At 60.8% G+C, this 56,649-nt stretch carries 55 protein-coding genes, 3 pseudogenes and 1 riboswitch (1 of these 59 only partly in view); of the genes and pseudogenes, 28 read left to right on the top strand and 30 right to left on the bottom strand.

The genetic code is table 11. The features are described 5' to 3' along the window. A protein-coding gene (locus CLV89_RS18250) for a LysR substrate-binding domain-containing protein (protein ID WP_106165098.1) crosses the window boundary here: on the bottom strand, window positions 1-41 show its start. Its footprint begins 871 nt before the window's first position; the window shows 41 of its 912 coding nt (coding positions 1-41); it begins with the start codon at window positions 39-41; the stop codon falls past the left edge of the window. Between the two features lie 146 nt (window positions 42-187). Between CLV89_RS18250 and CLV89_RS18245 the strand changes: the two genes are divergently transcribed. Then, window positions 188-1,726: a trimethylamine methyltransferase family protein gene (locus CLV89_RS18245; RefSeq protein WP_106165097.1), complete on the top strand. Its 1,539-nt coding sequence runs from the start codon at window positions 188-190 to the stop codon at window positions 1,724-1,726. 62 nt (window positions 1,727-1,788) lie between these two features. Next, on the top strand, window positions 1,789-2,820 hold the full coding sequence (locus CLV89_RS18240; RefSeq protein WP_106165096.1) for a GlxA family transcriptional regulator: 1,032 nt from the start codon (window positions 1,789-1,791) through the stop codon (window positions 2,818-2,820). Window positions 2,821-2,827: 7 nt separating this feature from the next. On the opposite strand, the gene CLV89_RS18235 is transcribed toward CLV89_RS18240, so the two are convergent. The 13 genes from CLV89_RS18235 to CLV89_RS18175 form a co-directional block, all read right to left on the bottom strand. After that, on the bottom strand, window positions 2,828-3,223 hold the full coding sequence (locus tag CLV89_RS18235) for a VOC family protein (protein ID WP_106165095.1): 396 nt from the start codon (window positions 3,221-3,223) through the stop codon (window positions 2,828-2,830). 120 nt (window positions 3,224-3,343) lie between these two features. After that, complete coding sequence (locus CLV89_RS18230; RefSeq protein ID WP_106165094.1) at window positions 3,344-4,078, bottom strand: ABC transporter permease; 735 nt, start codon at window positions 4,076-4,078, stop codon at window positions 3,344-3,346. Beyond that, entirely contained in the window at window positions 4,075-4,803 is a 729-nt protein-coding gene (locus CLV89_RS18225) for an ABC transporter ATP-binding protein (RefSeq protein WP_106165093.1), read from the bottom strand. The genes CLV89_RS18230 and CLV89_RS18225 overlap by 4 nt, the downstream gene beginning before the upstream one ends. Beyond that, on the bottom strand, window positions 4,800-5,477 hold the full coding sequence (gene tenA, locus CLV89_RS18220) for a thiaminase II (RefSeq protein ID WP_106165092.1): 678 nt from the start codon (window positions 5,475-5,477) through the stop codon (window positions 4,800-4,802). Before tenA ends, CLV89_RS18225 begins: the two co-directional genes overlap by 4 nt. Then, complete coding sequence (locus CLV89_RS18215; protein WP_106165091.1) at window positions 5,474-6,409, bottom strand: ABC transporter substrate-binding protein; 936 nt, start codon at window positions 6,407-6,409, stop codon at window positions 5,474-5,476. Before CLV89_RS18215 ends, tenA begins: the two co-directional genes overlap by 4 nt. 36 nt (window positions 6,410-6,445) lie before the next feature. After that, window positions 6,446-7,405, bottom strand: a complete 960-nt coding sequence (locus tag CLV89_RS18210) for a HesA/MoeB/ThiF family protein (protein WP_106165090.1) — start codon at window positions 7,403-7,405, stop codon at window positions 6,446-6,448. Next, complete coding sequence (locus tag CLV89_RS18205; RefSeq protein WP_106165089.1) at window positions 7,402-7,998, bottom strand: thiamine phosphate synthase; 597 nt, start codon at window positions 7,996-7,998, stop codon at window positions 7,402-7,404. The genes CLV89_RS18210 and CLV89_RS18205 overlap by 4 nt, the downstream gene beginning before the upstream one ends. Beyond that, window positions 7,995-8,765, bottom strand: coding sequence for a thiazole synthase (locus CLV89_RS18200; protein WP_106165088.1), 771 nt, complete (start codon window positions 8,763-8,765; stop codon window positions 7,995-7,997). The genes CLV89_RS18205 and CLV89_RS18200 overlap by 4 nt, the downstream gene beginning before the upstream one ends. A gap of 2 nt (window positions 8,766-8,767) precedes the next feature. Beyond that, window positions 8,768-8,962: a sulfur carrier protein ThiS gene (thiS, locus tag CLV89_RS18195; RefSeq protein WP_106165087.1), complete on the bottom strand. Its 195-nt coding sequence runs from the start codon at window positions 8,960-8,962 to the stop codon at window positions 8,768-8,770. Next, a complete protein-coding gene (locus CLV89_RS18190; RefSeq protein WP_106165086.1) occupies window positions 8,946-9,920 on the bottom strand; it encodes an FAD-dependent oxidoreductase in 975 nt (324 codons plus the stop codon). The genes thiS and CLV89_RS18190 overlap by 17 nt, the downstream gene beginning before the upstream one ends. After that, on the bottom strand, window positions 9,917-10,720 hold the full coding sequence (gene thiD / locus CLV89_RS18185; protein WP_106165085.1) for a bifunctional hydroxymethylpyrimidine kinase/phosphomethylpyrimidine kinase: 804 nt from the start codon (window positions 10,718-10,720) through the stop codon (window positions 9,917-9,919). Before thiD ends, CLV89_RS18190 begins: the two co-directional genes overlap by 4 nt. A 46-nt stretch (window positions 10,721-10,766) precedes the next feature. Further along, window positions 10,767-10,870, bottom strand: a riboswitch (TPP riboswitch). Window positions 10,871-11,176: 306 nt separating this feature from the next. Next, window positions 11,177-12,097, bottom strand: coding sequence for an MYG1 family protein (locus CLV89_RS18180; protein ID WP_106165084.1), 921 nt, complete (start codon window positions 12,095-12,097; stop codon window positions 11,177-11,179). A gap of 354 nt (window positions 12,098-12,451) precedes the next feature. After that, window positions 12,452-13,333, bottom strand: coding sequence for a LysR family transcriptional regulator (locus CLV89_RS18175; protein WP_106165083.1), 882 nt, complete (start codon window positions 13,331-13,333; stop codon window positions 12,452-12,454). A 105-nt stretch (window positions 13,334-13,438) separates the two neighbouring features. Between CLV89_RS18175 and CLV89_RS18170 the strand changes: the two genes are divergently transcribed. The 4 genes from CLV89_RS18170 to CLV89_RS18155 are packed head-to-tail and all read left to right on the top strand — an operon-like array spanning window position 13,439 to window position 16,745. After that, entirely contained in the window at window positions 13,439-13,837 is a 399-nt protein-coding gene (locus tag CLV89_RS18170) for a VOC family protein (RefSeq protein ID WP_106165082.1), read from the top strand. Further along, window positions 13,834-14,505 (top strand): SDR family oxidoreductase, encoded by a 672-nt coding sequence (locus CLV89_RS18165; protein ID WP_106165081.1) that lies wholly within the window; start codon window positions 13,834-13,836, stop codon window positions 14,503-14,505. The genes CLV89_RS18170 and CLV89_RS18165 overlap by 4 nt, the downstream gene beginning before the upstream one ends. A 29-nt stretch (window positions 14,506-14,534) precedes the next feature. Continuing rightward, window positions 14,535-15,710 carry an MFS transporter gene (locus CLV89_RS18160; protein WP_106165080.1) on the top strand — a complete coding sequence of 392 codons (1,176 nt, stop codon included), beginning with the start codon at window positions 14,535-14,537 and terminating at the stop codon, window positions 15,708-15,710. Between the two features lie 24 nt (window positions 15,711-15,734). Further along, window positions 15,735-16,745 carry a zinc-binding alcohol dehydrogenase family protein gene (locus CLV89_RS18155; RefSeq protein ID WP_106165079.1) on the top strand — a complete coding sequence of 337 codons (1,011 nt, stop codon included), beginning with the start codon at window positions 15,735-15,737 and terminating at the stop codon, window positions 16,743-16,745. Between the two features lie 324 nt (window positions 16,746-17,069). On the opposite strand, the gene CLV89_RS18150 is transcribed toward CLV89_RS18155, so the two are convergent. Continuing rightward, a complete protein-coding gene (locus CLV89_RS18150; protein ID WP_106165078.1) occupies window positions 17,070-18,302 on the bottom strand; it encodes a sensor histidine kinase in 1,233 nt (410 codons plus the stop codon). A gap of 108 nt (window positions 18,303-18,410) precedes the next feature. Beyond that, window positions 18,411-18,536, bottom strand: a pseudogene (locus CLV89_RS23245) (DUF6552 family protein); the annotation flags it as partial. Window positions 18,537-18,756: 220 nt separating this feature from the next. On the opposite strand from CLV89_RS23245, the gene CLV89_RS18145 reads away from it, so the two are divergent. Continuing rightward, a complete protein-coding gene (locus tag CLV89_RS18145; RefSeq protein ID WP_243395066.1) occupies window positions 18,757-19,158 on the top strand; it encodes a DUF892 family protein in 402 nt (133 codons plus the stop codon). On the opposite strand, the gene CLV89_RS18140 is transcribed toward CLV89_RS18145, so the two are convergent. After that, on the bottom strand, window positions 19,144-19,947 hold the full coding sequence (locus CLV89_RS18140; RefSeq protein WP_243395065.1) for a Crp/Fnr family transcriptional regulator: 804 nt from the start codon (window positions 19,945-19,947) through the stop codon (window positions 19,144-19,146). The two genes, CLV89_RS18145 and CLV89_RS18140, sit on opposite strands and share 15 nt — an antisense overlap. Window positions 19,948-20,173: 226 nt before the next feature. Further along, a pseudogene (locus CLV89_RS18135) lies at window positions 20,174-20,304 on the bottom strand (IS3 family transposase); the annotation flags it as partial. A gap of 163 nt (window positions 20,305-20,467) precedes the next feature. On the opposite strand from CLV89_RS18135, the gene CLV89_RS18130 reads away from it, so the two are divergent. The 7 genes from CLV89_RS18130 (at window position 20,468) to CLV89_RS18100 (ending at window position 29,158) form a co-directional block, all read left to right on the top strand. Then, window positions 20,468-21,946: an FAD/NAD(P)-binding protein gene (locus CLV89_RS18130; RefSeq protein WP_106165075.1), complete on the top strand. Its 1,479-nt coding sequence runs from the start codon at window positions 20,468-20,470 to the stop codon at window positions 21,944-21,946. 160 nt (window positions 21,947-22,106) lie between these two features. Continuing rightward, a complete protein-coding gene (locus CLV89_RS18125; protein WP_106165112.1) occupies window positions 22,107-23,426 on the top strand; it encodes a mechanosensitive ion channel family protein in 1,320 nt (439 codons plus the stop codon). A gap of 48 nt (window positions 23,427-23,474) precedes the next feature. Further along, window positions 23,475-24,707 (top strand): putative DNA modification/repair radical SAM protein, encoded by a 1,233-nt coding sequence (locus CLV89_RS18120; RefSeq protein ID WP_106165074.1) that lies wholly within the window; start codon window positions 23,475-23,477, stop codon window positions 24,705-24,707. Beyond that, the gene (locus tag CLV89_RS18115) at window positions 24,704-26,107 is read left to right on the top strand and encodes a UdgX family uracil-DNA binding protein (protein WP_106165073.1); all 1,404 of its coding nucleotides are present in this window, start codon (window positions 24,704-24,706) and stop codon (window positions 26,105-26,107) included. Before CLV89_RS18120 ends, CLV89_RS18115 begins: the two co-directional genes overlap by 4 nt. Before the next feature lie 25 nt (window positions 26,108-26,132). Further along, a complete protein-coding gene (locus tag CLV89_RS18110; RefSeq protein WP_106165072.1) occupies window positions 26,133-26,597 on the top strand; it encodes a pyridoxamine 5'-phosphate oxidase family protein in 465 nt (154 codons plus the stop codon). Continuing rightward, complete coding sequence (locus CLV89_RS18105; RefSeq protein WP_106165071.1) at window positions 26,594-27,598, top strand: ligase-associated DNA damage response exonuclease; 1,005 nt, start codon at window positions 26,594-26,596, stop codon at window positions 27,596-27,598. Before CLV89_RS18110 ends, CLV89_RS18105 begins: the two co-directional genes overlap by 4 nt. After that, window positions 27,599-29,158 carry a cisplatin damage response ATP-dependent DNA ligase gene (locus CLV89_RS18100; protein ID WP_106165070.1) on the top strand — a complete coding sequence of 520 codons (1,560 nt, stop codon included), beginning with the start codon at window positions 27,599-27,601 and terminating at the stop codon, window positions 29,156-29,158. Between the two features lie 289 nt (window positions 29,159-29,447). Here CLV89_RS18100 and CLV89_RS18095 read toward each other — a convergent pair whose 3' ends face one another. Beyond that, window positions 29,448-30,041 carry a flavodoxin family protein gene (locus tag CLV89_RS18095; protein WP_106165069.1) on the bottom strand — a complete coding sequence of 198 codons (594 nt, stop codon included), beginning with the start codon at window positions 30,039-30,041 and terminating at the stop codon, window positions 29,448-29,450. Between the two features lie 189 nt (window positions 30,042-30,230). Between CLV89_RS18095 and CLV89_RS18090 the strand changes: the two genes are divergently transcribed. From CLV89_RS18090 to CLV89_RS18080, 3 genes are all read left to right on the top strand, one after another. Continuing rightward, a complete protein-coding gene (locus CLV89_RS18090; protein ID WP_106165068.1) occupies window positions 30,231-31,121 on the top strand; it encodes a LysR family transcriptional regulator in 891 nt (296 codons plus the stop codon). 376 nt (window positions 31,122-31,497) lie between these two features. After that, entirely contained in the window at window positions 31,498-31,878 is a 381-nt protein-coding gene (locus CLV89_RS18085; RefSeq protein WP_106165067.1) for a nuclear transport factor 2 family protein, read from the top strand. 4 nt (window positions 31,879-31,882) lie between these two features. Continuing rightward, a complete protein-coding gene (locus CLV89_RS18080) occupies window positions 31,883-32,104 on the top strand; it encodes a tautomerase family protein (protein WP_106165066.1) in 222 nt (73 codons plus the stop codon). A 780-nt stretch (window positions 32,105-32,884) separates the two neighbouring features. Here the strand turns inward: CLV89_RS18080 and CLV89_RS18075 are convergent. From CLV89_RS18075 to CLV89_RS18040, 8 genes are all read right to left on the bottom strand, one after another. Then, entirely contained in the window at window positions 32,885-33,790 is a 906-nt protein-coding gene (locus tag CLV89_RS18075) for a sugar kinase (protein ID WP_106165065.1), read from the bottom strand. Beyond that, window positions 33,787-34,632, bottom strand: coding sequence for a fumarylacetoacetate hydrolase family protein (locus CLV89_RS18070; protein ID WP_106165064.1), 846 nt, complete (start codon window positions 34,630-34,632; stop codon window positions 33,787-33,789). Before CLV89_RS18070 ends, CLV89_RS18075 begins: the two co-directional genes overlap by 4 nt. A gap of 43 nt (window positions 34,633-34,675) precedes the next feature. Next, window positions 34,676-35,401: an SDR family oxidoreductase gene (locus CLV89_RS18065; RefSeq protein ID WP_106165063.1), complete on the bottom strand. Its 726-nt coding sequence runs from the start codon at window positions 35,399-35,401 to the stop codon at window positions 34,676-34,678. Between the two features lie 24 nt (window positions 35,402-35,425). Further along, window positions 35,426-36,943, bottom strand: a complete 1,518-nt coding sequence (locus CLV89_RS18060) for a UxaA family hydrolase (protein ID WP_106165062.1) — start codon at window positions 36,941-36,943, stop codon at window positions 35,426-35,428. Between the two features lie 11 nt (window positions 36,944-36,954). Continuing rightward, entirely contained in the window at window positions 36,955-37,965 is a 1,011-nt protein-coding gene (locus CLV89_RS18055; RefSeq protein ID WP_243395063.1) for a zinc-binding alcohol dehydrogenase family protein, read from the bottom strand. Continuing rightward, a complete protein-coding gene (locus tag CLV89_RS18050; RefSeq protein WP_207796967.1) occupies window positions 37,962-38,738 on the bottom strand; it encodes an ATP-binding cassette domain-containing protein in 777 nt (258 codons plus the stop codon). Before CLV89_RS18050 ends, CLV89_RS18055 begins: the two co-directional genes overlap by 4 nt. 74 nt (window positions 38,739-38,812) lie before the next feature. After that, on the bottom strand, window positions 38,813-39,751 hold the full coding sequence (locus CLV89_RS18045) for an ABC transporter substrate-binding protein (protein WP_106165061.1): 939 nt from the start codon (window positions 39,749-39,751) through the stop codon (window positions 38,813-38,815). 95 nt (window positions 39,752-39,846) lie between these two features. Next, on the bottom strand, window positions 39,847-40,881 hold the full coding sequence (locus tag CLV89_RS18040; protein WP_243395062.1) for an ABC transporter permease: 1,035 nt from the start codon (window positions 40,879-40,881) through the stop codon (window positions 39,847-39,849). Window positions 40,882-41,017: 136 nt separating this feature from the next. Here CLV89_RS18040 and CLV89_RS18035 point away from each other — a divergent pair, with 136 nt between their 5' ends. Next, window positions 41,018-41,920: a GntR family transcriptional regulator gene (locus tag CLV89_RS18035; protein ID WP_106165060.1), complete on the top strand. Its 903-nt coding sequence runs from the start codon at window positions 41,018-41,020 to the stop codon at window positions 41,918-41,920. 6 nt (window positions 41,921-41,926) lie between these two features. On the opposite strand, the gene CLV89_RS18030 is transcribed toward CLV89_RS18035, so the two are convergent. Both CLV89_RS18030 and CLV89_RS18025 read right to left on the bottom strand, forming a co-directional pair. Beyond that, window positions 41,927-42,895: an aldo/keto reductase gene (locus CLV89_RS18030; protein WP_106165059.1), complete on the bottom strand. Its 969-nt coding sequence runs from the start codon at window positions 42,893-42,895 to the stop codon at window positions 41,927-41,929. Continuing rightward, complete coding sequence (locus CLV89_RS18025; protein ID WP_106165058.1) at window positions 42,892-43,989, bottom strand: mannitol dehydrogenase family protein; 1,098 nt, start codon at window positions 43,987-43,989, stop codon at window positions 42,892-42,894. The genes CLV89_RS18030 and CLV89_RS18025 overlap by 4 nt, the downstream gene beginning before the upstream one ends. Window positions 43,990-44,035: 46 nt before the next feature. Between CLV89_RS18025 and CLV89_RS18020 the strand changes: the two genes are divergently transcribed. From CLV89_RS18020 to CLV89_RS17975, 10 genes and pseudogenes are all read left to right on the top strand, one after another. Next, window positions 44,036-44,875, top strand: a complete 840-nt coding sequence (locus tag CLV89_RS18020) for an amidohydrolase family protein (RefSeq protein ID WP_106165057.1) — start codon at window positions 44,036-44,038, stop codon at window positions 44,873-44,875. A 9-nt stretch (window positions 44,876-44,884) separates the two neighbouring features. Then, window positions 44,885-45,214, top strand: a complete 330-nt coding sequence (locus tag CLV89_RS18015) for an L-rhamnose mutarotase (RefSeq protein ID WP_106165056.1) — start codon at window positions 44,885-44,887, stop codon at window positions 45,212-45,214. 605 nt (window positions 45,215-45,819) lie between these two features. Continuing rightward, the gene (locus tag CLV89_RS18010; protein WP_106165055.1) at window positions 45,820-46,977 is read left to right on the top strand and encodes an ABC transporter substrate-binding protein; all 1,158 of its coding nucleotides are present in this window, start codon (window positions 45,820-45,822) and stop codon (window positions 46,975-46,977) included. Between the two features lie 98 nt (window positions 46,978-47,075). Further along, window positions 47,076-49,727 (top strand): methyl-accepting chemotaxis protein, encoded by a 2,652-nt coding sequence (locus tag CLV89_RS18005; protein ID WP_106165054.1) that lies wholly within the window; start codon window positions 47,076-47,078, stop codon window positions 49,725-49,727. Window positions 49,728-49,863: 136 nt separating this feature from the next. Beyond that, window positions 49,864-50,791, top strand: a pseudogene (locus tag CLV89_RS18000) (IS5 family transposase). A 238-nt stretch (window positions 50,792-51,029) separates the two neighbouring features. After that, the gene (locus CLV89_RS17995) at window positions 51,030-52,979 is read left to right on the top strand and encodes a type VI secretion system Vgr family protein (protein ID WP_243395061.1); all 1,950 of its coding nucleotides are present in this window, start codon (window positions 51,030-51,032) and stop codon (window positions 52,977-52,979) included. Between the two features lie 2 nt (window positions 52,980-52,981). Continuing rightward, window positions 52,982-54,235 carry a DUF4123 domain-containing protein gene (locus tag CLV89_RS17990; RefSeq protein WP_207796966.1) on the top strand — a complete coding sequence of 418 codons (1,254 nt, stop codon included), beginning with the start codon at window positions 52,982-52,984 and terminating at the stop codon, window positions 54,233-54,235. Beyond that, on the top strand, window positions 54,232-54,489 hold the full coding sequence (locus CLV89_RS23240) for a PAAR domain-containing protein (protein WP_106165051.1): 258 nt from the start codon (window positions 54,232-54,234) through the stop codon (window positions 54,487-54,489). The genes CLV89_RS17990 and CLV89_RS23240 overlap by 4 nt, the downstream gene beginning before the upstream one ends. Before the next feature lie 29 nt (window positions 54,490-54,518). After that, window positions 54,519-55,058: a hypothetical protein gene (locus tag CLV89_RS17980; protein ID WP_106165050.1), complete on the top strand. Its 540-nt coding sequence runs from the start codon at window positions 54,519-54,521 to the stop codon at window positions 55,056-55,058. Between the two features lie 18 nt (window positions 55,059-55,076). Continuing rightward, window positions 55,077-56,330, top strand: a complete 1,254-nt coding sequence (locus tag CLV89_RS17975) for a hypothetical protein (protein ID WP_106165049.1) — start codon at window positions 55,077-55,079, stop codon at window positions 56,328-56,330. A gap of 65 nt (window positions 56,331-56,395) precedes the next feature. Here CLV89_RS17975 and CLV89_RS17970 read toward each other — a convergent pair. Beyond that, window positions 56,396-56,649 (bottom strand): integrase core domain-containing protein (locus CLV89_RS17970; RefSeq protein WP_133166747.1); only part of this gene is annotated, 254 nt, incomplete at its 5' end.

Genomic DNA, 56,649 nt, shown 5'->3' with positions numbered 1-56,649 from the left:
TCGAAGGAGCGCAGATAATTCAGCGGCGGCAGATCCTGCATCGTCGTCCTTTCCCGCACCCAAGCCACCCCATCGACGGCCTATGACCCCGGTTTCATAAGGTCATAGGGGTCAGATTGTCCATGTGTCAAGCGCCGCGCCGCTCGTTAGGCTTGCGCAAAACAGCACATGAAGGACCTTGGACCAGATGGCCAGATCAGGACGACGAGGCGGGCGCAGCGGTATGTCTGCACGTGCGGGAAACAAGATCGAGCAGCTCCCCTGGAGCCAGACCCACCTGCCCTACGCACCGCTGAAGGTGGTCACCGAAGAGCAGCTCGAACAGATCCACCGCACCTCCATGCGGGTACTGTCGGAGGCCGGGATCCGGGTGATGAGCGAGACAGTGATGGATCTGTTTGAGCGTGCGGGCGCCATCGTGGACCGGGACGAGATGACCATCCGCATCGACGAGAGTATCGTCGACAAGGCGCTGGAAACCGTGCCACAGAGTTTTGACATGGTGGCGCGCAATCCCGAAAAGCGCATCACCATGGGCGGCAGCGCGATGAACTTCGGCCTTGTCGCCGGCCCGCCCAACACCCACGACATGATCAACGGCAGACGTCCCGGCAACCACGAGGATTACTGCAATTTCATCCGTCTGGCGCATCACTTCAACGCGGTCAACATCATCGGCAATCAGGTGGTGGCCCCGATGGAACTGCCCGCCAACACCCGCCACCTGGACACCTATCTGGCCAATCTCACCCTGTCGGATCTGACATTTCACTGCACCGCCATTGGGCGCGGACGGGCCTTGGACGGCATCAACATGATGGCGATCAGCCGCGGCATCTCGGTCGAGGAGATGCGCGCGGTGCCCGGCGTGGTCACGGTGATCTCGGTGAACTCGCCACGGCTGCTGGACGAGGCGATGACCGACGGGCTGATGGCAATGGCCGAACACGGCCAGCCGGTCAGCATCACGCCCTTCACCCTGATGGGAGCGATGACCCCGGTGACCCTGCCCGCCGCCATGGCGCAACAGAATGCCGAGGCGCTGTTTGGCGTGGTGCTGACGCAGCTGGTGAACCCGGGTACGCCGGTGCTCTATGGGGCGTTCACGTCGAACGTCGACATGCGCTCCGGCGCGCCGGCCTTTGGCACGCCTGAGAACACCAAGGCCAATATCATCGCCGGCCAGCTGGCGCGGCGCTACCGGGTGCCCTACCGGACCTCGAACGCCAATGCCTCCAATTGCGTCGACCTGCAGGCCGCCTATGAGACGATGATGTCCACTTGGGGGGCCACCATGGGCGGGGCCAATCTGATCTACCACGCGGCGGGCTGGCTCGAAGGCGGGCTGACCGCCTCGCTGGAGAAATTCATCCTCGATGTGGAGATCATCCAGAACATGAAGGAATTCATGAAGCCGATCAGCTTCAGCGAAGATGAGCTTGGGCTGGAGGCGATCAAATCGGTGCCCACCGGCGGCCATTTCTTTGGCGCGGCGCATACGATGGAGCGTTACGAGACCGCGTTCTATCGCCCGTTGCTGTCGGATTGGACCAACTACGAGAGCTGGGAGGCCGCCGGTGCCAAGGACGCGCTGACCCGCGCCACCGAGCTGTGGCAGCAGGCCCTGCGTGAATACGAGGAACCAGCGCTGGACCCGGGCGTGGCCGAGGCGCTCGACGCCTATGTGATCCGCCGCCGCGAGGAGATCGGCGCGGGGGAGCCCTGAGCCTCCCCTGGCCCCCTGAGCGCCCCCCCCGTGACCGGAGGCCACTGACCGGAGATTGACCGATGTTGCAGGACAAACCGCTGCACATGTCTGAGGAAGAGACCGCCGCCCCCGCGGCGCCTGCCCCGGCCGGCCCGGTCAGCGCGCCTGTGCAGCGCTTTGTGCTGATGCTGCTGCCCGGGCATTCGCTGCTGTCGGTCAGTGGCCTTCTGGACACGCTGGCACTGGCCAACCGGCTGTGCCGTGCGCAGCCCCTGAGCAGTCTCTGCATCACGCTGGACGGGGCGCCGGTGACTTCATCCTCAGGCCTTGCCCTACCGGTTGCGGGCAGCCTCCGGGATCTGCGGCGCGGCGATCTGCTGCTGCTCTGCGGCACGCCTGACATCCCGCGCGCCACCCTTGATGCGGTCACGCGCGGCTTGCGCAGCGCCATGCGCCACGGGGTCCGCTGCGGCGGGCTGGATCGCGGCGCGGAGGTGCTGGCGATGGCGGGGCTGTTGAACGGTAAGACCGCCACCACCCATTGGCGCCACCAGAGCAGCTTTGCCGAGCGCTATCCGCAGGTGGTGCTGGCGCGCTCCGCCTTTGTCTATGAGCACGACAGTTTTTCCTGCGCTGCGGGCACCGCCGCGATCGACCTGGCGCTGTGTTTCATCCGCAGCCTGCTGGGGAGCGAACTGGCCGATCAGGTGGCGGATGAGCTGAGTTATACCCAGCAGCACCGGCTGCAGGCGCTGACCTCCGACATCTCGCCCCATTTTGCCCATGTGACCCACCCGCGCCTGCGCCGGATCATCCGGGCGATGGATGACAATGTCGAATACCCGCTGCCGATGCAGCGTTTTTCCGAACTGGTCGGCATCTCGCAACGGCAGGTGGAACGACTGTTCCTGCGCTATGTGGGCCTGCCGCCCAAGCGGTTCTACGACGAGCTGCGTCTGGACCGGGCCCGCAACCTGCTGCTGCAGAGCGAGATGCCGATCACCGAAGTGGCCATGGCCACGGGGTTTTCCTCGCCGAGCCATTTCTCCAAGAAGTTCCGCCTGCGCTTCGGACAGTCCCCGTTCGAAATCCGCTCCGGCCGCATTGGGTAACGGAGGATTAGCGGAAGCGGCCGCCCTGCTCGATCACTTCGATCTGATAGCCATCCGGGTCGGCGACAAAGAAGAACCGCGCCACGCGTTCACCGCCGGGGCGGAAATCGACGATATCGCGCGGCGCCCCACCTGCGGCTTCGACCCGGGCGCGGGCCGCTTCCAGATCCGCAACCACCAATGCGATATGGCCATAGCCATCACCCAGATCGTAAGGCTCTGTGCGGGATTTGTTGACGGTCAGTTCCAGCTCGAAGGCACCTTCGGGGGCGGTCATGTAGATCAGCGTGAAGTCGTCAAAATCGAGCCGATCCGCGATCTCCATCGCAAAGGCGGCCTTGTAGAAGGCAACGGACGTCTCCTCGTTCAAAACGCGGATCATGCTGTGGGCAAGTTTGGTCATGGGACCCCCAATGTCTTTGATGATACTCAGGCAAGGGTGTGACCGGAGCGGCGGGGCAAAGGCAACCCTGATCGTTCATTTTGCGTCGAGACCATGGTCGATCCAGCGCGCCTGCAGCTGCTACGCGCCGTGTTGCCCAAGGTTGCGGGTCAATCGCGCCACCCCGAGATGCAGCAGCACCGAGAACACGCCAAGCGTCAGCATCGCGGCGAACATCAGATCCGTCTTGGCGCGCCCATTCGCCAGCAACATCAGATAGCCCAGCCCGCGCGAGGCCCCCACCCATTCGCCGATGACCGCGCCGATCGGGGCATAGACCGCCGCAAGGCGCACGCCCGAGGCCAGAGATGGCAAAGCGGCAGGAATGCGGATATTCCACAGAATGCGCGACGGGCTGGCCTGCATCGTGCGCGCAAGATCGAGATAGCCCTGCGGCGTGCGCATCAGGCCGTCAAAGAACGACGCGGTGATGGGAAAATAGATGATCAGCACCGCCATCGCGACCTTGGACCACAGGCCAAAGCCCAGCCATAGCGTCAGGATCGGTGCCAGCGCAAACACCGGCAAGGCCTGCGTGAACACCAGAATGGGCTGTATCAGCACCCGCGCCATGCGTGAGCTGGCCAGGTGAATGGCCGTCGCGATACCAAGCGCGGTCCCGATCGCCAGACCGATCAGAACCTCCAGCGCGGTCGTCAGGGTGTGTTCGGCAATAATGGCGCGATTTTCCCACCATGTTTCCGCCACCAGCATCGGCCCCGGCAGGATAAACTTCGGCAGGCCGGTGGCGCTGACGATGATTTGCCAGACCAGTAGCGCAAACAATGTCGCTGCAACGACCGGAGCATACTTCATGAAACGGTCGACCTCAGCAGGCGCAGCAGGGACGCCTGACATTCAAGCGTGCCCAGATCATCCACCGGGCGGGGAATGGCACCATCCGGCGGGGGATGCGAGGTCAGCCCCTCGGGCGTCATCACAAGAATGGCATGCCCCAGACGCGCGGCTTCGGCCGGGTCATGTGTCACGATCAGCACGGTTTTATGCGCCAGCACCTCGACCGCGAGATCCTGCATTGCGGCGCGTGTCTGGGCGTCCAGTGCCGAAAACGGCTCGTCCAGCAATATGACGGGCTTGTCTTCCATCAAGGTGCGGGCCAACGCCACCCGCTGACGCTGACCTCCGGACAGTTCAGCGGGTTTCTTGTCCGCATGCTCCACAAGCCCCACGCGGGCCAAGATGCGCGCCAGTCGCGCGCGGTCGGGCACCTCTGCCCGCAGGCGCGCCCCGAGCTGGATATTCTCCGACACGCTGGCCCAGGGCAGCAGCAGATCATCCTGCGCCATATAGGCCACCCGATGCGCCACCGGCGCAGTGTCCGTTGCGGTAATGTCGCCCTCAAACGCCGCCTCGGTCGCCAATCCCGAGATCAACCGCAGCACGGTGGACTTGCCAACACCAGACCCGCCAAGAAGGCAGGTCCATTGCCCGGCCGCCAAGGTCAGCGTGAGCGGCGCAAAAAGCTGCGCGCCACCAAGCCTCGCCTCCCCCGAGATCGTCACACCGGGCGCAGGCGTCATGGGGTGAGGCCCATCTGCCAGAAGCCGACTTCAAGCTCGGTTGCGGTGCGGAAGGTCTGGCACAGCCGCGCCCAGCGGGGCGATGTGGTGAACTCCACGCCCAGACGCCGTGTCAGCGCGGTGTCCATCAAGACGCCCACCGCCGCGCATGCCTCCTGATAGTCGGCGCCCGCATAGGTGTTGATCCAATCCGCATAGGTGTCGGATGTGGCCTCGCTCGCAAGGCGCGTGCCGATCTCGCCATAGCCCATGACGCAGGGCGCCAGTGCCGCAAGAAGATCCAGCAGATCGCCGCTGTAGCCTGCCTCAAGCACAAAGCGCGTATAGGCCAGGTTCTCCGCCCGCTCCGCCGTCGCAAACAGCGCGTCCTGAGAGATCCCTTCTGCCTCGCAGATCCCGATATGCAGCTGCATTTCCTCGGCCACCAGCGCATTGACCGTGCCCACGGCGGCCAGCATTTCGGCATGGGTTTCGGACTTCACCACCGCCAGCGCCCAGGCGCGGGAGAAATGGGTCAGAAACACGTAGTCCTGACGCAGATAGTGCAGGAATGCAGCGCGCGGCAGGCTGCCGTCTTTCAACCCTTCGACAAAACCGTGGCGGGTATAGTCCTGCCACGGCCCTTCAGCCTGCGCGCGCATCAGCGCAAAGGCGTGCCCGTATCCGCCGCTCATTGTGCGGTCACGTCGATGCTGATCGCATCCACCGGGTTCAGACTGTCGATCATGCCGCTGTCCTTCAGGAAGGCCTCGAACCGGGCATAGCGGCCCGCGTCAAACCCCGCCGGACGCAGGGCAAAACGTGGCAGCGTATCTGTCCAAGCGCGTGCGTTCAGCTCGTCCTGCAATTCGGTCGATGTGGCGGCGAAGATCTCCCAGCTTTTCTCCGGGTTGTTAACGATATACTGCGTTGCCTTCTCGGTCGCGGCGAGAAAACGCTCGACCTTGTCTGCGTCCATGCGGTCCGGGTTGGCGACATAGATCAGTTCATCATAGGCGGGCACGCCCTCTTCTTCGACATAGAAACAGCGCCCTTCGACACCTTCGATTTCCATCTGGTTCAGCTCGAAGTTACGGAACGCGCCGATCACCGCGTCGACCTGCCCCGACATCAGCGAGGGCGACAGAGAGAAATTCACGTTGATCATCTCGATATCATCCGGCGTCACCCCGTGCTGGCCCAGCATCGCCTGCAACACCGCCTCTTCGACACCCGCGACGGAGAAGCCGATCTTCTTGCCCTTCAGGTCCGCGAGTTCCTGAATGGGGCCGTCCTTCAGCACCAAAAGGCAGTTCAGCGGGGTCGCAACCAGCGTTCCGACACGTTTCAGCGGCAACCCTTCGTGGATCTGCAGATGCAGCTGCGGCTGATATGACACCGCCAGATCTGCCTGACCGGCAGCGACCAGACGCGGTGGCGCCGAGGGGTCAGCGGGCGCGACGACCTCGACCTCCAGACCTTCATCCGCGAAATAGCCGTTTTCCTGCGCGATGATGATCGGCCCGTGGTCAGGGTTCACAAACCAGTCCAGCAGCAACGTCATCTTGTCAGCTGCCATGGCAGGAGTCGCGGCCATGAGCGCGAGAGCAGCAATGAAATGTTTCATAAAAAAGATGTCCTTCTTTTGTCGTGGACCTGTGTCTCAGGATGCGGAGGCCGCGACGAGAACGATCTCGCCGGGCCAGATGTCTCTGATCTGTTCAGCTGCGCGCCAGGCCCGCAGCCCGGTTGCGCAACACAGCGCCAGACGGGTGTCTGAGGTTGGCGGCAGGTGCTGCGCAATGTCATCGCCGGCCAATCGCCGTGCTGCCGGATGCAATGCTGCGCCATCGGCACGCAGCTCGATGATGTGATCGTTGTCACAAAGCTCTGTCGCGGCCACAAAGGCAAAGGGTCGGTCCGGCTCTGGCGCGCCATCAAAGCGGAAGCTTGAGGCGCGAAACCCTTGCGCGTCGAATTGCACCACCTGTCCCAGGGGCGCGGGTGAAAGCGCCAGCAGCACAGTCAGCGCCATCTGCGCTTGCATGGCCCCGATCATGCCCACGACCGGGCCAAGCACGCCCGCCGTCTCGCAGCTGGCGCCGCTGTCGGGCGCGTCCGGGAACACCGCGCGCAGCGAAGGCGCACTCCCGCAGAAGCCGCCGACATAGCCGCCCAGCCCCAGCACCGATGCACTGAGGAGCGGCACCGTCGCCGCCCGGCAGATATCGCTGAGCAGGTAACTCACCGCATAGCTGTCGGCGCAATCCAGCACCAGATCCGCATTGGTCACATAGGCAGGCGCGGTCGCCGGGGTCAGGGCCTGCGTCACCGCCGCGACGGTGATTTCGCTGTTCAGCGAACGACAACGCTGCGCGGCCACCTCTGCCTTGGGCTGACCACAGTCGGCCTCGGCAAACAGGGTCTGACGGTGCAGGTTCGACAGGCTCACCCTGTCGCCATCCACCAAGGTGATATGCCCCACGCCAGCCCCTGCCAGCAAGGGCAGCACCGGCGCTGCCAGGCCACCGGCGCCGATCACCAGCACCCGCGCCTGGGCAAGACGCGCCTGCCCGGCGGTGCCGACCTCGGGGAGGATCATCTGACGCGCATAACGGTTCATCGCGTTGCCTCGATCCACTGGCGCACGCGGGACTCAGGCTCTTCATTCAGGGTGATATCCGTCACTACTGATACGATATCCGCGCCCGCCTCCAGCACGCATGCGGCACGCTCCACCGACATGCCGCCGATGCCTACCAGTGGGGTCTGTCCCACGCGCGCCTTCCATTCGGTGACCCGTGGCAAGCCCTGCTGGTGCCATTTCATTTTCTTGAGGATCGTTGGATAGACCGGACCAAGGGCGACGTAGTCAGGCTCCATCGCCAGCACGCGCTCCAGCTCGTCATCATCATGGGTCGAGACGCCCAGCTTCAGCCCGGCCTTGCGGATCGCGGAGAGGTCGGCATCGTCCAGATCCTCCTGCCCCAGATGCACCCAGTCGCAGCCCAGGTCGATGGCCGCCTGCCAGTGATCGTTGATCACCAAGACCGCGCCATGCTCCCGGCACAGATCCCGCGACAGCGCGACCTGCGTGCGCACGGCCTCTTCTGGAAGATCCTTCATGCGCAGTTGCACCAGCTTGACGCCCAGCGGCAGCATCCGGCGCAGCCAGTCGGAATGGTCGAAAATCGGGTAGAATCGATCCAGTGTCATGTGAGGAATGCCTTTCCGATCACAGGGGTAGAAGCCTCAGCCATATCGCGCGCCTCGATCGGGTCCGCGTCATGGGCCAGCTTGCCAGCCCGCACCGCCCCCATCATCGCCTGCGCCATCGCAATCGGGTCCCCCGCGCGGGCAACAGCGGTGTTCAGCAGCACCGCATCAAAGCCCAGCTCCATCGCATGCGCGGCGTGGCTCGGCAGGCCAACGCCTGCATCAACCACCAGCGGCACCTCGGGAAACTCGGCCCGCATGGCGCGCAGCGCATAGGGGTTGTTCAGCCCGCGGCCCGATCCGATCGGCGCGCCCCAGGGCATCAGCACCTCGCAGCCTGCCGCCAGCAGGCGTTCGGCGACAATCAGGTCCTCTGTGGTGTAGGGAAAGACCTCAAACCCGTCCTCGGTCAGGATTTTCGCCGCCTCGACCAATTGGAAGACATCCGGCTGCAAACTGTCGGTATGGCCAATCAGCTCCAGCTTGATCCATTTGGTGTCGAACACTTCCCGCGCCATATGGGCGGTGGTGACAGCCTCCTTCACCGTATGACAGCCCGCCGTGTTGGGCAGGATCAACACGCCAAGATCCTGTATCATCTGCCAGAAGGCCGCGCCTGCGCCCCCTGCCCCTTCGCGGCGCAGCGAGACGGTCGCCACCCCGGCACCGCTCTGGCGGAAGGCCTGTTCCAGTATGGCTGGACTGGGGTATTGCGCCGTGCCAAGCATCAGCGGATTGGGCAGTGCAGTGCCGTAAAACGTCTTCATCCTTAGCCTCCCTGCATGGGCGCGACGACCTCGACCCGGTCGCCGTCTTTCAAGTGGCAAGATCCGCGCAACGATGCGGGTACGAACTCTTCATTCACCGCCGTCGCGACGCGCCCCGACACCTCCCGCTCCTGCAACAGGTCGGCAAGCGTCAGCGCGGCGACTTCGAGGGGATCACCATTAAGTACGATCTTCATCGACCATCTCCGAATGAGTGTTGTTCAGGGCGAGATCAGCCACACCGCACGCCAGTGCCGGCGCGAGAAGATAACCGTGCCGATACAAGCCATTGGCGTAGATCCTGCCCGCCCGCCTGCGGATGCGCGGTAGGTTGTCGGCAAATGCCGGGCGCAGATCGACACCGATTTCCAGCACTTCGGCCTCGCCAAACGCCGGGTTCAGCGCATAGGCCGCGCTGAGCAATTCCAGCATGGACCGTGCCGTGATACGGCTGCTGTCCTCGCTCTCGATCATGGTGGCGCCCAGCATGTAAACGCCATCGCCGCGCGGCACGATGTAAAGTGGCATACGCGGATGCAGCAGCCGCACTGGGCGCGTCAGGCTGACATCGGGGCAGCGGATCACCAGCATCTCGCCCTTCACGCCGCGCAGGTCAGTCAGCACATCGCGTGCATGCAGACCGCGGCAGTCGATGGCATTGTCCAGCGATGCAGGCGCTACGGTTTTGTGGAAGGTCACGCCGCTGTCGATCAGGCCGTTGTAGAGGTCCATCAATGCCCTGCGCGGGTCGAGATGCGCCTCACCTTCGAAGAACAATCCCTGCCCATAGCCTGGCAAATCAGGCTCCAGCGTGGCGATCTGCGCACCGACCTCCTGAAACCCTTCGGTCCGGCGGGCAAAGCGGCGCAGATCCGGCAGATCCCGCCGCCCTGCAACAACCAAAGTGCCACGATGGGTGACCTCGGTGCGCGTCTGCCACCAGCGGATTGCGTCCTGCCCCAGTCGCAAAACCGGCTCTTCGGCGTTTTCATACTCGCACCACGGCGCGAGCATGCCACCCGCCCACCAGGAACAGCCGTGCGCACCGGGCGGACCGGACGGGTCAAACACCTGTACGGTGGCGCCACGCGCAACCAGTTCCGAGGCCACGGCCAGACCGGCCACCCCGGCCCCTATGACGGAGTAAACTGTCATGCGGGCCAGACCCTGTGGAAATGGTGAACCGGACCATGGCCGTGACCGATCTGCAGATCATCCGCCGCTGCGATAGCGCCTTGCAGATAGCCGTGCGCCTCTGACACCGCCGCGTCCAGTGGCAGCCCCTTGGCCAGCCCGGCCGCAATGGCAGACGACAGGGTGCAGCCGGTGCCATGAGTGTTCTTGGTGTGCTGCCGCGCTGCGCTGAAGCGCGCGACTTCCGCGCCAGCCTCAATCAGGATGTCCTCGCAGATTTCGCCCTCGGCATGACCGCCCTTCATCAGAACCGCCTGCGCCCCGAACGCACAGAGGGCGCGGCCCTGTTCGACCATATCCTGCGCGGATGTGGCGGTGGGCCCCTCCAGCAGGCAGGCCGCTTCAGGCAGGTTCGGGGTGATGATCCGAGCGCGCGGCAGAAGCACGCGGCACAGCGTGGACACCGCTTCTGGCGCCAAAAGCGCATCGCCGGATTTGGCAATCATCACCGGGTCAAGCACAATCGCCCCGTCAAAGTCTGCGATGGCCCGGGCGACACAGTCGATGATCTCTGGCGTTGCCAGCATCCCGATTTTGATCGCGCCCACATCCAGATCACCCAGCACCGCGTCGATCTGCGCGGTGATCATGTCCAGCGGAATACCATGCACACCCGTCACGGCCTGCGTGTTTTGCGCGGTGATGGCGGTGATCACACTGGCCCCGTAGACCCCAAGCGCAGACATGGCTTTCAGATCCGCCTGAATGCCGGCCCCGCCGCCACTGTCAGACCCGGCAATGGTCAAAGCGATATGCGCCATAGCGATGCTCCTTACGACAAAAGGGCACCGGGCATAGAAACTGTCTGCATATCAGAAGACCGTTCCCTCCGCCGGAATTGCCCGGATCAGGTTCGATGGGTTAACGCTTGCGCATCTCTCAGCCTCGACGAGGCACCCCAACGGTTCACATGTGCGGTAACAACTCCATCGCGCGAAGTCAAACCTCTCGCCCGTCGTTCAGCGTGCTCAACCTGAGCGTTCCGCCAGACCCGCACCTTTGTCGGTATGGTCCGCAGGGTATCAGCCACGCGAATTGCACGCGGACCTGCATCGCCGAAATCGACGCGATAAGCGGTTGGTCGATCTCGCTTTTTTTAGCTTCCGAGGTCTTTTTCAGGAACAGTAGATCAGGACGGCATCTGACTGCGCAGCCTCGCCAGTCGCAAAGCGCGGCACCTGATCTGCCAGTATCACAGGGGCGAAATCCGCTCGAAATCAGGAGAGTTCTGCAACCGCCAACTCTGCCATCCGCAGGATCGCATCCCGGTTTGCCGCCACCGCGACAAAGCGGGCGTTGTGGCAGAACTTTGCCCCCTCAACACCGCAGGCGTGTTCCAGAGCCGCATCTGTCAGTCCCGCCCAAGCTTCTGGCAGGTCAGCACGGCTTTCGAAGGTATCGCCACTCTTGCGGATGGTCGTCAGCGCCCAGTCTCCGTCGCGCGGGTGAATGACGAACAACAGATGATCCGCGCCCGTCTTTTCAACAGCCGACCGGAACGGCATTCCCATCGGCAGTTCCAAAATTGGCGAGTCGCCGGCCTCCTTGATCGACTGCGTCACCATCGTTTCGGCGCGGTTCTTCGAGGCCTTGCCACGGACCGAGGCCTCAACAAATGCACGCGCAACGCCCAGAGCATCTGCAAAGGCGCGATCATCTGCATCGGGGCTTCTATCGTCGAACACCGGTTTCAGCGTCTCAAGCAAAACGGGCAGCGTCATCCCCGACAGCGGTCCTGCAACTGACGGTTCCAATGCGCCATTGTCCAGGAGATCCACCGGGAGGACAAAGCTCTGATCGAAACGATGATGAATGTCGTCCACGTCACTCTCCGGCACCTCCATCGCGCGCAGATAATCACGTCCGAAATGCTTCCAGATCAAACCGAAGGAACTGTAGGGCGAGGCATTGTCCTCGCGGAGCGGGTTAGGTCGCTGGTGGTGGTCAAAAATCTGCTTGTCAGGATCATATGCGCGCCCGACATCAAAGATTATCCGGTCTTCGGTGGGCACAATCCACGTCGCATCCCGTGACCGCACCAGCTTCGCATCTGGAAACAGCCGGGTCAGAATGACCGAAGACAAGAGTTCATCCGCATGGAACCCGCCTGAGTGGGTCACAAGGTGCTTTATGGTCATCTGCTCGTCTCCGGATATGTCACACCCGTAGATCGGGGGCGGGTTTTCCCGAAGATCTCTATAAAGGCGCACATAGTCAACGGGTTATGCCGCGTCATTTTGCTTCGAATGAATGGGTCCGCAAAAAACTCGGACGAGATATCGAGAAGCATGGGATATCAATCAGGAAAAGCCTGTCCACGCGGGCGTGACCAGCAGTTCCAAGGGCTGAGAAACACCGTTGCTCATTTGCGCACCCGGAAAGAGCCAGAACGGAAAACTGCCGCCAACGCCACTATGGATCTGGCGGCGAGGCGGCGCCCCCAGACTGCACGCGCCGCGGAATGGCCTGAAGTCTGCCTCGCGTTCCAACCGTTACTGAAGCGCCTTTGACAGATAATCCATCAAGGCGCGCACCCGTCGCGGCTGTACGGCGCCAGCGGGGTAGACCATTTGCAGCGCACTCGGCTCGACTGCAAACGCTTCAAGCAACTCAACAAGCCTGCCTGCCTGCAGATCGTTTCGGACATCCCATTCTGACTTCAGGGCCACTCCGTAGCCATTGAGGCACCATGCGCGAATGAGACCACCGTCATTGGCAATACGATTGCCATAGACCCGGCAGGCGCGCTTTTCGCCATTGACCGTAAAGATCCAATCCTGATCCGTACTGGCACCGAACCTCATGATGAGGCAGTTGTGATGCGCCAGATCATCCGGATGGCGGGGCGTCCCGTTCAGCTTCAGATAATCCGGAGCCGCACAGACAAGGCGGCGGTTCACGCCGAGCTTGCGCGATTTCATGCTGCTGTCGGCAAGCTCGCCAAATCGTAAGGCCAGGTCGATGCCCTGCCCGACCAGATCGACATAGCCATCGCTGAGTGTCAGGTCGATTGTGATTTCGGGGTTCTGCTCCATGAAGCGATCAAGCAACGGTACAATCTGATTGCGGCCCAGATCGCTCGGCGCGCTCATGTGGATCCTTCCTGAAATTTTCTCGACACCCAGCTTTATCCGGGCCTCGGTCTCTTCGGCTTCCGCCAATATACGTCGCGCTCCGATCATGAGCTCTCGACCTTCATCTGTCAGGCTGATCGAGCGGGTCGTTCGCGTCAGCAAACGTGCGCCGTAATAGGTTTCAAGCGCCGCAAGCCTGTCCGTGACCGTCGCCGGGGAAAGGCCGATCTCGCGCCCGGCAGCGGCGAGCCCGCCTTTTTCAACGATCAAGAGGAAGAGCCTGAGATTTTCGATAAGCATGATCGCCCCACATTGTACGGAATTACCGAATTATAATTTTGAATATTACCCAATTATTCAGCGAATGGACAAGCTGTAGATCGTGACCAACGAAAGGAGGTCATCATGCACCTTGATCACATCACAATCCGCACCCGCGATCTGCCCGGGACCAGGTCTTTCTTCCTTGAGGTTTTTGACGAGCTTGAAGAACGCGAACGTCCACAGGCGATCCAGCGCATTCCGGGGCATTGGCTCTATGCACGCGACAAGCCCATCGTGCACCTGATTGGCGCGCGGGGCTATGGCATTGATAGCGCCGCAGAGGCTTATGACCATGTGGGGATCCACCTCGACGACTACAGCGCATTCCGTGCCAAGCTGGAAGCGCTGAGTATCCCCTACTCAAAGATGGATCTCGCCGAACGGGGCGAGCGGCGACTGTTCTTGCGAACCCCATCGGGCCCGCTGATCGAGGCCGTCTTTCATGAGCCCATTCCAGAGCCACAGGAGCAGATCCAATGACCTTTACAAACGACACCAGAACCATCGTCATCGGTGGCACCTCCGGGATCGGGAAAGCCGTCGCCAGTGCGCTTGCGCTGCGCCCGGGATCGGTCGCGACCGTAAGCCGGTCGACCGGTCTGGACGTGACGGACCAAGCCGCAGTTGCTGCCTATTTCGAAGCTCAAAGCCCGGTCGACCATGTGGTGTTTACTGCAGGATCAGCGGCGCCGGGTGGTGCGGTGACAGATGTGCCTATTGATGCCGCCAAACAGGCGTTTGACGCCAAGTTCTGGGGCGCCATCGCCACAGCCGGAGCTGCTGCCAAACACATCCGCCCCGGTGGATCGATCACGCTGACATCTGGTTTTCTTGCCCGGCGGACAGTGCCGGGAACCTACGTGAAAACAGCGATGAATGCGGGGATCGAAGCCGTCGCCAAGATTCTCGCCAAGGAACTGGCACCAATTCGCGTGAACGTGATCAGCCCCGGCCTGACCGATACCGAAGCCCATGCAGGTATGGATGCGGAGGCGCGGCAAACGATGCTCGACCGTGCGGCCAGATCACTTCCTGCAGGTAAGGCCGGTGCGCCGGAAGACCTCGCCCGAGGCTATCTCTTCGCCATCGACAACGCCTTTGTCACCGGTGCCGTCATCGACATCGACGGTGGCGCACTCATCAACTGAACAAATCCGTCCCGGATAGGACCGAAGCCATGTCACTAAAATCAAAAATGCCGCTGCAGGTCTGGGTATTGACCCTCGCAGCTTTCGCCATCGGCACCGCAGAGTTTGTGATTGCCGGTATTCTTACACAGGTTGCCGAAAGCCTGGATATTTCGGAGGGGCAAGCGGGACATTTGATCACCGCCTATGCCTTGGCCATCGTCATCGGGGGCCCCATCCTGACCCTATGGCTGGCGCGCTACCGCAAGCGGGTTGTGCTGATCGGGCTGATGGCACTGTTCGTGGTCTCCAACCTGATCACCGCATTTTCGGCTGACTACACCACCCTGATGATCAGCCGCGTCATGGCTGGCCTGACACAGGGACCATTCTACGGCATCGGAGCGGTGGTTGCGACGCGACTGGTCGCCAAGAACATGGAGGGCCAGGCGGTTGGTCAAATGTTCGCGGGCCTGACGCTGGCGAATGTGCTTGGCGTTCCCGGTGGGGCATGGATCGGCAATATTTTCGGCTGGAACGCCACCTTCATTGTTGTCGCCGCGCTAGGGGCAATCGCCACTGCCGCAATTGCTGTTGCCATCCCGCCGCAGGGTGCTGAAGAAGCCAAATCTGTCCGCTCACAGATCGGCGCGTTCCGTAATCCCCAACTGCTGGCCAGTTTGCTCATCACAACATTGGGGTGGGTCGGTTTCATGACGTTTTACGGATATATCGCCCCGATCGCCGAGCAGGTTGCAGGGTTTGAGCGATCCTCCCTGACATGGATCCTTGTTATCGTCGGCCTGGGCCTGGTTTTGGGCAACACGCTTGGCGGCAAAACCGCTGACAAGAACCTGAGCGCGTCGCTGATCGGATGGCCCCTCGCAATGAGTGCGGCCCTGATCGTCGTCGGCTTGGTGGCGTCGCAACCCTATCTGTTCGTTGCCGCCTCCTTTGTCTTTGGCGTGGTGTCCTTTGCCAACGTGCCGCCCATGCAGATGCGGGTCATGAAACACGGCGGCGATGCCCCAGAGCTGGCCGCGACGGCGAACATCTCGGCCTTCAATATCGCCAACGCCCTGGGCGGGATTATCGGCGGCGTCGTGGTCGATAGCACATGGGGACCGGGATACATTCCCTTCGCCGCCATCATCGTCCCCGCAATCGGACTGCTCTTCATCATCTGGCAGGAATGGAAATCCCCTTCCGTTTCGGTCGCAGCTTAACCCCAAACCTCAAGGAGATTTCACATGAAAGCCGTAGGTTTCACCCACTACCTGCCAGTCGAGGACGCCAACGCATTCCTTGACCTGGAGGTCGACAAACCAGAACCCAAAGGCCACGACATTCTTGTCGCCGTCAAGGCAGTAGCCGTTAACCCGGTTGATACAAAGGTGCGAGCACCAAAGGACAAGGTCGAGGATCAAGCGCGTATCATCGGGTATGACGCGTCCGGCGTGGTCGAGGCTGTCGGCTCTGAGGTGACGCTCTTCAAGCCCGGCGATGAGGTTTATTATGCGGGCGACATCACCCGCTCCGGTACCAACGCTGAATTCCATCTTGTCGATGAGCGTATCGTCGGGCGCAGGCCGGCATCCCTGTCCCACGCCGAGGCTGCGGCATTGCCGCTGACCACGATCACCGCCTATGAAGCGTTCTTTGATCGCCTCGGCATTGATCGCGACGGCGCTGATAGTGGCCAATCCATCCTGATCATCGGTGCCGGTGGTGGTGTTGGCTCCATCGGTATTCAGCTTGCCAAACAGGCTGGCCTGAAGGTCCTTGCCACAGCCTCACGCCCCGAAACCTCTGCCTGGGTGCAGGAACTTGGTGCGGATCATGTGGTAAATCACCGCGAAGATATGGTGGCGCAGATCCGTGCCCTGGGGATTCAGCATGTCGATCATATCGCAATCTTCAACGACATGCGCCATTGGGAGACGGCCGTCGAGCTGATCCGCCCGCAAGGTGGCATTGTCTCGATTGACGATACTGATCTGCCGATGCCGATGGGTGGGATGAAGATGAAGGCGGCAAGCTTCCATTGGGAGTTCATGTTCGCCAGATCGATGCACCAGACCCACGATATGGTCGAGCAGCACAAACTGCTGTCATATGTCGCCGATCAAATCGACGCGGGAAAGATCAAGACAACCGTGTCAAAACGGATGTCGCCAATCAACGCCACCAATATGCGCGAAGCACACCGGCTGGTTGAAACTGGCCAAGCCAAAGGCAAAATTGTGGTTGAGGGATTTTGAAAACGCGTGCGGAGTGCGAAAATCCACTCCGCACAACCACATGCCGTCAAAGCCGCCGCTATCGCATCTTGCAACACCTGTACACTGGGCTCCAAGCCGATTTGCGGCGGTGCGGCAGCTTGATTGTAGCGACATCGCATTTGGTGTCGGTCGCGAGTTAACTGCGGCCAGCCCAAACTCGACATTCATGCAAGGCGCAGCGAAGCATCTGGTGCAAGAGCGAACGGCCTCCCGAGAGTGGACATTCAGCTCTGCCTAACTGGCGATTTGCATGACAATAAGAGTGATCGGATCGGAGTGTCTGGCCGCAGAGCGCGTATGGAGCTACGAAACGTTGAGTTTCGGCAGCTCAAGCCGGAAACAGGTCGTGCTGCCCTCGCTCGATACGGAGAGAAGCCCGCTATGGGCCTTGGCGATCGACGATGCAATGTGCAGGCCGAGTCCGAGCCCCTCGCTTGTTTCATTCCCACGACGGAACGGCTGAAACAGGTTTTTCTGAAGCTCCGGCGGGATCGGATCTCCCTCATTCTCCACTTCTATGTAGATCTCTTTGTCGCAGCTTCTGACCGAAACCTGAACTGGTGATCCAGGGGCGCCGTGCGTGATCGCGTTCGAAATCAGGTTCGACACCGCTTGCCCGATCCGATCCGGATCGCAGCTGACCGGCTTTGACAGGTCTACGGTCAAAAGGATTTCTCGTTCTGGGGTGGTGAAACGGATTTCCTCCACCACATGCTGTAGTGCTTCCGACAACGGTGCATCTGGCACGGCCGTCACGGCAATACCGCTGCCGAGGCGGGATTTCGCATGCAGCATCATGTTGTCAATCAGCTCGTTCATACGGTGCAATGATGCACGCATCAGAACCAGAAGTTCTCGCCCCCGGCTTGTCACTGGTTCCTTGTCCAGCTGTCGGAGGCCCGCACCAAGCGCGGCAACCGGGTTTCGCAGATCGTGGCCGAGTATCGCCACGAACTCTTCCTGTATCTGGACCAGATTGCGTTCGTGCTCGATCAGTTGCTCTTGCGCTTCCAGTCTTTCCTCGGTTTCCAGACTGCTTCCGATGAGATCTGCAAACATCCGCAGCATCGCCACGGCGCGGGGGCTCTTGACGTCTTTTGGTTCCGTGTCGATCACGCAGAGGGTGCCAAAAAAGCTTCGGTCACTTCGATAGATTGGCACGGATGCAGTGCTCGTGATGCCTAGGGCCGCTGCAATGGGATGGCCTTGGTACTTTGGATCCGTAGCGACATCGTTGAAGATGACCATCTCGGATGTGTCCCGCACATTTTGGCAAAAGGTTGAATCTATTGGGATCTCATCTCCTTCGGCGAGACCGAACTCGATCTCGTCGATTGTGCGACAGGCGACCCATCTGTCGGCTGTCACACGGGCAACCCCCGCAAAGCGCATGTTCGTCGCGAGCATGACGGTCTCAAGAATCGTCGCGACGAAGTCGCTGCCTGCCAGCAATTCGATATCTGTCTGGAAATCGTGGGTTCCGGCAAGAAACGCCGAGTGATCCTGCAACTCGGAGATAGCTTCTGGTTTGGTCATTGAAATCACTTTTGCCTTCTTCTGATATATTCGTTCACGGATCACGAACGGGTTGGCATCTTGCTGCCGAGCGCGTGATCGCGTGCCATGCCTACGAGCCCCTTCACGTCATCGGCTGGCCATCCTCGTCGACATCGCGCCGAGAGCAACGAGGTGGATCAGCATGAATTCCTTGTCGCCACAGAGAAGGCCGGCAAAGAACCGACCGATGACGCCGTCGATGAACCGGTGAAGATCCCAGCGCGTCTATCCTGCGGTGAATGGATCAGAACAAAACACTGATCACAGCCAGAACGACGACGATCAGTCCGATGACGTAAAAGACGTTGTGCATTGATAGGATCCTCCATGGGGCATGTGCGGCCACCTTAGAACTACGTTACGCAATCAATGCGCTGCGTGCGGAGCGCACATACTAAACTGGTTTAGGATTTCGAGACTTAGGCACGGCGGAATGGAATGGGTGACTTTGATGAAGGCCCTGAATGCCGGAACCGAAGGCATCCAGAGAGGAATTGGGGCCATCGCGAAAATCACAAGTGAGCGCGACGAGCCCACCGAGGGGCAGCACTGCAAGGGAATGGAAGGGCTAGTCGAAGAGGCACAAGTGCATGCGATCAAAGATAGCTTCGGCAAGGAAGCAACGCGCGATGCACTGATCATCACGCAGTATCAGTGGCTGATCGACTATGCGATTACAGGGTACGGATGCCTTGCGGCTTTCGCCGAGCGCCTGGATTTGGACAGCGACATGATTGAACTGAAGGCTTGCCTCGATGCGTCCCATGATGGCGACCGCACGATGACCGCGCTCGCAACTGGTGGCATCAACCGGGAAGCTCTAGTCTGGTTCTAACTCCGGCTCGGCCAATTTTGCGGGCGCAGTCGCATCGCGCCCCACTGGGTCGGGCTGTGGAAACCAAGACGTATCCATGTCGACGAATGGATTAACGTACTCACAGTCTTTTTCCCATCTCTCGCGATCCAGCAGACGCAAGTAAGGACGCTCGATTTCGATTTCGCCGTTTTCGACAAACCTGCGCAGCAGCTTGTTTACGTAGATGGATGTCAGGCCGACGGCCTGTCCTATCTCGGCCTGGCTGAGGGGCACTTGCAAGCGGTTGCCCAAACCGACGTTCGCGATTTCAAGACGTGATCTCAGTTGCAGCAGCCAAAACTTGAGCTTTCGAGTTGCATCCATTGATGCAAGACTGCTGGCATGGTGCCGTAGCGCGATCTGATCAAGACTGCCGACCGCAGTCAGAAGCGCCCCAAGCCGCGGATGGTCCGAGAAGAGCGGCGCTAAACCGTTTCGGGGGAATGGACATATGACCCCGTCGGTCTGCATGACCACACGATGACTGGCACGTGACGATCCGATCTCAGCAAGCCCCATCACTTCGCCGGGCAAGTAAATTCTCAATATCTGGCTTCGGCCGTCGGTGCTGTCAGACCTCACGATAGCCCAGCCGGACTTGAGAATGGTCACGCCATCCGACCGGTCGCCCACACTGATGACCGTTCTACCTTTATGGCAAGGTCGTTCATCCTTCTCCATTTCAGCAATGAAGGCACGTTCACGCTCGGTCAGGTCAACGAAGCGAGACAGGCGGCTGACAAGGCAGCTTTCAATTTTTTTGGTCATTCCGGATCTTATCATAGGTTAATCCCGGCCACCTCGTTCCTTCCGCAGTGCCGAGCTACATCAAAGTATATTACCTTAGTCGAAAGAGCTCCCGCAATAGAGCTGATCATCATCCGTTCCGTCATGGTTCCATCGCTTCGGGTATTTCTGCGGGTCGGTCCTGGAACGCAATTCTGGCGCAGGACGAGATTGGACTTGTCTCGAAGTGATGCATGCGCAGGATCTATTGATTGTCTTGTGAGCAATATTGCGATCCACGATCCCTGTGGTGAATGCTGCCTAGTGGCCTGGCTGGCGCAGACCTATCGCCATTGGCAAGGCGTGTATTGCGAGGTTGCGTTTCATTCGGTCGCTGGCTGTCCATGCGACCTGCATCACGCTTGAATTCTTCCGCCCGTTTCTCTGACATCGCTTATCTCCTTGGTCGCGGTCATGCCCTCACGACCCCGGCAATTTTTCGACGCAAGTCCAGAAAACCGCGCGCTTTACTTTCCACTGTGGCTGAGCTACGCCGCCACTCGTGTCTTTGAAAAAGCTAGCAATCATCGGTCTTGGCCCCAGGGGCCTGGCCGCCGCCGAGGCGGCGCTGGAGGTTGCTCCGGAACTACGCATCTGCATCTTCGAGCCGGGCCCTTACCCGGGCGTAGGACCAAATTTTCGCCCAGACGAAGCGCCCGAGTGCCTCTTGAACCTGCCGGTTCGCGAGCTTGATCTTGGTGCGCCGCGCTTTGCCGACTGGCTGGGAGGCACGTCCGAGGCCTACCCTCCAAGGGCTGAGGTGGGCCGCTACCTGACGGAGCGCTGGCACAGACTGCAATCACAGGTCGAACATGTCCCCGCCACCGCCGTGTCGGCACACTATGATCGCGGTTGGATCGTCGATGGCCGGGGGCCGTTTGACAACCTGCTGCTGACTCAAGGCCAACCCCCGGTGACGCAAGACGCGCAGGCCGCCCGCTGGAGCGCGCATGCCGCCGCGCAGAAGCTGACCTTTATCAACGCTTACCCCACAACGTCGATCCGCTCCGTTGATTGGCGCGGGCGGGTCGTGGCGCTGCGTGGACTCGCACTCTCGGCGCTGGATGTGATCGCCCTGCTCACGCTCGGGCAAGGCGGCACCATGGATGGCGACAGCTATCACGCCTCGGGGCGGGAACCGGATCTGATCGTTCCGTTCTCGCTTGACGGGATGCCTCCGATGCCGAAGCCGGCCAATGCCGATATCGACGCGCTCTTTGATCCGCTGCCGACCGAGCGGCGCGCGGTGATCAGCGCGGTGACGCGGGCACTGACGCTTTCGCCGGATGCCGCGGTCCAGTGCCTGACCGACGCCCTTGCGCCGATCATCGCGCGCGTCACCAACACCGACCCCCAGCCGTGGCTCGCCGCGGAGCGCGACGCGCCCGGCGCGCAGGAGAACGATGACCCGGTGTCCGCGCTCGAGATCGGACTCTCGATGGCGGACGGACAGCGCGCTCCTTCGGTTGGCTATGCCGTCGGGCAGATTTGGCGAAAGCTGCAACAGGATGTGCGGGGACCGTTCGCAGCGTGTGACGGCAGTGGCGAGACCCGCTCCGCCCTGGTCGCCTTTGAAAACGGGCTCAAGCGCTATTCCTACGGCCCGCCCGTGCGCAGCGCCCGTCTGCTTCGGGCCCTGATCGACAAGGGCTTGGTCCGCCTGACCGTTGCGGAGGACCCGGCGATCTCATTGGAGCGCGGCGGGTGGCGGTTGAATGATCAGATCCTCGCCGACGCGATGATCGATTGCGTTCTTCCTGGTCCATCGCCCGACGATATCACCGATCCCTTGGTACGCGGCCTGATCCGCGCGGGACACCTAACGGTCGACTGCGGATTGAAACCGGTGACGGATGGGCTCTCCGTGCTCGGCCGCACGACCGAAGGTCAAAGGTGGGCAACGGATTCCCTCGTCGACTGTTTTGGCGATGTGACGGCTGAGTGGGCCAGAAAATCGCTCGGCGGCTCAAAAGGGGTTTGAGCCACCACAGGCACGACACAAGACGGCGCGGAGAATAAAAGCATGGCAAACCGCGCCTGATGCTGCAAAGCTTGTTCCGGGCCTATGTCGGCACCTTCGCCCCCATTTGCATCAGGCGCCGCTTGGCCCAAACTCCGCACCTATCCAGACCGAGGCCGCCATGCGCATCCTTCTGATCCTATTGCTTTTGACGGCCGCGCCCGCGCTGGCCCAGACCCCGGGTGACACGGAGGTGGAGGTGACCTCTACCGATCAGGCGGTGGATGTGGAGCCGGGACTTGCGGATGGGCGCATCGCGGAGCGGATCGCGCAAATCCTCGATGCCACAGGCTGGTATTCGGACGCATCAGTGCGTGTGAATGACAGTATCGCGTTTCTGGACGGAACCACGACGACGACGGAGCGCAAGACCTGGGCGCGCGATCTGGCTGCCAAGACCACGGGGGTTGTCGCCGTGGTCAACAGGATCGAGGTGGAACACGCAGTCGAACTGACCATCGACCCTGCCGTGCGCGAGGTGCGCGTGCTCAAAGATCAGCTGCTAGGGGCGCTGCCCTCCATCGCGCTGGCCCTGCTGATCCTGCCGCTGGCGTGGTTCGCCGCGCGTCTGGTGCGCCACATATTGAGCTGGTCGCTGCGCGGGCGCACGCGGTCGCCGTTCATCGCAGACATCCTGGCACGGCTCGGCGCGCTTCCGGTGCTGTTGCTGGGGCTCTACCTCGTGCTTCAAATCGCGGGATTGACCCAGCTGGCGCTATCGGTGGTCGGCGGCGCCGGGGTGCTGGGGATCGTCATCGGCTTTGCGTTCCGAGACATTGCCGAGAATTTCCTCGCCTCGCTGTTGCTCAGCCTGCGCCAGCCCTTTGCGCGGGGCGATATCATCAACGTGGCCGGGCAGTCCGGCGTCGTTCACAGCATGAACACGCGCAGCACGGTGCTGGTGTCAGTAGAAGGCAACCACATCCAGATCCCCAATGCGACCGTCTTCAAGTCGATCATAGAGAATATAACCGCGGTGCCCCGCCGCCGCGGAGAGCTGGATCTGGGCATCGGATATGACGCGGCGATCAGCGATGTGCAACGGATCGTGAATGCTGTGCTCAGTGCCGAACCGGGCGTGCTGAAGCACCCCGAGCCGATGGTGCTGGCCGACACGCTTGGCGCCTCGACCGTGAACGTAAAGATCTACTACTGGTTCGACGGGGCGCAGATTTCACCGCTCAAGCTGCGCAGCGCGCTGGTCCGGCAGATCAAGCAAACGCTGATGGATGCCGGCATTTCCATGCCCGATGAAGCGCGGGAGATCATCTTTCCCGAAGGCATCCCGCTGCAACAGGGCACGGGACCCGCCCCAGTGCCCGAACCCGCCCCCAAGGAGGGCCGATCGGAGATGGACGACGACCTCAGCGCCGAAGACGATCTTGAAGAGCAAATGCAGGTGCCGATCGAAGGATCAAACGATACCGATCTGCTGCGTTGACAGCGGCAAGGCTTGCACGACACCCACCTGTGTTCTATATATGTTCTCATGAAGCGCACACTCCAAGATAAGCTCGCAATCCTGTCGGATGCTGCGAAATACGATGCCTCCTGCGCGAGTTCCGGGACCACGCGACGGGATTCTCGCGCCGGCGGGATAGGCAGTGCCGGGGGCAGCGGGATCTGCCACGCCTACACGCCCGACGGACGCTGCATCAGCCTGCTGAAGATCCTGATGACCAATTTCTGCATCTATGACTGCGTCTATTGCGTCAATCGCGTCTCGAGCAGGGTGGAACGGGCGCGTTTCACCCCCGAAGAGGTCGTGACGCTGACGTTGGAGTTTTATCGGCGCAACTACATCGAGGGGCTGTTTCTGTCGTCGGGCATTATTCGCAGTCCGGATGACACGATGGCAGATATGGTCCGTATTGCGCGGATGCTGCGCGAGGATCACGGTTTTAAGGGCTACATCCACCTCAAGACGATCCCCGAGGCGTCGCCCGACCTAATCACAGCGGCCGGACGCTACGCCGATCGCCTGTCGATCAACGTGGAACTACCCAAAGACGACAGCGTCGCCAGGCTTGCGCCGCAGAAACAGCCCAAAGGCATCCGCGCCGCCATGAGCCACGTGCGCGAGACACGCGCCGCCAGCAAAGTGGCCAGCCATCGCGGCAAGCGCCCTGCGCGTTTTGCCCCTGCTGGGCAGTCGACTCAGATGATCGTCGGGGCCGATGGCACCTCTGACTGCGATATTCTGGGCACGTCCACACGGCTTTATCAGGGCTACAAGCTCAAGCGGGTCTATTATTCGGCCTTTTCTCCGATCCCCGACAGCTCCGCAATGCTGCCGCTGATCCGACCGCCGTTGATCCGGGAACACCGGCTTTATCAGGCCGATTGGCTGATGCGGTTTTACGGCTTCGACGCGGCAGAGATCACGTCCTCCACCAAAGGCGGAAACCTCGATCTGGAGATCGACCCAAAGCTCGCCTGGGCGCTGGCGCATCGCGCACAGTTTCCCGTGGATGTGGCACGCGCGCCGCGTGAGCTGTTGCTGCGCGTTCCTGGATTTGGAACACGCACCGTGCAACGCATCCTTGCTGCGCGCCGTTCCGGGCCGCTGCGCTACGCGGATCTGATCCGCATCGGCGCGCGGGTGAAACAGGCCGAGCCGTTCATCACGCTGCCCGACTGGTCGCCCGGCGCGTTGACCGACAGCGCCGGACTGCGCGCCCGCTATGCGCCACCGCCCGAACAGCTCAGCCTGTTCGCATGATCCAGGTCGACCTGCCCGTTCTGGGGCGCGCAAAGGCGTGGCGCGAGGCCGCCCGTCGTCTCGCCAGCCACGGCATTGCCCCGGAGGAGATCGACTGGCAGGGCGGCACCCTCTTTGGCGGCGACCCTATTCCCGATGCGGACGGCCCGCGCGATCTTCGCGTGCCCAAGAGCTTTGTTCAGCTGTCAGGGAGCGTCATCTGCCATACCGACCCGGAGGCGCCTGCCCTGCTGTATCAGGCGCTTTGGCGGCATCAAAAGGACCGGCGCGCGCTAGGGAACCCCGCCGACCCTCTGACCCGTCGCCTTGACCGGCTGGCAAAGGCCGTGGGGCGCGACATTCACAAGATGCACGCCTTCGTCCGGTTTCGCGAATTGTCCACGAGCGGCGCGCGCCGCCGCTTCGCCGCGTGGTTTGAGCCAGACCACCGCATTGTGGAGGCCGCCGCGCCCTTCTTCGCCCGCCGCTTCGCCGATATGGACTGGCTGATTGCGACGCCGTTCGGCACCGCGCGGTTTTCAGACGGCCAGCTTGGTTTTGACCTCCCGGGGCCACGCCCGGATCTGCCGGAGGACGCGTCAGAGGCACTCTGGACGACGTATTTCACCAATATATTCAACCCGGCGCGGGTAAAGATTGGCGCGATGAAATCCGAAATGCCGGTGAAGTACTGGAAAAACCTCCCCGAGACCCGCGCGATCCCGGCCATGCTGCAAGACGCCGAAGCGCGCGTGCAGCGGATGCGGGACGCGCTGCCGACAGAGCCGCCGAAACGCGCGGCGCGGATCGCAGCAATGCCTGCAACGCTAGATCAGGCGCGTGCGGGGGCCGAGACGTGTACACGATGCGACCTTTGCGCGCCGCGGCGGATGGTCTGGGGCGAAGGGCCCGCCGATGCACCCCTGATGATCGTCGGCGAAGCACCGGGAGATCACGAGGACCAGCAAGCGCTGCCCTTTGTCGGCCCCGCCGGTCAACTGTTGCGCGCCGCGATGACAGAGGCCGGATGCCCACCCTCTTATCTGACCAACGCCGTGAAACACTTCAAGTTTACGCAGCGGGGCAAGCAGCGACTGCACGAAAGCCCGACGCGCGGCGAGATAGACCATTGCCGCTGGTGGCTGGACCAGGAACGACGGCTGATCCGGCCCCGGCTTACCGTCGCGCTCGGCGCGAGCGCAGCATTTGCGCTGACCGGGCGTCGCGCGGCGCTGACGTCGCGACGTGGCACGCTGGAACCGGCGATCCGTGGCGGTGACGTCCTCATCACCTGGCATCCCGCAGCGATCCTGCGCGCACGATCGCGGGGCGCGGAGATGCGCGCCGAACTGGCGGCTGATCTGAGCCACGCTGCGGAACTCGCAAGGGAACGAATGGGCGCGCGGAGCGTTGAGGCGTAGCAAGCCTTAATGAAGAGGAAACCTCATGACTGACACACAAGAATTCTGGGATCGCCTCGCCAAAGTGCGTGCCGGTCTGATGGAGGTGAATGGCCGCCTTATTCCCATGTCGCCAAATTGCGCACCCGAGGATGGCTGCATCTGGTTCCTGACGGCCCGCGGCACCGACGCGGCCGAAGCCGCAAAAGCTGGCAAAGAGATCCGCTTTGCCATTTGTGATACAGATGCGGGACTGCATGGCGTTCTCAATGGCACGCTGGAGCTGTCGGAAGATCGCGAAAAACTGGCCGAGGTTTGGAATTTCGTCGCCGCGTCCTGGTTTGAAGAAGGCAAGGACGACCCCGATCTGGTGCTGACCCGGATGACACCGAAAACCTCCGAGCTGTGGCTGAGCCCGAAAAGCGGCATGGTTTTTCTATATGAAACACTGAAGGCCAACCTGACCGACACGCAACCTGACATGGGGCGCCATGTCACCGTGACGTTTTGAACCCAGCGGAGATCCTTACGAATCGACCCGAGGGGCTTTATTGCCCCTCGGGAGATTTCTATGTCGACCCGATTAAACCAGTGCCCCGCGCTCTGATCACCCATGGCCATGCGGACCATGCCCGCGCGGGACACGGCGCAGTGATGGCGACGGCGCAGACCCTTGATATCATGTCGGTCCGCTATGGAGAGAGCTTTGCCGAGGCGCGGCAGGTGGCGCAAGGCGTGACGCAAGTCGGCGACGCCTCAGTGTCCTTCCACCCTGCCGGGCATGTTCTGGGCTCGGCCCAGATCCGGATTGAGCAGCAGGGCGCGGTGGCGGTTGTCTCCGGCGACTACGCGCGCGAGGCAAACCCGTCCTGCGCATCATTTGAGCCCGTCCCCTGCGACATCTTCGTTACCGAAGCGACCTTCGGCCTGCCAGTGTTTCGCCACCCGCCTATGGCTGATGAAATCGCCCGGTTGCTGGCGTCGGTGCAGGCCTTTCCGGACCGCGCGCATCTGGTCGGTGCCTATGCCTTGGGTAAGGCGCAACGGGTCATCATGGGGCTACGACAGGCCGGGTGGGACGCGCCGATCTACATCCACGGCGCCCTCCAACAGCTGTGCGATTACCATATCGCGCAGGGCGTGCCCTTGGGCGATCTGCGCCCAGCCACCGTCGCGCGGGGCAGCAAGGCCGATTTCAAAGGCAGCATCGTGCTTGGCCCGCCCTCGGCCTTTGCCTCAACTTGGGCACAGCGCTTCCCCGATCCGGTGATCTGTTTCGCAAGTGGCTGGATGCAGGTGCGGGCACGGGCACGCCAGAGGGGCGTGGAGCTGCCGCTGATCATCTCTGACCATGTGGACTGGCCCGATCTGACCCGCACGATCACGGAGCTGAACCCAGAAGAAACCTGGGTCACTCATGGGCGCGAAGACGCTGTGATCCGCTGGTGCGAGATGACCGGCCGCACCGCCCGACCGCTGCGGCTGATCGGCTATGAAGACGAGGCCGACTAGATGCGTGACTTCGCCCACCTCCTTGAACGGCTCGCATTCACGCCGCAACGCAGCGGTAAGCTCCAGATTCTGGTGGATTACTTCGCCCGGGCGCCCGACCCGGCGCGCGGCTATGCGCTGGCGGCACTGACCGGCGACTTGGATCTGCGCAAGGTTACGCCGTCGCTGCTGCGGGCTCTGGTGGCCGAACGGGTCGACGCGGAGCTGTTTCGGCTTTCTTACGAGTTCGTCGGCGATCTGGCTGAAACCATCGCTTTAATCTGGCCCGGCCAACAGGACGGGGACCTCCCGCTGCCCGACGTGGTGGCGGAGCTGCGAGAGACCGCCAAAGCCGATCTGCCCGGGGTGATCGCCGCACGGTTGGACGCGCTCGGCCCCTCGTCGCGCTACGCCTACCTTAAGCTTGCGACAGGGGGACTGCGTGTCGGGGTTTCGGGGCGGCTGGCGCGGCTCGCGCTGGCCGAGTTCGGCGATATCGAGGTCACCGAGGTCGAAGAGATCTGGCACGGGCTGACTCCGCCCTTTGAGCCGCTGTTCGCCTGGGCGACGGGCGGCCCTAAACCCGAAAGTGCCGCGCTGGCGCCGTTCCGCCCGGTGATGCTGTCCACCGCGACTGAACTGGACGCGCTGCGCGCACTTGACCCCGATGATTTCGCCGCTGAATGGAAATGGGATGGCATCCGCGTGCAAGCTGTGAGTGATGGCGGGGTGCAGCGGCTTTATTCCCGCACTGGCGAGGATATCTCGACCGCGTTTCCCGATGTGTTGGAGGCGCTGCCCGACGCGGCGGCGCTGGACGGCGAATTGCTGATCCGGCGCGGCGACGCGGTTGCGCCCTTCGGCGATCTGCAAAAACGACTTGGGCGCAAGCAGGTTTCGGCAAAGATGCGGGCCAGCCACCCGGCGGCACTGCGGGCCTATGACCTGCTGGTGGCGGATGGCGAAGATCTGCGCGGTGCGCCCTTCACCACCCGCCGCGCGGCGCTGGAGGCCTTGGTGGCGCGACACGCTCACCCCCGCCTTGACCTGTCGCCGCTGCTGGCATTCGACAGCTGGGAGGCGCTGGCGGATCTGCGCGCTGCCCCGCCCGATCAGGTGATCGAAGGGGTCATGTTGAAACGAAAAAGCAGCCCTTATCAGGCGGGGCGGATCAAGGGGCCATGGTTCAAGTGGAAGCGTGACCCGATGTTGATCGACGCGGTATTACTCTACGCGCAGCGCGGGCACGGCAAGCGCTCGGGCTACTACTCCGACTTTACCTTCGGCGTTTGGGATGGGGAGGCGCTGGTGCCGGTCGGAAAAGCGTATTTCGGGTTCACGGATGCCGAACTCAAGGATCTGGATCGCTTCGTACGCAGCCACACCACCGACCGCTTCGGCCCGGTCCGCGCGGTGGAACCGATCAAGGTGGTCGAGGTCGCCTTCGAGGGGCTCAACCGCTCCACCCGGCACAAATCAGGGGTCGCCATGCGCTTTCCCCGCATCAGCCGCATTCGCGACGACAAACCGGCGTCGGAGGCCGACACACTGGCCAGCCTGCAGGCGCTTCTGCCGAAGTGATCACGCGCGCCTGGCCACACGGCGCTTCGTCCCAACGTGCTCTGGCACAGTGCTGGCGTCGAGTGCGATCCTGAGATCATAGCGCAGGGCCTGTCCTTCAATGGACATGCGGGTGACCAAGACGTAGCTGAGTCTGCCGCAAGACGATCTGCGTTGCTTCGAACGCGTTTGATGCGCTGCGCCAGACCAAGGATTTAGGGGGCCGAGGCCCGTAAGTCTGGGCCTCGGAAGGTGCGGTTCAACGGCTGCCTGTGTCGTCATCTAGAAATGGCGGGGGAGTGGATCTTGCTCAGCTGGCTGCTGCTTGGGACGCTCGACCAGACTGCCAGCGGTGCGCGATTTCGGCGACCCGGCGGCCAAGGTATTCTGCGGTTCTGAGATCAGAGCCTGCCGGCGCAACCTGGGCTGACACATCGGCATCCGCCTGCGACATCGCACCCAAGAACCCACCGAGACGATTGAGATCTTCGGGAGAGCCTGTGCTGGTGTTGTTTCCAGGCGGCAAGCCCAGACCAACCCAGACCATGCCATGTTGCATGGCGAAGTGGTTGATTTGTTGAAGCGTTGCGAGCTTGTCGCCGCTCATCCCCGCCGAGTTAGTGAACCCTGCAGCCAGTTTATTGACCCAGCGCCCTTCGAGCCATCGACCTGAGGTCTCATCCAGGAAAGATTTGAACTGCGCGGAGGCACTGCCGAAATATGTGGGGGAGCCAAAGACGATTGCATCGGCGTCGTCGATAACCTCCCAATTTTGCGCGCGCTCTTCGACCGGGATCAAAGTGATCTGTGCCCCGGCAACCTCACTCGCACCGCGATACACCGCTTTGGCCTGCACCGCCGTGTGGCCATAGCCGCTGTGGTAGACGATTGCGATCTTCACCATTGCTTTCTCCTTTTAAGTGGCGCCGACCGAGCTGGCCGGATTGCCCTGAATGCGACACCAAGATTTCGGAACGGAGGTGCATCCAGTTCCTGTTGGGATGTCCCGCTTGCTTATGTCGACAGAGATCAGCGATTGATAATATTGAGTTCTCATGACAATGATCGTTTTATGAGATCATAAAGGCTCGCCATGACATTGGATCAGCTCATAGCACTCGACGCGATTGTCGCCTCCGGAACATTCCGAGGAGCGGCGGATCGGATGAACAAGGCACAATCCGCGGTGAGCCATCAAATCAAGAAGCTCGAGGACGAATTGGGGTTCGACCTCTTCTCGCGGGACGCCTATCGGCCCAGATTGTCACCGGAAGGCGAGGTCTATTATCGCGAGGTGACGCGAGTCCTGGAGCAGGTTAATGGCTTGAAAACCGTGGCTGCCGGGCTGCGAAGTGAACAGGAGCCTCTGGTCTCGATCGCGATCACAGCAACGATGTCGCTTGATCCGATTCTGAATCTTCTGGGAGAAGTGGGGCGCGCCTTCCCTGCAACGCATATCAAGCTGGTGACCGAGATGATGGGCGGTCCGCTCGCGCGTCTCATGAATGGTGAGGCCCATCTTATCATCGCCGGGCTCGATGGCGTGCCAATCGATGAAGTCGAAACGCGTCCGGTTGGAACCATCACTATCCGCCCCGTCGCCAGCCCGGCATTTTCGGCGGCCGACCCGTCACGGGTCAGGTCGCGCCGTGAGATGCAGGCCTACACTCAGGTTGTTGTGTCAGGGACTGGCGGTAATGACTATGAACAGAGCCGCGACCTGCTTTTGGGTGGCCAACGTTGGACGGTCTCGGATTTTCAAGCCAAGAAGTCCATCATCAAGGCAGGTCTTGGGTGGGGCGGGATCCCGGAGCATTTAATCCTCGATGAACTCAGATCAGGAGAATTGGTTCCTCTGGTGATCGAGGGCCATCCTCCGCGCCACACGGAGATCTTTGCGATCAGACGCCGGGATCACCCGATGGGACAGGTCATGTCGCGGATTTGGAACGCTCTGGGACGCGAGGCGATCCAAGACTGCTGACCACCTAAAGCACGGGCGCTCTTTGTTGAGGCTGGCCTATTCTTGCTTTCTAGGCGCAGTCAGATTGCAACGGCAATAACAGTGAAGGAGGCTCTGTAAGCCCGGCCTTCCCGAACCCCGTTCGCGTATCGGTCGGGTTGCACCCCCCTCGGCTCGCAACTTGTTCAATTGATCTACTTTGCAGATCAAATACATGAAAACTCGATGTTATCTTTCGGTGACTCTCATTGCTAGATCAATGGAGACGCCAATATGGAACATCGTATGACACTCTATTCCCAATTCCCGGATCGCGGTCGCACCAGCGCATGCACAGAAGCCGGTCGCAAAATTACCCTCATTGCAACGCCCCTTCGGATCAGCGGGGTATTGCAGGATGAGCGGATCCTATGACGCCGAGGTCCAAGACCTCATGACGCGTTATTTTGAGGGGCTTTATCACTCAAACAGCGACATTTTGCGGACCGTCTTCCACCCTGACCTCGCCTACGTAAACGGAACAGAGGGCACCTATGAGCACATGGGGCTCGACGCCTATATGACACGGATCGATGCCCGCACGCCGCCCGCCTCCCGTGGCGACGCCCGGGATGAGGTCATCGAACGGATCACCTTCAAAGGCACACGCATCGGCATGGTAGAGGCCCGCATGACGATGATGGGTCGTAATTACCAAGACCTATTGACGATCATCCACACAGATCAAGGCTGGCGCGTTCTCACCAAAGTGTTCTCGTTTGTTGAAAGAAAGGACTGACACAATGCCCTATGTGAACATCAAGGTAACCCAAGAGGGCGGCCCGAATGGTACCGGCCCCTCGACCGAAGAAAAGAAACAACTGGTAGAGGGGGTGACGGATCTTCTTGCCACTGTTCTTGGCAAGAGTCCGGCCACCACATGTGTCGTCATCGACGAAGTCCCGCTTGAAAACTGGGGATTGGAGGGGCGGCAGGTCAGCACTATTCGCGCTGAACAGGCCTGACCCTTCTTGCCAAACATATCTCCCAATGTGCCGGTGTGCGTCTTGCGCACCGGCAAGAACGACAGGCTGGTTTCCAGAGCTTCGTCGGATCATTTCAAGGTCGCAACCCAAGGTATGCGGGGCTCAACAAATGGCACCAATGCGCGGGCACTATCTCGTCGATCCTGTTGCCTGGCCTCGATCACACTATTCAGGTATCTGACCTGGCAGTACTCGATATCCTTTAGACACTTGCCCCTTTTTCTTTAATTCGCGTACCGCCTGGGTATGGCACCCGGACTTGTCGGTGTTGGTTCTGGATGCTTTCCCCCAAGCTTCACAAGCGCGGTGGCATTGCCGAGGAAGCATTTCGCGGCCTTCGCAGTGCTGGTCCGTGACAGATAATGATCCATCGCACGCCCCAGCTTCTCTGCAGCCCGGTACAGATACGCCTACTTGCCTCGCAGCTTAAATAGGTTTTGTCAACGCGCCAGAGATCCGGCATCGGCGGCCGCCACTGCCAGCGCATCCGCCGCTCCATTTCGGGGGCCTAGCGTTGCACCCGGAGGTAAATGGTCGGATGATCGACACGCACACCGCGCTCCGCCGTCATGGCTTCAGATCGCGGTAGCTGCGACCGTACCTGCAATACCAGCGAACGGCACACAGCGTGACCTCGCCAGAGAAATGCGGCCCTTAGAAGTCAATCATAGCTTGATCCCCGCACTCAAAATCGACCTGAGCGTGGCAACCTGCATGTGAGTTGACAACAGAGCCAGCGACGGCGCCCCGTAGCGCAACTCAGACTGGCAGGATCGCGCCGCGATACCCGATCACCTGACCGGCCAACCGGTGCCCGGCCAGAGCCGCTTCGGTGGCGGGCTGCCCTTGCTGAAGTCCAGCCAGAAACGCCGCATTGAAGCTGTCTCCGGCAGCAGTTGTGTCCACGACCGACACCTGCGCGGGCACCGGCACCGTGATGAGCTGATCTTGCGCCCAGATCAGGCATCCGTTTGCCCCATCCTTCACGACGATGGTCTTGGGCCCCATTTCAGACAGGCGTGCGCAACAATTTGCTGCCGATTGATCCCCCCAGAGCAGGGCCTCATCCTCATATGTGGGCAGGTAGATGTCACTCAGAGCTATCGCAGTGCGGAAAATCTCCTGTGTCCGCGCCTTGTCCCCCGGCCAGAGCCGAGGTCGGAAATTGCCATCAAACGCGATCTTCAGCCCGGCGGCGCGCAGAGCGGACAGGCTGGCAAAAAGCCTGTCCAGATCCGCTTGAAATGCAAAAAGGCTGATCCCGGAGAAATAGAGCAGCGATGTTTCGCCCAGCCCTTCCATCCACATCTGTGAAGGTGCGGCAAAGCACTGCCGCGCTGCCGATGTCTCGCGCCAATAAGAGAAACTGCGCTCGCCGCTGGCATCGTTGGAGATCGCATAAAGCCCCGTCACCGCCCCCGAGACGCGCCGCAACAACCTGTCGGATACGTCATTTTCGCGCAGGCTGCGCTGGATCAGATCGCCAAACGGATCTTCTCCCACCGCACTGGCAAAGCCCACCCGCAGCCCCGCCCGCGCCAGATAGATGGCAGTGTTGAAGGTATCACCACCCACTGCGACTTGCGGCACTCCGGCGGGAGAAAAGGCGATCTCCCCCATCGCCTCACCGAGGCACAGAACATCGAGGCGCTCCGCTTGCGTCATTGGTCGGCAATCACGTCCTGGCGTTGCCGTCCAAGACCTGCAATGCCCAGCTCTACCACGTCACCTGCCTTCAGGTAGCGCGGCGGCGTCATGCCAAGGCCGACGCCCGGGGGCGTGCCAGTCGAGATCACGTCTCCTGGATGAAGCGTCATGAACTGGCTGAGGTAATGCACTAGATGCGCCACGCCGTAGACCATGGTGCTGGAGGAGCCGTCCTGCATCGTCTCGCCATTCACCTTGAGCCACATGGCAAGAGATTGCGGATCGGGCACTTCATCCTGTGTCACCAGCCAAGGGCCGATCTGGCCGAAATTGTCGCAGCTCTTGCCCTTAGTCCATTGCCCAGCCCGCTCGGTCTGGAAAGCGCGTTCGGAGACGTCGTTGGTGATCGCATACCCCGCCACGTAGTCCATCGCCTCGGCTTCGCTGACATATTTTGCGGGCTTGCCGATGATCACCGCAAGTTCCACTTCCCAATCCGTCTTGGTGGAACCGCGCGGGATGACGATGGGGTCATTCGGCCCGCAAATGGCGGAACTCGCCTTCATGAAGATCACCGGCTCCGGCGGCACGTCCAACCCACTTTCGGCGGCGTGATCGGCGTAGTTGAGACCGATGCAGATGAATTTTCCCGTACCCGCGATCGGCGGGCCAAGACGCGGGTTGCCTTCGACCACCGGCAGCGAGTCCGCATCCACTTCGGCCAATCCGGCGAGGCTCTCGGGCGAGAGCGCCGCCCCAGCGAGATCGTCGATCAGATCTGAGAGATCGCGAAGGGTTCCGTCCCGGTGCAACAATCCCGGTTTCTCGGCACCGGGGGCACCATAGCGCAGCAATTTCATGTCGTGTCAGTCCTCAGGCTTTTGATGTCATCAGGGTGTTTGGTCAAAGGGTCCAGCCGCCATCGACGCAGCAAGCCTGCCCAGTGGTATAGGTCGCACCGGCCAGATAGACGGCGAGGTCGGCGACCTCTTCAGCTTCGGCGATGCGGCCCATCGGCTGGCGTGCGACAAAAGCCGCCCGGGCCGCGTCATAATCGCCCGTCGCCGCCAGCCGCTCGTCGAGCGAGGGCGATTGCACCGTGCCCGGGCAGATCGCATTGCAGCGAATGCCGTCAGCCACGTAGTCGGCGGCAATCGCCTTAGTCAGGCCCAGTACCGCCGCCTTGGTGGTGGAATAGACAAAGCGGTTCGGCACCCCTTTCACCGAAGACGCCACCGAGGACATGTTGAGGATCGCACCCGATTTGCGTTCCAGCATGCCTGGCAGCACTGCCCGCACCATCCGCACCATCGCCTTGACGTTCAGGTCATAGGCGAAGTCCAGTTCCTCCTCGCGGCACTCCAGCACGGTCCCCCCGTGTACGATACCCGCACAATTGAACAAGATATCTACCGGTCCTGCCGCCGCGCAAACCTCGGCAACCGATGCTGTATCCAGCACATCCAGCCGCGCCGTGTCGCAGTCCATAAGCCCCTGAAGCCCCGCTGCATTTATATCGGTCGCAAGCACGCTGGCCCCCGCCCGCACAAAGGCTTCGGCACTGGCGCGTCCGATGCCTTGCGCCGCCGCGGTGATCAGCACCCGCTTTCCGGTCAGATCAATGGTCATGGTTCTTCCTCCTTCGCGCCCTACTCACATCACCGCGCCGATTTGCCAGGGCACGAATTCCACCGCACCAAACCCCTGCGCTTCGCTCTTGGTTTCTTCCCCCGAGGCAACCCGCAGCATCAGATCAAAGATCTCCTGCCCCTTATCCTGCAGGCTGACCCCATCGAGGATATCGCCGCAGTTCACATCCATATCCATCTGCATACGCCGCCAGAGGTCGGGGTTTGAGGCAATCTTGATCGCAGGCACCGGCTGATAGCCAGACACGCTGCCACGACCGGTGGTAAAGGCGATCAGATTAGCTCCAGATGCGGTCTGCCCCGTCACGGAACAGGGGTCGTAGCCGGGGCTATCCATGAAAACAAAGCCCGCCTGATCAATGGGTTCAGCGAATTTATAGACCCCAGAGAGTGGCGCGCTGCCGCCCTTGGCCACGGCACCGAGCGATTTTTCCAGGATCGTGGTCAGCCCGCCGCGTTTGTTGCCCGGCGATGGATTGTTGTCCATCTCGCCAAAGTTGCGGGCGGTGTAGTCCTCCCACCAATTGATGAGGTCAATCAGTTTGCGGCCCGTCCCCTCGTCCACGGCACGGCGGGTCAGCAGATGCTCGGCACCATAGATCTCGGAGGTTTCCGACAGGATCGAGGTGCCGCCATGGCGCACCAGTAGGTCGGAAGCCACCCCAAGCGCAGGGTTCGCGGTGATCCCCGAGTAGCCATCCGAACCACCACATTGCATCCCCAGAACCAGGTGGCGCGCGGACGCAGGCGTGCGTGTCGCCTTGTTCGCCTCTGCTGCAAGTTCGCGCAGCAGCCCAAGACCCTTGTCCACAGTGGCCCGCGTGCCGCCCTCGTGCTGGATCGTCATATAGCGGAACCGGGCGCTGTCCTTCAGCGCCTTGCGGTCGATGAGGTCTGGGATCTGCATTACCTCGCAACCAAGGCCGACCATGAGGATCGCCCCGAAATTGGCGCTGTGGCCATAACCGGCGAGGGTGCGGAACAGGGTGTCGTAGCCCTCACCCTTGCCCGACATGCCGCAGCCCGACCCATGCACGATCGGCACGATGCCATCGACATTGGGAAACGCCGCCAGCAGGTCTGAGCGCTCTGCCGCATCCGCGATGAACCGCGCCACCGAGCCTGCGCAATTGACCGAGGTCAGTATGCCGAGATAGTTCCGTGTCCCGACCCGTCCCGAAGGGCGATGATAGCCTTGGAACACGGCCTCTTGCTTCAGAACAGGCAAGGGGTGCGCCGCTTGCCCAAAGCCATAGTCCTGCTTGTGATCCCCCATGCCGAGGTTTTGCACATGCACATGAGCCCCTGCGGGGATCGCAGCAGTGGTTGTGCCGATAATCTGGCCATACTTCAGGATCATCTCCCCTGCCGCCACGTCGCGCAGGGCGATTTTGTGGCCCGCCGGGATCGGCTCTTGCGCGGTGAGGTCGCCGGGCAGCGTGGCCCCTGCCGGCACCGCTCGCAGGGCAACAAGCACATTGTCGGCCTCATGCAGACAAAGCGCAAAGGGTTGGTTGGTCATATCACTGACTTTCACGGCGTCACCAACACCTTGATCACGTGGTCGCGATCCCCAGCAAGGTTGGCAAATTGCGACGGAAGCTCCGACAGCGGCAACACGGCGGAAGCGATCTCTTGGGTTGGGACTGCGCCGCTGCGGATTGCCTCGATCACCCGGTCGAAATCGCCGCGCAGCGCATTGCGACTGCCGATGATCTGGCTCTCGCGTTTGTGGAACTCGGAATCGGCAAAGGTGATGTTCTCCTTCACCACGCTGACCAGAACCGTGACGCCACCATGGGCCACCAGGGCAAAGCCCGCCTCAATCGCGCCCGCATTGCCGGTCGCGTCAAAAACCACGTCAAAGCCTTCGGCCAGATCCCCGCACAGGATCTCGTCGCCGGGCTGATGGACAGCGGTGAAATCGAACAGCTCCGCTGCCGCCGTCAGGCGCTTGGCGCTGAGGTCCATCAGATGCACTTCGGCTCCGGCAATACGCGCAAAAATTGCAGTGCCCAGCCCGATCGGCCCGGCGCCTGTGACCATCACCCGATCCCCTGCCCCGCAGCCCGAGCGCGCCACCGCATGTGCCCCGATGGCGAGGAACTCCACCATTGCCGCCTCGACCGGCGTCAGCCCCGCGGCGGGGTAGAGATTGCCCTCCGGCACCGCAATCCGGGCACACATGCCGCCGTCGGTATGGACCCCCAGAACCGCGATATCGCTGCAGCAGTTCGGTTTACCACGTCGGCAGGCCCGGCATTTCCCGCAGGAAAGATAGGGGTTCACCACCACCAATTGGCCCGCATCCGGCCCGTCCACCAAATGCCCCGAGAGCTCATGGCCGATCACGCGCGGGTAGTTCAGAAAAGGGTGCTTGCCCTCGAATATATGATAGTCGGTGCCGCAAATGCCGATCGCGGCGACATCAACCAGCCGATGGCCCTCGGGGGCGACTTCGGGACGTGGGCGTGTCTCTAGCTCAAAGGTGCCGGGCTTCACGCAAACGCCGCAGGCCATCCCGTTTTGAACCTGATCCTTCATTGCACCGCCTCCAGATTGCGGGCGGACCAGTCAGCGGGCAATTCGCCCTTCACGATCAGACTTAGCACATCGTCTTTACTCACCTCGTCGATGCCATGGGCCCCCACCAGGCGGCCTTTGTTCATCACCACCACGCGGTTACAGAGGTCAAAGACATCATGCATGTCGTGGCTGACCAAAAGGATGCCGATGCCCTCCGCCTGCAATTGCCGGATGAGATCCGCAACCATCGCGGTCTCCGACGGCCCCAGTGCCGCCGTGGGTTCGTCCATGATAAGAACCTTGGTGTCGAAATAGATCGCCCGCGCGATCGCGATCACCTGCCGTTGACCACCCGACAGCGAGGAAACCGGATCGGTGAGGTTCTTGAAGTTCGGATTGAGCCGCGCCAGGACCTTGCGGCTTTCCTCCAGCATTCGCGCATCGTCTAGATTGCCAAACCGCGTCTTCAGCTCACGGCCCAGAAACAGGTTCGCGGGCGCATCCAGATGATCGGCCAGCGCCAACGTCTGGTAAATCGTCTCGATCCCCGCCGCACGGGCATCGTTGGGGTCGTCAAAGGTGACTGCCGTGCCGTTGATCCGGATCTCACCCGCACTGGGGATCATCGCACCCGCCAGAATACGCATCAAACAGGATTTGCCGGCACCATTGTGGCCCAACACGCCGACAACCTCGCCGGGCTGGAGATCAAGCGAGACATGATCCACTGCCCGCACCCCGCCAAAGTGCTTTTCGATACCGATCATCTCTACCAAGGGGGTTTGCGACATGTTCTGCCTTTCTGCCGGAGTAGTCTGGAGGTCTTGAACCGAGGGGCACGCCAGTGCCCCCCGGAAAAACGCGCTCAGTAAAGGACGTTTTTGGCCTTGTCGGAGTCGATGTTCTCCTGATCGACGAGCACCACGCCGGTGTTGATGAAGGGCTCGACCGTTGCACCAGAGAGGATGTCCATCACAGCCGTCACGCCCATGTCACCCATGGCGAAAGAGCCCTGCACCGCGGTTGCCTCCATCAGCCCCTCACGCACGAACTGCTGCAAATCCTCGTTGCCATCAAAGCCGAGTGCGACCAGCTGACCGGCCTTGCCCGCCTGTTGGATGGCCCGCCCCATACCCACGGCAGTGGGTTCATTTGCGCCAAAGATACCGACCAGATCCGGGTTTGAGGCCAGAATGTCGGTGGTCTGGTTCAGCGCCAGAGCCATCTGGCTCTGCGAGTAATAGGGGCCGACAATCTCCAAGCTGGAATTGGCATTGAGGTAATCGGAGAAACAGCCGACCCGGCCGATTTCCGACCCAACCCCGGCGACATAGGACATCACCGCCACTTTGCCCTCGGTGCCCGCCTCGGCGATCATGCGCTTGGCCACTTCTTCACCTGCGGCGCAATTGTCGGTGGACAGAAACGACTGGTAGGTGCCCTTGGCGCCCTCCGTCAGGGCGCTGTCGATGATGACCACCGGAATGGCGCTCTCAAAGGCGCGTTTCACCGCCGGGGCCAGGGCTTCCGGGTCCGAGGGTGCCAGCACAATACCCGCGACCCCGCGATTGATGGCGTTCTCCACCAGGTTCACCTGATCGGCGACAGCACTTTCGGTCGCCGGACCGTCAAAGCTGAACGTGTGCTCGGACTGGCCCGCAATCGCCGCCTCCGCGCCCTTGTTCACGTTCTGCCAGAAGTTGGAGCTGGTGGTCTTCACGATCACCGCGATTTCACCGGCCTGTGCAAGACCCGCGGACAGGGCCATCGCTGACGCCAGCATTCCAAGTTTAAAGGACCGCATCTCATTCCTCCTCTATTGAGATATTGGTTGTCTTTTCTTCTTCTTGTTCTGTCAGACCCCTCCTCCCGGTTGGGGTCGAACCTCGGTGTTGACCCTCAGCGCCGGTTGCGCATCTGGTCGATCCAGACCGCGCCGATCACCACGGCACCAATCACGATTTGCTGGATAAACGCGGAGACCCCCGCCATATTGAGCCCGTTGCGCAGGATGCCGATGATGAAGGCTCCGATCATCGTGCCCGATACGGTGCCCACGCCGCCCGAAAGCGAAGCGCCGCCGATGACAGCCGCCGCGATGGCGTCAAGTTCATACATCACACCCTCGCTCGGCTGCGCGGTCACGAGCCGCGACATCAGCACATTGCCCGCCAGACCGGCCAGAGCACCGGACATCACATAGGCATAAAGCTTGGTCTGATTGACCCGCACCCCCGAGAGCCGCGCCGCTTCCTCGTTGGAGCCGGTCGCATAGATATGACGACCGATACTGCGGCGACGCAGCAGGTAGGTTGCCCCCACCGCCACAACCAGCAGCAGGATCGCGGGATAAGGAATGCCGGGAAAAATGACCTTGGGGAAACCGTTGGGCTGCATCTCCACCATGCGAAACAGCGCTCCGTTGCCAAGTCGGCCAAAGGCTTCGCCCAGCTGCGAGATCGGAGCGGCTCCGGTCAGTTGGAGTGCCAGCCCGCGCGCCATCAGCATCATCCCAAGGGTCGCCACGAAGGGTGGAATTTTAGCCCGCGTCACGACGAGACCGTTCACCGCACCACAGGCGGCACCGATCGCCACGCCCAAGCCCATGGCCAGCCCCACCGGCACCCCGGCCTTCACCGCCATGGCAGTGCCGACCCCAGAAAGTGCCAGCACCGACCCCACCGACAGATCGATGCCCCCGGTGATAATCACCAGGGTCATGCCAATACCCAGAAGACCGATCACCGACGTCTGCAACAAAATGGTCAGCGCATTGTTCACGGAAAAGAACGCTTGGCTCGCGAGAGAAAAGCCGGCGATCAGCATCAAAAGCGTCAGTAAAGCTGAGAGGCGGTGAATCTTCGCCGCATCCGGCATCACGCTCGCAAGCGGGGTCGAGGCCCGCTTGGACGCGGGTTTGATAGCTTGTGACATACGCCTCCCTTCCGCAGTCTTGCATTTAATTATTTAATACATAAACAGGACTCGGTTGATTCTTGTCAATTGTTTTTTATAATAACGTACAAATACAAGTACTGCCGCTCTGGCGGCACCGAGGAAGGGCAATCAGATGGCACGCAGCGACACCAGATACCGGGAAGCCTATAATCGCATCCTCGCCTATTGCGAGACCCTGCCCCCCAAAGCACCGATCCCATCGGAGACGAGCCTGGCCGAGATCGCGGGTGTCAGCAGGACAGTCATCCGCCGCTGTCTTGCGCGAATGGAGGAGCTGGGGCTGATCTCCTGGCAGGGGCGCGACAAGCACCTCCTGCGCGCGCCCCTGGCCGAGGACAGGATCGCGGTGCCGGAGACGCCATCGGACAAGAACGATCTGGAACAGCGGTTCCTCGACTGGGTGCTGCGCTTTGACGTGCCTGCCAATACGCCGCTCTCCGTCGCGGAACTGTCCCGCACCTTCGGCGTTGCCCAGCATGACCTGAAGGAATTTCTTGCCGGGCTCAGCCGCTTTGGCCTTGTGTCGCGCCGTCCGCAAGGCGGCTGGATGCTTCTTGGTTTCACCAAGGATTTTGCAATCGAGCTGTCAGATTTTCGCTCCGTGCTGGAACTGAACGCCGTAACCCAGGTGGCAGAAGTACCAGTCGACCATCCGGTTTGGGCCGCCCTCGCTCAGCTGCGCCAAGACCATCTGGCCCTCAAGAACGCCATAGATACCGACTTCCACGAATTCTCAAAACTCGACGAGCGCTTTCACCTCGCCATCAACTCGGTGGTTAGGAACCGCTTCATTGCTGAGTTCCAAAAGGTCATATCGCTGATTTTCCACTACCACTACATGTGGGACAAAACCGAGGAGAAGGACCGAAACGCCGCCGCGATTGACGAACATATTGCGATCATCGACGCCCTGGAGGCACGCGACGCCGAGGCTGCCCGCCTTGCAGCGCAGCGGCACTTGCGTACATCAAAAACAACGCTCCTGTCATCGCTGCGCCATCACGATTTGGGCTGAACCGCCTCAGGCGAAAGCCGCGTCCAATCCGGCCGGAACCGGGGCCGCCAATGCCTCCAGATTGCGCTGCAGGGAGGCTGGTTTGGCAGTCCCAAGGAGTACCGACGCCACCGCCGGATGGCGGATCGCGAACTGAAGCGCCGCCGTCGCCAGCGGCACACCAAGATCTGCGGCCTGCGCCTCAAGCGCCCTCACCCTGTCCATGACCGCCTCCGGGGCCGGGCCATAATCATAGGTCGCTCCCGGCACCGGCCCAGTGGCCAGAATGCCGGAATTGAAGATGCCCCCCAGCACCAGACTGGTGCCTGCGGCGCGACATTCCGGAACCAGCTCCGCCTCTGCCGCACGGTCCAGCAACGTGAGCCGCCCCGCGAGCAGGATCACATCCAGAGGCCCGCCATTTCGCATCACATCCAGACACACCTCGCACTCATTGACCCCGAGCCCGAAGGCCCGAATTTTTCCCTGCTCCTTCAACTGTACAAGCCGCTCATACCCCGAGCCGAGAAACGCCTCTCGGTGTGGTATATTACCCTCAACCCCGTGTGTATATTCTCCGATATCATGCACATAGAGGATATCGATCCGTCTGCGACCCAACCGCATGCAACTCTGTTCAAAGCTCTCTTCGATACCATCGCCGGAGTAATCATAGCGCACGTCATTCTGCGCCGGGTTTACAAAGCCGTCCACCTCCGCAATCGGCGCGCGCGCCGGGGACAACACCCGCCCCGCCTTGGTCGAGATTGTGGCCTCCGGACAGGATTTCAGAAAGCGACCCAGCCGTTGCTCGGACAGACCGCGCCCGTAATGCGGTGCTGTATCGAAATACCGGATGCCCGCTGCCCAAGCGCAGGCAAGCGCCGCATCCGCATCCGCCTCGCTCACCTCGCGATAGAGGTTTCCGATGCTGGCGCAGCCAAAAGACAATTCACTAACGGCCAGACCCGTCCGGCCCACGTGTCGCGTTTTCATCCGATTTCTCCCTGCAATGCGGCCCTGAGCCGCGGTTTCGCGCGCCCGTCGCCATTCGCTTCTGCCCAGGCCAGGAAGGCCGCGATCCGGCGCTCCAGCTTTTGCGCATGGTTTTGGGCAATATCCGCCAGTCGATGATCCAGAAAAGGGTTGGAAAACCGCTCCAGCGTGGTCTCGATATAGTCCTCCAGCCCCGCGCCCTCGCCCGCAGCGACAAATCCTGGAAGCACCTCTTCTGCAAAAACCGTCCGTAAACGCGCGGCCCAGTCCGGGTCCGCCATCACCTCGCGCACATGCTCCGCGTCACGCCTGCCGCGCGCCAGCCACTCCGCCACCATCCAACTATGACCAAGGTTCAGCACAAAAAGCTTGCGCCGCTCAATCACCCCGAGGTCCGGCACCACTTGCACCGCCGGATGCTGGCAGGGACGCCGCAGTCCCGGCTGCGCCTCGATCGCCCAAAGCGCATAAGGCTCCGCGATCGCCCCCGCCGGGTAGAGCGGCTCCGACACGATACGATCCACCAGCGAATTGACCCAGACCACTTCGGCGCGCAACCAATCGCGATAATCACGGTCCATGCCTTCAGCCGCAGCAAGCACCAAATCGCGCAGGGCCGTGCCATTACCGCGCAGCAGTTCCGTCGGCAGCACCTGCACCGCGCGCCCGCCCTGTTCGAACCGTGCCCGCAACAAATACGCCAGCTTGGCCGGGTAGGACATCGCCGGATCGAGGCACCGCCCCGCATCCGCCGCCTGGGGACCAAAACCCGCATCACCAGTATTGGACAGGATCATGTCCGCCTCTTCTGCCACGAGGCGCTGCACCTCCGCCAGATCTGGGCCAAAGATCAGGCCTCGTTCGATGGATGTCACCCGGCAGGTCTCTTCCACCGGCCGTCCCTGCCGCAGCCCGCGGATACGCACCTCATAGCCCTCGGCCAGCGCCTGCAACCGTGCAGCCCTCTGTGGATCGCCACTGCTTTGCACCACGGTGACGGGGCGCGCGCCGGGCATGGCTTCGGACAGAAACAGATCAGCATGCGCCTGCAAAAAGCGGCTGGTTCCAAACTGGATAACAGTTGGATTTGACATTGACGCCCCTCCCGTTTTGGTTTGTTATTATTTAGAACATTTCTTCATGCAAGGAAAAACCGTGATTATCGACGCACATCAGCACTTCTGGCGGATCGACCGCGGCGACTATTCCTGGATGGACGACAGCGTCGCCGCAATTCGGCGGGACATTCTACCACCGGATCTGGCCCCCTTAGCGGCCACAAGTGGCATCAGCGGGACTATTGCGGTTCAGGCAGCACCAACTCTGGCGGAGACTGAATTTCTCCTCGCGCTTGCCGATCAAACCCCGCTGGTCAGGGGTGTCGTGGGCTGGGTTGACCTCACAGGTGATGTCCCGGCCCAACTTGCACGCCTGTCGCATCCATTGCTCAAGGGTATCCGCCCGATGTTGCAGGATATTGCTGAGACCGACTGGGTCTTGCGCGCCGATGTGCTGGCAGGGCTGAAGGCGGTCGCCGCTGCCGGATTGCGCATGGATGTGTTGATCACTCCGCGCCATTTCGACGTGATCGACACGCTCGCGCACCGCCTGCCGCAGCTGCCGCTCATCCTCGACCATTGCGCCAAACCTACCTTTGAGGACTGCGATCCCGGCTCTGACTGGCGCGCAGGGATCGCGGCACTCGCCGCGCATCCGCAGGTTTCATGCAAGCTGTCCGGTCTGGCCAATGAATTCGGCCCCGGTTGGTCTGCCCAGGCGCTCCGTCCGGTGTTCGACCATGTTCTGCAACATTTCGGGCCACAGCGACTGATGTGGGGCAGCGACTGGCCGGTTCTGGAATTGGAAGGACGCTACCCCGACTGGCTGACAGTCGCGCAGCACCTGGCCGCCGATCTCTCGCAGGACGCGCGCCGCAGCCTTTTTGCCGACACCGCCACCCGTATCTACACGCTCACCTAGGAGTCCCATATGCAGCGTATGGCACATATCATTGGCCTCAAACCTGAACATCAGGCGGAATATATTCGCCTGCATGCGGATGTCTGGCCCGACGTACTTGAGCGGCTGCGTGCCTCCAACATAACGAATTACTCGATCTTCCTGCGCGAACCAGAAATGTTGATGTTCAGCTACTGGGAGTACACCGGTAGCGACTTTCAAGCAGACAATGCAGCAATCGCAGCCGATCCGGTCACGCGCGAGTGGTGGGCTCTGTGTGGCCCGATGCAGGCCCCTTTGCAGAGCCGGGCAGAAGGAGAGTGGTGGGCTCCGGCACGGGAAGTCTTTCACCTGCCATAGGTGATGAATGCACGTGGTCAGGCACCCGAACGGCGTCATTGCAGAACAGGCATCTGAGGCGTGAGTTCCCCTTTCCCGACTGCCGTCACGCGACGCAAACGATTTCGGCGGTGCGGAGGGCATTGAAGCGGCTCATGGGCCGATGCGGATGTGGCTTTCGGCTGTTTGCGCGGGAGCGTCAGGCCGACAACTGCACCTCCCCCTGTCATCGTCATCAGTCGCGCACGAACGCGGTCAACCTGAGCCATCTGTCAAACCAGTTTTTCGAGAAGTGCTTGGGAATGCACTGTCGGGATTGCGCGCGCAGGGCGACTATGACGCCATCTTGTCCAAATGCCTAAACCGACCCTGCTGATTTCAGATCACGATAAAAACGAGGCGTGCGAATCACCTCGACCAGGTCGCATCAGCTCTAGTTTCGCAAAATCTCCGATAACGGACCGATGGCAAATTGCGTGTCAGGCTAGGATAAGACGCTGAATATTCAGCTGTGTTTCGTGAATGCATTCAAAGCAGTATATTTGATTTTCCGAAGTTATCTTTTTCTAAACCGAGCGGTCGTCAGACTACCGTAAATGTCCACTCAGTGCCTCGGAGTAACCAACATGAATTTCACCAAACCACTGTTCGCGACCCTATTGATGGCATTTCCGCATTTTGCGGCAGCCGAACAGGGGATCACCGACGACAGCGTCACATTTGCTCAGGTCGCCGCATTCGAAGGACCGGCAGCCGCACTTGGCACCGGCATGCGGCTGGGGATCACCGCCGCATTCGAAGAAGTCAATGCTGCGGGTGGTGTGCATGGTCGCACCGTGCAGCTCGACGCAATGGACGACGGGTACGAACCGGATCGCTCTGCTGCCCTGGTCAAGACCGTGGTGGACGAAAACAATCACATCGGGCTGATCGGGCCGGTCGGCACACCGACCACTTCAGCGACGCAGCCGATCGCATCAGCCGCAAACATGCCCTTCATCGGCCCGTTCACCGGCGCCGGGTTCCTGCGCGATGCCAGTCATGGCAACATCTTCAATGTGCGCGCCACCTACCATGCGGAAACCGAAGCCTGGATCGACTATCTGGTCGATCAGCAGGGCATGGAATCCATTGCCATCCTCTATCAGGATGACGGGTTCGGCCGTGTCGGCCTGGCCGGTGTCAACGCCGCACTGGAAAAGCGCAACATGACCCTTGCCGCGGAAGGCACGTATACCCGCAACACGACTGCGGTGAAAAAGGCGCTGCTGTCGATCCGCAAGGCCAAGCCGGATGCGGTGGTTATGGTCGGCGCCTACAAGCCGGTTGCGGAATTCATCAAGCTGTCCCGGAAGATGAAAATCGATGCAACCTTCGTCAATATTTCCTTTGTCGGCTCTGATGCCCTGGCACAAGAGCTGGGGGATGCCGGTGAAGGCGTCATCATCAGCCAGGTCGTGCCGCTCCCATGGGACGCGTCGGTGCCGATTGTGGCCCAGTACACAAAGGCGCTGGCAGCTGCGGATGCCTCTGCCAAGCCAGGGTTCGTGTCGCTTGAAGGCTATATCGTTGGGCGTCTCGCCATCGAAGGACTGGAAGCTGCGGGCAAGGAGCTGACGCGCGAAAGCTATCTGCAAGCGCTTTCTACGCTGACCACAGTCGATCTTGGTGGTGTGACCATGACGTTTGGCTCCGACGACAATCAGGGGATGGACGATGTGTTCATGACCCGGATCACTGCAGACGGAGGCTTCGAGCCTATCACGCCAGCCGAAGAATCCTGATCGACAGCAAGGTGCCGACGGCTGTCCCACCGATCTGAAGGGTTCCTGCCCGGTTAACGGGCAGGAGCAGGCGCACATCCTCTCCAACAGGTAGTCTCATGTTTCGATCACTCGCACGCAAAACGCTGCGCCGTCTGAATATTCTTTCGAGCATTCGCGGCAAAATCACGTTTCTTCTCCTGCTGATTGCAGTGACCGTCGGCACGGCGGGCTTCGTGAGCTACCAATCGTTTGACCGTGTGTCATCAGGCATGAGTGACATGACAGGACGGGATCTGCCGCAATTGACCCGCAGCAACGAACTGGTGATGGCGTCGGCCTCAACCAAGGATGCGATGCTGGCGGTTCTGATGTCGAATGACGTCGATGAGCTTACGCATGCCAGAGGGCTGGTTGAGACGTCGATGCAGTCGCTCGACACCGTTATCGCCACCCTGCCAGAGGACGTCGCGGCGCATTTTGAGGCGAAACGCGCCGCAGTCGACGACACAATCCAGAGCCTGATCGCGGCGCGCGGGACATCGTTTGAGACCAATGCCGACGTGACCGCCATGACGCAGGACCTACAGGCACTTGTGGCCGCGCTTCAGGTCGATCTGACCGAGATCGCGGATGGGGCCTATTTCGACATTGCCATGCAGGGTGAGGACACGATCACCTCGATCGAGGAAACGATGCTGGATCTTGTGGAGAACAAGTTCACGGCATTGCAGACCCTGCTGGAAGTTCGTTCCGAGGTGAACCTTTTGTCTGGCGTTGCCTTGGCGCTCGCGAGTACCGAAGACAGCGCGACACGGTCGATTCTGTCGGATCTTGCGCTGTCATCGCGCAACCGTCTGGCGGATGCGATCGATACGCTGGCACTGGTAGAGATCGACCCGACAGTTGCGCAGGACATGCAGGTGAATGCCGACACGCTCGCCGGCGCCATCGAGTCCGCGCTAGAAGGCGGGCAAGTGGATCGCAGCAGCGTCTTGTCCGTGCGGCAATCGGCTGATGCCGTTCTCGCCCTTGCAGTGGACGACATGGTGTTCGAGCTGACCATCGCGGCCGATGACGCCTCGACTGGCAACCGCGATGCAATCCAGGGCCTGCTGGACAATGAAGTTGCCTATATGAACACCCTTCTCGAAATCAGTTCCTGGCTCAGCGGATTGCAAAGCGCCGCCTTGAAGGTTGTCAGCGCGCAGAATGTTGATCAGGCAAATGTAGCGGCAACAGCCATGCAGGCGGCGGCGCAGCAATTGTCGGGGTATCGGGATTTTGCCGACGGCCAACTGGCAGCCACCATCGATGCGCTGGTTGCACTGGCGGATCCGGACCAAGGGCTTGTGTCCTTCCGCGTGCAATCGCTGAATGCGGACGCTGCCTCCGAGCAGGCCGCCAATGCGACCGTGAATGCGGTGCTTCTGATTGCAGGAGAAGCTAGCATGCGCGGTGCAACAAGCCAAACCAGCATGACAGAGCAGGCAGTGGCCATCGCCAAGGATGCTACTTCGGTCAAGCGCAGTCTGGAATTTCTCGGCCTGGCGGCGATTGCTTTCCTTTTCATGGCGTTGTTCCTGAATCATATGCTGATCGTGCGCCCGCTCAACGCGATCATCGCCACCACAGAGCGCCTGTCCCAGGGCGACATGAAACCGGTTCGCGGCTTCGACCGATCCAGCGACGAAATCGCGCGGATCGCCAGGGCGCTGACAGTGTTTCGGGATGGTCTGGTCGAAAAGGAAGACATGTCCCGCCTTGCAGAAGAAGAACGGGCGGAAAACCAAGCGAAGCAGACCGCTGCGGTGGGCGCCATCGGTACCGGGCTGGCGGAGCTGTCGCGAGGCAACCTGTCCTATCGCATCAACGAAGAGCTGACCGAGGGCTACACGCAGCTGAAGGAAGACTTCAACAGCACTGCGCATACGCTCAGCACCACGGTTCAGGATGTGGTGGCAGTGGCGGAGTCGATCAGGAACGGCTCAGCCGAAGTGAGCCAGGCCTCAGACGACCTGTCGCAGCGCACCGAAAGCCAGGCAGCCACCTTGGAACAGACCGCGGCGGCGCTCGAAGAGCTGACGGCCAGCGTCCGGTCGGCGGCCGAAGGGTCCCGCGATGCGGAGACCACGACGGTCGAGGCCAAAAATGAGGCTACGCAAAGCGGCAAGGTTGTGGAGAACGCGGTACAGGCGATGCAGGACATCGAGGCAAGCTCGACCCAGATCGAGCAGATCATCGCCGTCATCGACGACATTGCGTTTCAGACCAATCTGTTGGCCCTGAATGCGGGCGTGGAAGCCGCGCGAGCGGGTGAAGCCGGGCGCGGATTTGCGGTTGTCGCCTCAGAGGTGCGCGGGCTGGCACAGAAGACGACGGATGCGGCCCGCGAAATCAAGACGCTGATTTCCAAGAGCACCGAGCAGGTGAACACCGGGGTGGATCTGGTGGCCCGCACGGGCGAAGCGCTGAAGAGCATCACTGATCGGGTGACGCATATCTCCAACCTGATGAGCGCCATCGCAGATTCCACCAGCGAACAGGCCACCGGGTTGGGCGAGGCCAATATCGCGGTCTCGCAACTCGATCAGGTGACGCAGCAAAACGCGGCCATGGTGGAGGAAACCAGCGCCGCTGGCCAGTTGCTCAGCCGGGATGCCGAGAAACTGTCGGACCTGATGTCGTACTTCTCGATCACCGCTGGCGTATCGGAGGTGGCTCGGGGCTCTTGGTCGCAAGATTGCACAACGACGTCGGACGCCGCGTGAGCGACGGGCTAGAAAACGGCCACAAGGGCATTGAGAAGTTGTTCGGCCGTGCTGCTTGACTATAGGGTGGCGCGGCCTTGTTGCGCAATTAGCGAGAGGGATTCATAGCGTGAATTCAGCGTGGTAGCTGGGTGGCATGAGCAGTTGCCCCCCTACGAAGTACAAGACCACGAACTGGTCGCCGTACAATTACAGCCTGAAACAGCGCGGATTGTTGTCGATCAGGGGTGATCCCGACATGAGTGGATACTTCCTCCGAGCGGGACGCGCGGTGGTGAACGGAGCTTCAGCGATGCCGCGATCCAAACCTGTCTGACCCTGAAAGTGCTGTTCGGCATGTCGCTGAGGCAGAGTGAGCCGGTGAATGCGCCCCGGGTTCGAACCCACTGGCGAACGGGGTTCGTGCAGAGCCTCGTGGACCGATTGGACCGTGCCAGACTTCAGCACGCTGTGTCGCCGCCAATAGACGCTGAACGTGAGCACCCCCTATCGCGGCGGCGCGGGGCCGCTGAACCTGTAGATCCCCTCTCATGGCTTGCAAGCTCGGTGGCGCCAAACGGCGCATTTGGTGCAAGATACACATCGGGATTGACGAGAAAACGCTGGAATTTCGGGCGGTGGAGGTCACCGGTAGCAATATCGGAGATGCACTTGTTCTACCGGAGCTGCTCAACCAGATCCCGACCGGCGAAGAGATTTTCTCCGTGACGGCTGGCGACGCCTACGACAGTCGGAAGTGTCACGAAGCAATTGCCGCCCGTGGTGCCGCCGCGCTCATCCCACCACGCAAGAACGCCAAACCCTGGAAGCCGACGAGCCCGGGCGCCGTTGCACGAAACGAAACCCTGCGCGCATCAAAGAATCTGGGCCGAGAAATCTGGAGACGGTGGAGCGGATATCACCGCTGGAGCCGTGTCGAGGCAAAGATGAACTGCATCAGGTTGCTCGGCCAATCACTCATTGCCCGTAACTTCGACCGCCAAGTCTCGGAGTTGCAGATTCGTATCGCCGTGCTCAACGGGTACACCGCGCTCGGCATTCCTGCCAAAGTGGCTGTAGGGTAAATCTGTCCGGGGAAAGGGGAACTGTGGTCAGGCCTCGATTTGTGCAACAACGCCCTGTCAGACCAATGTTTCAAGAAGCCTGAGCACAACAGCTGGGTTTCGCCGTATGTGGTTACGATGCTAGTGGCTACGCCCTGATACAAATACGCTTGAATTCCCCCTCACTCGAGTGCTGTGGGGCGCTTGACCGTATAGTGGAAGCCCGTAGTCTCTCGCACAACTTTTGAGGGTTGCTTTGATGAGTGCATTTATGCAGGACGCCCGGCTGGGGCGGCTTATTACGACATTGGGCTCCGAAACACTCGCGCTCATTCGCTTTGATGGCACCGATGCGTTGAATGGGCTGTTTGAGTATGCCGTCGAGGCGCTGGCGCCCCGAGATGATATCGATTTTGACGAACTACTTGGCACTCACGCGACCGTCACCATCGACGGCGCAGAGGGAGCTGCGCATTTCGACGGCATTATCACCGAGGTGAGCTGGCGAGGGCCAGGCGAAAACGGTTGGCGCTACGACCTGCGGCTGCGCCCTTGGTTCTGGCTTGCAGGAAAGCGGCGCAACCTAAGAATATTCCATAATAAAACTGTTGTGGAAATCCTGCAGGACTTGCTGAGTGACTACGCTCATCTTGGCAATCCACATTTGGAAATTGCCCTCAGCGACGACTATCCTGAGCTGGAGTACACAGTACAGTACCGCGAAAGCGACTTGGATTTTGCCCGCCGCTTGATGGAACGCTTCGGGATTTCGTTTCACTACCGCCATGGGCAGGGAACTCACGCATTGGTCCTGAGCGACGATGCGTTAAGCCATGAGGCAGTAGGCCCTCGACCCTATTACGGCATCTCTCAGAACAAGGGTGCCAAGGGCGAGCACTTTTGGACCTGGGGACCGGAACGGCGATTGACTGCCGGTTCTGCTCGGCTCACCGATTACAATTTCAAGACACCTATGGCGGCAATGGAAGCTGAGCGGATCCGCGATGCACAATATGCCGAGGGGCACTTGGAAGTCTACGATTACCCCGGCGATTATCGAGAACTCGGCCGGGGCAAGACCGTGGCTCAACTGCGCAGTGATGAGGAACGCGGAGGCGATGTACGACAGTTTGCGAGCGGCGATGTCACGAACCTAAAACCGGGTCATATCGTTCCACTCGAGGGAGGTGATGCAGTGCCAGGAAACGGCGCTAAGTATCTCTGCCTCTGGGCGCGCTATTCTTTCATAAGTCAAAGTTACGGCTCCAACCTCGAAGGCGTTTCTGCCGACCGCCCCTTCACCGCAGACTACCGTTTGATGCCCGTAGACGCCCCAATGGTGCCCCCGCGGGAGACGCCGCTGCCGACCGTCCGAGGACCGCAGACCGCGGTGGTCGTTGGTGAGGGGGAGATCGACTGCGACGATCACGGTCGCATCTTAGTGCATTTTCATTGGGATTTGGAGAAAGCGTATTCCATGCGCTGTCGTGTCAGTCAGAACTGGGCTGGCCAAGGGTGGGGCGGCCTAGTGATCCCGCGCATCGGTATGGAGGTGGTCGTCGAGTTTTTGGAAGGAGACCCTGACAAGCCGCTGGTGACAGGCTGTGTCTACAATGGTCGCAACAGGCCGCCTGTGGAATTGCCGGCGAAACGGTCTCGGTCCGTGTTCAAAACCAAATCGCATCAGGGGCAAGGCTTCAACGAACTGACCTTTGAGGATCAATCTGGCGAAGAATTCATCTACATGCACGCGCAGAAGGATCTGAACATGCATGTAGAAAACTCTTCCATGCGGAGGGTTGAATTTGACGACAACGTATCTGTCGGCAACGCATCCAATCTGGATGTTGCAGCAGACCGGACCGAAACAATCGAAGGGTCGCTGAACCTGACTGTAACAGGACCTATTCTTGAGAAAACCGATGCCGACCGTGGCAATGACGTAGGTGGCAGCTACGCCATTAGCGCAGGCGGGGATCTCACGATCAAAGCCGGCGGAGAGATTGTTCTAGATGCCTCCAAGATCACACTCGTAGCAGGAGGTTCTGCACTGGTCGTCGAAGGTGGCGCGGTCAATGCTGCCCCAGTCCTGAACGTCGGATCCGCATCCCCTGGCGCTGCCGCGCTTCCCCCCATCCCGGCGGTACTGAAAGCAGCAGCCGGTGAAGGAACGCCGTTCGTCTCTCACTGCCCGCTGAAAGACGAATGATCATGGACCCGATATGGATTGCGGAATGTGAGTTGAGTGCTTTAGACGGAGTGGAGCCTTTCTGGGGCGGGGGGCACCCAAAGGTTCTTGCAATCTTGATGCTCCGAGCAGCTGACCAGCAAGAACTGGAACTGGCTTTGCGAGCTTCAATAACCGCAGGCCGCGCCCAGCTTTCGAAGGTGACGTCAGCGCAGCTTCTATCTCGTTTGCCACCTTCCGTTGAATTGACGGCCGCGTCGGTTCGCGCTGACTCTGTGAGGCCGATCTTGGTTTCGGAACCCGTGCCTCTCGCGACGAAAACGCCCCTTTCTTTTGACGAAGTTCCTTGGGATGCGCTTGAACCACATAGCGAGTTATGGGCTGTTCTGGACGGCGTGAACTGGCCGGGCCTGCCCAATCTTATTTCTGCGTCACGGCTCCACTCTGCCTGTCTTTACACCACGCAAGATCCAGGAAAGCGCGCGGTCGCCCCATGGATCATCAAATTAGACCGACCTGACCCAATGTACGACGAATTGCGCAAGCGACCACCGCAAGACCACTCGGGCATTCTGCTGCAAACCCAGCTGAGTTTAGAAGAACTGCGGCGACATTTCCGGCGCTTCACCATGCTGCCCCCCCCTATCGGCTCATCGATGCCTCAATACTTCCGTTTTTATGACCCGCGGGTCTTTCTCGATGCAACCGTCGCGCTCAAAGCTTCGGCGTTGGGGCAATTCCTGCGCCCACTCCGCAAGGTATTTGTACCGATGAGCCCGCAATCTGTCGTTCCCGATCCAACTCGGATTGCCGAACCTCCCAGCATCTTTTCATCACCAGAAAGTTGCCAGAACCGGCTTATTCAAGTGACTTGGGATAGTGCGCTGACAGACTGTCCCAACGGTCCACTTCGGATTGACGACGGTAGCTTTGCAACATTCGGCAGACTTCATCGCAACCGCGCCGTAGCCAAGCTCGCCTTGTTCTTGCACAGCAATCAGCAAGAAACCCGCAGTCAGGATGAATGCCTGCGGGCCGCGACCCAAGCGCCAGATGTGGCGGCCAAATTTGGCGTGAGCAGCAAGAAACAAATCACCACGATTGCGCGCGCAATCCTGAAGTATGGAGACGCGTTCTGGAAGCGGCACGCAGAAGCACATACCGTACTAACCGAACCTGGAAAGTTGCCTTGGCAACGGAAAAACAGTCTGAACGAGTGGATGGCAAGGATGGACCAAGAGAAACTGCTTCGTGACGTGGTGGGGGACGCGCGATGAAACCCACAGCCCGGCTAGGAGACGTGCATGACTGCCCCAAATGCGGGCGCAATACGATTTCCGGCGTATCGTCTCGCTCAACCTGTGATGGCAAGCCGGTGGCGACTGTTGGGGACATCACCGCGTGCGGCGCTGTCATCGTCACCGGTAGCAGCGGCTGCATTACCGACGGCAAGCAGACTGCGCATATTGGTTCCAAAACCAGCCATGGTGGGACGATCACGACCGGGTCACCATCGCAGAACGTTCCATAGATTTCAGATCGATTGATAGAGTTTATCCTATGCCTTACAAGCCGACCGCTGCCGATTATGCGCATCTATTAGAATACAATCCGGAAGTGTTTGCGAGCTGGGTCCAGGCAGACAGAGAGCTCAAGAAAATTAATGGGTCCTACGACGAACAAAGGCTCAATGCCTTAGCAAGCAACTATGCTGCAGGTGGCAACCCACCGCTGACCGAAAGCCCCATGCCACCTGCACCTGAGTCAGACGGGGACGGAGAAATGGACACGGAGTTCGCCAATGCTTGCGTAGACTGCCGAATGCAGGAACCCTGCTGCATGGTGTCAGGCACCGTGACGGATGGCTCCGATTGCACCCGAAAACTTCATTGGCCCCCTCAAGACGGGCAAACAAGAATGCTGACGGTCGCGAAGGAGATGCAGGGCAACAATCTGGTGTCCAAGCTTGACGTCGAATGGAAGGGGCGAGGGTGCGAAGTCGGCTGGGCGGACCGCCCCCGGATCATGACCAGCGGGTTGGCAGACCAGACAGCTCACGTTGAAGCCCAAAAGGCCACGGTATCAGCTGGAGAAGCGTAGGGGTTCAGCACAGCTCTGATGCTCAAGAACTACGTGCCGGAAAATGTACTATATGCCCTGTTTGCCTTTGATGCGGTCATGGCACTGCAAAAAGCTTCGCAGGGTACAAACACCGCGACGTTCAAGCCATTCCAATGCCTAGATGATGGCTCCATCGGCACAGAATTGCGTGTTACTCCGGTGCCTTACGCCAAGCTGGACGGCAAGGTGCAACTCGCCACTCGGATCAGTTTTACAACCGGCGGCGTCAAGGCGGCCGCAACCGCCAAGGGGACGCTGGAGGGAAAATACGGCAACTTCACCCTCAAGGCGGAAGGCGAAGCTGGCGGCAAAGCGAGTACTGGTAGCGCCGTGCCCGACGGACAAAACGCGCCGGGCCTTGTCGGAACGATGGCTAGCATAATCGGCAAAATGGACAGCTTTGTTGCCAAGGGGAATACAAGGGACCGCACACCTCAGGATCTCACAGCTTATGCGTCAGGCGTGACCCTCAGCAAAACCCTCAGCTTCGCGCCCAACGGATTTGAGATCACGGCGAAAACAGGCTCCCCCGACTTGGAACTCGAGATCGGAGAAATAAAGTCAGAACTCGCAATGGGGATTTCGGGTCGTCTCGATTTCATTGATGCTCTCGCCACCGGGCTAGGCTCCATGGCTGTAGGCAAAGCCATTCAGGATGCCCGTGCCGCGATGGCGAGCGGCGAGTACATCTCCGCGAAACTGGATGCCTATCTGGAAGTGGCGGCCACTGGCACACTCAGCCATGAAATGACGAGCTGCGCGCGCATCACACTGCCGGCCGACGGCGAAATGAATGCGGCTTGGGACGGGATTTCTCAAGAATTTGGAGGTAAACTCAAGATCCGCGGCGAGGCCACAATTGCAATTGAAATCAAAGCCGAAGTCTGGATCGTCACCGCCAAGGCCGGCGCCAGCGGCACCATCCACACCTCTTGGAACTGGGCCATGCGCATGCATGAAGGCAAGCGCCAGAAACAGTACAAGTTCGAAGGGGTGATCGTGAAAGCGAAGGCTTATGCATCAGTGATGACGAAAGAAAAAGGCAACGTGACACAGGAAGTTCTTTATTCGGACGCCAAATTTGAACTGAACGAAAATGCTTCCGACTTGTACGATCAGGTTGCCACCGAACTGAAATCCTCCACTGAAAAGGCGGCTAAGATGGAAGACAGCAGACTGAAGGCAGAGCCTCAAGAAGGCTTTACTGAAACAATCTTTGATCCAGAGGAGAGCGAATGGGAAAGCTACTAAAATTATTATTGATTGCGATATCACTTCTGACTGATGTGCCCCCATCGAGTGGTCCAATTTGAATGTTAATGCATCGTCGGCCTTTGGTCTATCAGGACGATGCTTTTGGGCGCTGGGGGCCGGTATCCTAAGGCGCTGTGGGGCCTAATCGTGTTGTAGTGGCGACGCCAGCGTTCGATGAGGATCTGTGCTTCACGCAGCGTGGTGAAGACCTCGCCGTTTAATAACTCATCCCGGAAGCGGGCGTTGAAGCTCTCGCAGTAGCCGTTCTCCCAAGGTGATCCCGGGGCAATGAATGCGGTCTTCGCGCCCACGGCAC

It is taken from the genome of Tritonibacter scottomollicae, assembly GCF_003003215.1.
Taxonomy (GTDB): Bacteria; Pseudomonadota; Alphaproteobacteria; order Rhodobacterales; family Rhodobacteraceae; genus Epibacterium; species Epibacterium scottomollicae.
This window is presented reverse-complemented; position numbering and strand designations above follow the sequence as displayed.

Coding starts and splice junctions, on each gene's coding strand:
- CLV89_RS18245 (WP_106165097.1), top strand. CDS start 188: ATGGCCAGATCAGGACGACGAGGCGGGCGCAGCGGTATGTCTGCACGT.
- CLV89_RS18240 (WP_106165096.1), top strand. CDS start 1,789: ATGTTGCAGGACAAACCGCTGCACATGTCTGAGGAAGAGACCGCCGCC.
- CLV89_RS18235 (WP_106165095.1), bottom strand. CDS start 3,223: ATGACCAAACTTGCCCACAGCATGATCCGCGTTTTGAACGAGGAGACG.
- CLV89_RS18230 (WP_106165094.1), bottom strand. CDS start 4,078: ATGAAGTATGCTCCGGTCGTTGCAGCGACATTGTTTGCGCTACTGGTC.
- CLV89_RS18225 (WP_106165093.1), bottom strand. CDS start 4,803: ATGACGCCTGCGCCCGGTGTGACGATCTCGGGGGAGGCGAGGCTTGGT.
- tenA (WP_106165092.1), bottom strand. CDS start 5,477: ATGAGCGGCGGATACGGGCACGCCTTTGCGCTGATGCGCGCGCAGGCT.
- CLV89_RS18215 (WP_106165091.1), bottom strand. CDS start 6,409: ATGAAACATTTCATTGCTGCTCTCGCGCTCATGGCCGCGACTCCTGCC.
- CLV89_RS18210 (WP_106165090.1), bottom strand. CDS start 7,405: ATGAACCGTTATGCGCGTCAGATGATCCTCCCCGAGGTCGGCACCGCC.
- CLV89_RS18205 (WP_106165089.1), bottom strand. CDS start 7,998: ATGACACTGGATCGATTCTACCCGATTTTCGACCATTCCGACTGGCTG.
- CLV89_RS18200 (WP_106165088.1), bottom strand. CDS start 8,765: ATGAAGACGTTTTACGGCACTGCACTGCCCAATCCGCTGATGCTTGGC.
- thiS (WP_106165087.1), bottom strand. CDS start 8,962: ATGAAGATCGTACTTAATGGTGATCCCCTCGAAGTCGCCGCGCTGACG.
- CLV89_RS18190 (WP_106165086.1), bottom strand. CDS start 9,920: ATGACAGTTTACTCCGTCATAGGGGCCGGGGTGGCCGGTCTGGCCGTG.
- thiD (WP_106165085.1), bottom strand. CDS start 10,720: ATGGCGCATATCGCTTTGACCATTGCCGGGTCTGACAGTGGCGGCGGG.
- CLV89_RS18180 (WP_106165084.1), bottom strand. CDS start 12,097: ATGACCATAAAGCACCTTGTGACCCACTCAGGCGGGTTCCATGCGGAT.
- CLV89_RS18175 (WP_106165083.1), bottom strand. CDS start 13,333: ATGCTTATCGAAAATCTCAGGCTCTTCCTCTTGATCGTTGAAAAAGGC.
- CLV89_RS18170 (WP_106165082.1), top strand. CDS start 13,439: ATGCACCTTGATCACATCACAATCCGCACCCGCGATCTGCCCGGGACC.
- CLV89_RS18165 (WP_106165081.1), top strand. CDS start 13,834: ATGACCTTTACAAACGACACCAGAACCATCGTCATCGGTGGCACCTCC.
- CLV89_RS18160 (WP_106165080.1), top strand. CDS start 14,535: ATGTCACTAAAATCAAAAATGCCGCTGCAGGTCTGGGTATTGACCCTC.
- CLV89_RS18155 (WP_106165079.1), top strand. CDS start 15,735: ATGAAAGCCGTAGGTTTCACCCACTACCTGCCAGTCGAGGACGCCAAC.
- CLV89_RS18150 (WP_106165078.1), bottom strand. CDS start 18,302: ATGACCAAACCAGAAGCTATCTCCGAGTTGCAGGATCACTCGGCGTTT.
- CLV89_RS18145 (WP_243395066.1), top strand. CDS start 18,757: ATGGAATGGGTGACTTTGATGAAGGCCCTGAATGCCGGAACCGAAGGC.
- CLV89_RS18140 (WP_243395065.1), bottom strand. CDS start 19,947: ATGACCAAAAAAATTGAAAGCTGCCTTGTCAGCCGCCTGTCTCGCTTC.
- CLV89_RS18125 (WP_106165112.1), top strand. CDS start 22,107: ATGCGCATCCTTCTGATCCTATTGCTTTTGACGGCCGCGCCCGCGCTG.
- CLV89_RS18120 (WP_106165074.1), top strand. CDS start 23,475: ATGAAGCGCACACTCCAAGATAAGCTCGCAATCCTGTCGGATGCTGCG.
- CLV89_RS18115 (WP_106165073.1), top strand. CDS start 24,704: ATGATCCAGGTCGACCTGCCCGTTCTGGGGCGCGCAAAGGCGTGGCGC.
- CLV89_RS18110 (WP_106165072.1), top strand. CDS start 26,133: ATGACTGACACACAAGAATTCTGGGATCGCCTCGCCAAAGTGCGTGCC.
- CLV89_RS18100 (WP_106165070.1), top strand. CDS start 27,599: ATGCGTGACTTCGCCCACCTCCTTGAACGGCTCGCATTCACGCCGCAA.
- CLV89_RS18095 (WP_106165069.1), bottom strand. CDS start 30,041: ATGGTGAAGATCGCAATCGTCTACCACAGCGGCTATGGCCACACGGCG.
- CLV89_RS18090 (WP_106165068.1), top strand. CDS start 30,231: ATGACATTGGATCAGCTCATAGCACTCGACGCGATTGTCGCCTCCGGA.
- CLV89_RS18085 (WP_106165067.1), top strand. CDS start 31,498: ATGAGCGGATCCTATGACGCCGAGGTCCAAGACCTCATGACGCGTTAT.
- CLV89_RS18080 (WP_106165066.1), top strand. CDS start 31,883: ATGCCCTATGTGAACATCAAGGTAACCCAAGAGGGCGGCCCGAATGGT.
- CLV89_RS18075 (WP_106165065.1), bottom strand. CDS start 33,790: ATGACGCAAGCGGAGCGCCTCGATGTTCTGTGCCTCGGTGAGGCGATG.
- CLV89_RS18070 (WP_106165064.1), bottom strand. CDS start 34,632: ATGAAATTGCTGCGCTATGGTGCCCCCGGTGCCGAGAAACCGGGATTG.
- CLV89_RS18065 (WP_106165063.1), bottom strand. CDS start 35,401: ATGACCATTGATCTGACCGGAAAGCGGGTGCTGATCACCGCGGCGGCG.
- CLV89_RS18060 (WP_106165062.1), bottom strand. CDS start 36,943: ATGACCAACCAACCCTTTGCGCTTTGTCTGCATGAGGCCGACAATGTG.
- CLV89_RS18055 (WP_243395063.1), bottom strand. CDS start 37,965: ATGAAGGATCAGGTTCAAAACGGGATGGCCTGCGGCGTTTGCGTGAAG.
- CLV89_RS18050 (WP_207796967.1), bottom strand. CDS start 38,738: ATGTCGCAAACCCCCTTGGTAGAGATGATCGGTATCGAAAAGCACTTT.
- CLV89_RS18045 (WP_106165061.1), bottom strand. CDS start 39,751: ATGCGGTCCTTTAAACTTGGAATGCTGGCGTCAGCGATGGCCCTGTCC.
- CLV89_RS18040 (WP_243395062.1), bottom strand. CDS start 40,881: ATGTCACAAGCTATCAAACCCGCGTCCAAGCGGGCCTCGACCCCGCTT.
- CLV89_RS18035 (WP_106165060.1), top strand. CDS start 41,018: ATGGCACGCAGCGACACCAGATACCGGGAAGCCTATAATCGCATCCTC.
- CLV89_RS18030 (WP_106165059.1), bottom strand. CDS start 42,895: ATGAAAACGCGACACGTGGGCCGGACGGGTCTGGCCGTTAGTGAATTG.
- CLV89_RS18025 (WP_106165058.1), bottom strand. CDS start 43,989: ATGTCAAATCCAACTGTTATCCAGTTTGGAACCAGCCGCTTTTTGCAG.
- CLV89_RS18020 (WP_106165057.1), top strand. CDS start 44,036: ATGCAAGGAAAAACCGTGATTATCGACGCACATCAGCACTTCTGGCGG.
- CLV89_RS18015 (WP_106165056.1), top strand. CDS start 44,885: ATGCAGCGTATGGCACATATCATTGGCCTCAAACCTGAACATCAGGCG.
- CLV89_RS18010 (WP_106165055.1), top strand. CDS start 45,820: ATGAATTTCACCAAACCACTGTTCGCGACCCTATTGATGGCATTTCCG.
- CLV89_RS18005 (WP_106165054.1), top strand. CDS start 47,076: ATGTTTCGATCACTCGCACGCAAAACGCTGCGCCGTCTGAATATTCTT.
- CLV89_RS17995 (WP_243395061.1), top strand. CDS start 51,030: ATGAGTGCATTTATGCAGGACGCCCGGCTGGGGCGGCTTATTACGACA.
- CLV89_RS17990 (WP_207796966.1), top strand. CDS start 52,982: ATGGACCCGATATGGATTGCGGAATGTGAGTTGAGTGCTTTAGACGGA.
- CLV89_RS23240 (WP_106165051.1), top strand. CDS start 54,232: ATGAAACCCACAGCCCGGCTAGGAGACGTGCATGACTGCCCCAAATGC.
- CLV89_RS17980 (WP_106165050.1), top strand. CDS start 54,519: ATGCCTTACAAGCCGACCGCTGCCGATTATGCGCATCTATTAGAATAC.
- CLV89_RS17975 (WP_106165049.1), top strand. CDS start 55,077: ATGCTCAAGAACTACGTGCCGGAAAATGTACTATATGCCCTGTTTGCC.